Annotated in this window: 37 protein-coding genes (2 of these 37 running past the window's edge); 16 read left to right on the plus strand and 21 right to left on the minus strand. The window is 68.5% G+C overall.

Translation table 11 applies throughout. From position 1 onward, the window contains the following. Positions 1-408: the 5' portion of a MarR family winged helix-turn-helix transcriptional regulator gene (locus tag KCG34_RS05540; protein WP_211939396.1), read on the minus strand. 33 nt of this gene lie to the left of the window's left edge; the window shows 408 of its 441 coding nt (coding positions 1-408); it begins with the start codon at positions 406-408; its stop codon lies off the left edge, out of view. 89 nt (positions 409-497) lie between these two features. Here KCG34_RS05540 and KCG34_RS05545 point away from each other — a divergent pair, with 89 nt between their 5' ends. Further along, complete coding sequence (locus KCG34_RS05545) at positions 498-2276, plus strand: chloride channel protein (protein ID WP_211939397.1); 1779 nt, start codon at positions 498-500, stop codon at positions 2274-2276. Here KCG34_RS05545 and cobA read toward each other — a convergent pair. The 8 genes from cobA to KCG34_RS05585 form a co-directional block, all read right to left on the minus strand. After that, a complete protein-coding gene (gene cobA / locus KCG34_RS05550) occupies positions 2234-3049 on the minus strand; it encodes a uroporphyrinogen-III C-methyltransferase (RefSeq protein WP_249138231.1) in 816 nt (271 codons plus the stop codon). The two genes, KCG34_RS05545 and cobA, sit on opposite strands and share 43 nt — an antisense overlap. After that, complete coding sequence (locus KCG34_RS05555) at positions 3012-5699, minus strand: molybdopterin oxidoreductase family protein (protein WP_211939398.1); 2688 nt, start codon at positions 5697-5699, stop codon at positions 3012-3014. Before KCG34_RS05555 ends, cobA begins: the two co-directional genes overlap by 38 nt. Further along, complete coding sequence (nirD, locus tag KCG34_RS05560; RefSeq protein ID WP_211939399.1) at positions 5699-6043, minus strand: nitrite reductase small subunit NirD; 345 nt, start codon at positions 6041-6043, stop codon at positions 5699-5701. The genes KCG34_RS05555 and nirD overlap by 1 nt, the downstream gene beginning before the upstream one ends. Then, entirely contained in the window at positions 6040-8499 is a 2460-nt protein-coding gene (nirB, locus tag KCG34_RS05565) for a nitrite reductase large subunit NirB (protein ID WP_376788212.1), read from the minus strand. Before nirB ends, nirD begins: the two co-directional genes overlap by 4 nt. A gap of 11 nt (positions 8500-8510) precedes the next feature. Further along, complete coding sequence (locus KCG34_RS05570; RefSeq protein WP_211939401.1) at positions 8511-9734, minus strand: nitrate/nitrite transporter; 1224 nt, start codon at positions 9732-9734, stop codon at positions 8511-8513. A 279-nt stretch (positions 9735-10013) separates the two neighbouring features. Continuing rightward, positions 10014-11078 carry a hypothetical protein gene (locus tag KCG34_RS05575; protein WP_211939402.1) on the minus strand — a complete coding sequence of 355 codons (1065 nt, stop codon included), beginning with the start codon at positions 11076-11078 and terminating at the stop codon, positions 10014-10016. Positions 11079-11349: 271 nt separating this feature from the next. Further along, on the minus strand, positions 11350-12603 hold the full coding sequence (locus KCG34_RS05580; RefSeq protein WP_211939403.1) for a CmpA/NrtA family ABC transporter substrate-binding protein: 1254 nt from the start codon (positions 12601-12603) through the stop codon (positions 11350-11352). Then, complete coding sequence (locus tag KCG34_RS05585) at positions 12600-13184, minus strand: ANTAR domain-containing response regulator (protein WP_211939404.1); 585 nt, start codon at positions 13182-13184, stop codon at positions 12600-12602. The genes KCG34_RS05580 and KCG34_RS05585 overlap by 4 nt, the downstream gene beginning before the upstream one ends. Before the next feature lie 245 nt (positions 13185-13429). Here KCG34_RS05585 and KCG34_RS05590 point away from each other — a divergent pair, with 245 nt between their 5' ends. Continuing rightward, positions 13430-14614: an amidohydrolase family protein gene (locus KCG34_RS05590; RefSeq protein WP_211939405.1), complete on the plus strand. Its 1185-nt coding sequence runs from the start codon at positions 13430-13432 to the stop codon at positions 14612-14614. A gap of 54 nt (positions 14615-14668) precedes the next feature. Here KCG34_RS05590 and katG read toward each other — a convergent pair whose 3' ends face one another. The 10 genes from katG to KCG34_RS05640 form a co-directional block, all read right to left on the minus strand. Then, positions 14669-16858 carry a catalase/peroxidase HPI gene (gene katG / locus KCG34_RS05595; RefSeq protein ID WP_211939406.1) on the minus strand — a complete coding sequence of 730 codons (2190 nt, stop codon included), beginning with the start codon at positions 16856-16858 and terminating at the stop codon, positions 14669-14671. 191 nt (positions 16859-17049) lie between these two features. After that, a complete protein-coding gene (locus KCG34_RS05600) occupies positions 17050-18783 on the minus strand; it encodes an N-acyl-D-amino-acid deacylase family protein (RefSeq protein WP_211939407.1) in 1734 nt (577 codons plus the stop codon). A 179-nt stretch (positions 18784-18962) separates the two neighbouring features. Beyond that, positions 18963-19406, minus strand: coding sequence for a hypothetical protein (locus KCG34_RS05605; protein ID WP_211939408.1), 444 nt, complete (start codon positions 19404-19406; stop codon positions 18963-18965). Between the two features lie 109 nt (positions 19407-19515). Beyond that, positions 19516-20727, minus strand: a complete 1212-nt coding sequence (locus KCG34_RS05610) for an acyl-CoA dehydrogenase family protein (RefSeq protein ID WP_211939409.1) — start codon at positions 20725-20727, stop codon at positions 19516-19518. Positions 20728-20831: 104 nt separating this feature from the next. Further along, a complete protein-coding gene (locus tag KCG34_RS05615) occupies positions 20832-22196 on the minus strand; it encodes an aminotransferase family protein (protein ID WP_211939410.1) in 1365 nt (454 codons plus the stop codon). Between the two features lie 150 nt (positions 22197-22346). Continuing rightward, complete coding sequence (locus KCG34_RS05620) at positions 22347-22958, minus strand: TetR/AcrR family transcriptional regulator (protein ID WP_211939411.1); 612 nt, start codon at positions 22956-22958, stop codon at positions 22347-22349. Beyond that, entirely contained in the window at positions 22958-24538 is a 1581-nt protein-coding gene (locus tag KCG34_RS05625) for a DHA2 family efflux MFS transporter permease subunit (RefSeq protein ID WP_249138392.1), read from the minus strand. Before KCG34_RS05625 ends, KCG34_RS05620 begins: the two co-directional genes overlap by 1 nt. An 81-nt stretch (positions 24539-24619) precedes the next feature. Continuing rightward, positions 24620-25714: an HlyD family secretion protein gene (locus tag KCG34_RS05630; RefSeq protein ID WP_249138232.1), complete on the minus strand. Its 1095-nt coding sequence runs from the start codon at positions 25712-25714 to the stop codon at positions 24620-24622. Between the two features lie 113 nt (positions 25715-25827). After that, positions 25828-26625, minus strand: a complete 798-nt coding sequence (locus KCG34_RS05635; RefSeq protein ID WP_211939413.1) for an SDR family NAD(P)-dependent oxidoreductase — start codon at positions 26623-26625, stop codon at positions 25828-25830. Positions 26626-26684: 59 nt separating this feature from the next. Further along, positions 26685-27458: an SDR family NAD(P)-dependent oxidoreductase gene (locus KCG34_RS05640; RefSeq protein ID WP_211939414.1), complete on the minus strand. Its 774-nt coding sequence runs from the start codon at positions 27456-27458 to the stop codon at positions 26685-26687. Positions 27459-27688: 230 nt separating this feature from the next. Between KCG34_RS05640 and KCG34_RS05645 the strand changes: the two genes are divergently transcribed. The 4 genes from KCG34_RS05645 to KCG34_RS05660 are packed head-to-tail and all read left to right on the plus strand — an operon-like array spanning position 27689 to position 34258. Continuing rightward, complete coding sequence (locus tag KCG34_RS05645; RefSeq protein ID WP_211939415.1) at positions 27689-29191, plus strand: NAD(P)/FAD-dependent oxidoreductase; 1503 nt, start codon at positions 27689-27691, stop codon at positions 29189-29191. Positions 29192-29201: 10 nt separating this feature from the next. Next, complete coding sequence (locus KCG34_RS05650) at positions 29202-31247, plus strand: FAD-dependent oxidoreductase (RefSeq protein WP_211939416.1); 2046 nt, start codon at positions 29202-29204, stop codon at positions 31245-31247. After that, positions 31240-33288, plus strand: coding sequence for an FAD-dependent oxidoreductase (locus KCG34_RS05655; protein WP_211939417.1), 2049 nt, complete (start codon positions 31240-31242; stop codon positions 33286-33288). The genes KCG34_RS05650 and KCG34_RS05655 overlap by 8 nt, the downstream gene beginning before the upstream one ends. 34 nt (positions 33289-33322) lie before the next feature. Next, positions 33323-34258 (plus strand): polyprenyl synthetase family protein, encoded by a 936-nt coding sequence (locus KCG34_RS05660; RefSeq protein ID WP_211939418.1) that lies wholly within the window; start codon positions 33323-33325, stop codon positions 34256-34258. Between the two features lie 6 nt (positions 34259-34264). Here the strand turns inward: KCG34_RS05660 and KCG34_RS05665 are convergent, their stop codons facing one another. After that, entirely contained in the window at positions 34265-37768 is a 3504-nt protein-coding gene (locus tag KCG34_RS05665) for an AAA family ATPase (RefSeq protein ID WP_211939419.1), read from the minus strand. A 224-nt stretch (positions 37769-37992) separates the two neighbouring features. On the opposite strand from KCG34_RS05665, the gene KCG34_RS05670 reads away from it, so the two are divergent. The 10 genes from KCG34_RS05670 to KCG34_RS26050 all read left to right on the plus strand — a co-directional run bounded on the left by KCG34_RS05670 (position 37993) and on the right by KCG34_RS26050 (position 55913). Then, the gene (locus KCG34_RS05670) at positions 37993-39684 is read left to right on the plus strand and encodes a hypothetical protein (protein ID WP_211939420.1); all 1692 of its coding nucleotides are present in this window, start codon (positions 37993-37995) and stop codon (positions 39682-39684) included. Positions 39685-39972: 288 nt separating this feature from the next. After that, positions 39973-40674, plus strand: a complete 702-nt coding sequence (gene ctrA / locus KCG34_RS05675; protein ID WP_211939421.1) for a response regulator transcription factor CtrA — start codon at positions 39973-39975, stop codon at positions 40672-40674. A gap of 197 nt (positions 40675-40871) precedes the next feature. Then, positions 40872-43319, plus strand: a complete 2448-nt coding sequence (locus tag KCG34_RS05680) for a TonB-dependent receptor (RefSeq protein ID WP_211939422.1) — start codon at positions 40872-40874, stop codon at positions 43317-43319. Beyond that, positions 43303-44607, plus strand: coding sequence for an MFS transporter (locus KCG34_RS05685; RefSeq protein ID WP_211939423.1), 1305 nt, complete (start codon positions 43303-43305; stop codon positions 44605-44607). The genes KCG34_RS05680 and KCG34_RS05685 overlap by 17 nt, the downstream gene beginning before the upstream one ends. Beyond that, positions 44607-46736 (plus strand): CocE/NonD family hydrolase, encoded by a 2130-nt coding sequence (locus tag KCG34_RS05690; protein ID WP_211939424.1) that lies wholly within the window; start codon positions 44607-44609, stop codon positions 46734-46736. Before KCG34_RS05685 ends, KCG34_RS05690 begins: the two co-directional genes overlap by 1 nt. Positions 46737-46807: 71 nt before the next feature. Continuing rightward, the gene (locus KCG34_RS05695) at positions 46808-48895 is read left to right on the plus strand and encodes an oxidoreductase (RefSeq protein ID WP_211939425.1); all 2088 of its coding nucleotides are present in this window, start codon (positions 46808-46810) and stop codon (positions 48893-48895) included. Positions 48896-48910: 15 nt separating this feature from the next. Continuing rightward, positions 48911-50053, plus strand: coding sequence for an aromatic ring-hydroxylating oxygenase subunit alpha (locus tag KCG34_RS05700; protein ID WP_211939426.1), 1143 nt, complete (start codon positions 48911-48913; stop codon positions 50051-50053). A 45-nt stretch (positions 50054-50098) separates the two neighbouring features. Next, positions 50099-50734, plus strand: coding sequence for a TetR/AcrR family transcriptional regulator (locus KCG34_RS05705; RefSeq protein WP_211939427.1), 636 nt, complete (start codon positions 50099-50101; stop codon positions 50732-50734). Between the two features lie 16 nt (positions 50735-50750). Further along, positions 50751-52331 carry a tetratricopeptide repeat-containing sulfotransferase family protein gene (locus tag KCG34_RS05710; RefSeq protein ID WP_211939428.1) on the plus strand — a complete coding sequence of 527 codons (1581 nt, stop codon included), beginning with the start codon at positions 50751-50753 and terminating at the stop codon, positions 52329-52331. Positions 52332-52733: 402 nt separating this feature from the next. Then, positions 52734-55913, plus strand: a complete 3180-nt coding sequence (locus KCG34_RS26050) for a beta strand repeat-containing protein (protein ID WP_211939429.1) — start codon at positions 52734-52736, stop codon at positions 55911-55913. Between the two features lie 372 nt (positions 55914-56285). Here KCG34_RS26050 and KCG34_RS05720 read toward each other — a convergent pair whose 3' ends face one another. Further along, on the minus strand, positions 56286-57671 hold the 3' portion of the coding sequence (locus KCG34_RS05720; protein WP_211939430.1) for a GH39 family glycosyl hydrolase. The gene runs 222 nt beyond the window's last position; only the last 1386 of its 1608 coding nucleotides appear in the window; its start codon lies off the right edge, out of view; the stop codon is at positions 56286-56288.

The raw sequence follows: 57671 nt of genomic DNA on the forward strand, positions 1-57671 counted from the left end.
CCGCGCAAGGGCAGGCTCGACGCTCTTCAATTCGTCCAGATGCGCGGCGGTAAGGTCGGCCAGCATGGCTGTCGCGTGCGGGGTCAGGGCGAGTTCGGCGCGGCGCCGGTCACGGGGCGAATGGGTCTTGGTCACCAGGCCCGCCTCGACCATGCGCACGACCAGCTCGGCCGCGGTATGCGGGGCGATCAGAAGCCGTTCGGCCAGAAGGCCCACTGACGGCGGCTCGGCGCCCATGTGGCCGGCTATGGCCAAGAGCGCCTGGTGTTGTTGCGGCGGCAGGCCGGCGCGCGCAGCGGCGGCCTCGCTGAAGGCCAGGAACCGGCGCAGCTGATAGCGGAACTCGGCGATGGCCGCATAGTCACGCCGGGAGAGGCCGGGCCGGCCCTCAGAATCATCCCCGCTCAAGTCATCGCTCCTTTGGACTAGATAATATCGTAATACGATGTATATGCGGCGCCCGCGAGGAGCATTTGATGGCCAGGGATACCGCCGAAATGAATCGATCCGCCCCCCAGCCCAGGATCCTGGCCGACTTCACCGCCGACCGTCGACTCCTGATGCTGACAGCGATGGCGCTGCTGGTCGGGACTGGCGGGGCGTTTGCAGCCATCGTGCTCATCAAGCTGATCGCCCTCGTCACCAACCTCATCTGGTTCGGGCGGGCTGACCTGGTTTCGCGCTCCCTGGCTGGAGCCCACCGCGGGCCGTGGATGGTGGCCGCGCCAGCCCTGGGCGGCCTCGTCATCGGGCTGATGGCGCGGTTCGGCTCGGAAAAGATCCGCGGCCACGGCATCCCCGAGGCGATCGAGGCGATCCTGATCGGCGGCAGCCGCATGTCGCCCAAGGTAGCGGTGCTGAAGCCCATATCCTCGGCCATCTCCATCGGCAGCGGCGGGCCTTTCGGCGCCGAGGGGCCGATCATCATGACCGGCGGCGCGATCGGCTCGCTGTTCGCCCAGTTCTTTCACTTAAGCGCGGCAGAACGGAAGACCCTCCTGGTCGCCGGCGCGGCGGCCGGCATGACCGGCATCTTCGGCACGCCGGTGGCCGCGGTCCTGCTGGCGGTCGAATTGCTGTTGTTCGAATGGCGCCCCAGGAGCTTCATCCCGGTCGCGGCGGCGGCGGTCACGGCGATCTCCTGGCGGCCGATGCTGTTCGGGCCGGCGCCGCTGTTCCCGTTCTCGGGCGACCCACAGCTTCCCTGGTGGGGCCTGATCGCCTGCGCGGGGCTCGGTGTCGCCGCCGGACTGCAGTCGGGCCTGCTGACCAAGCTGCTCTATGGCCTGGAGGACGCCTTCGAGCGCCTGCCGATCCACTGGATGTGGTGGCCGGCCCTCGGCGGAATCGTGGTCGGCCTGGGCGGCCTCGTCGAGCCGCGGGCGCTGGGCGTCGGCTACGACGTGATCGGCGACCTTTTGAACGGCCATTTGCTGGTGCAGGCTGTGGTCGCGATCCTCCTGGTCAAGGCGGTGGTGTGGCTGGTGGCGCTGTCGTCCGGCACCTCCGGCGGGGTGCTGGCGCCGCTGCTGATCCTGGGTGGGGCCATGGGCTGGCTGGTCGGGCTGACCCTGCCGGGATCACCCGGCTTCTGGGCGCTTCTGGGCATGGCGGCGATGATGGGCGGAACCATGCGCTCGCCCCTGATGGGCGCGGCCTTCGCTGTAGAACTGACCGGAGATGTGCGCATGCTGGCTCCGCTCTTGGCGGCGACGGCGGCGGCCTACATGGTCACGGTGCTGCTGCTGAAGCGCTCGATCCTGACCGAGAAGATCGCCCGCCGCGGCCAACATATCACCCGCGAATATGGAATCGACCCCTACGAGTTGACCCGGGTCGCCGAGATGATGATCACCCCGGTCGACGCCCTGGACGCCCACCTGTCGGTGCCTGCAGCCGTGGCGGTGCTGGAGAGCGGTGAGCACCGCGTCTATCCGGTAGTCGATGGCCGGCAGCGGCCCGTGGGCCTGGTCTCGCGCGCCGACGCCCTGCGTTGGAAGGTCGAAGGCGGGCACGAGGGCGAGACCTTGGGCGAACGGGTCTCGGATTCGGGGCTGGCCGTGGTCCATCCCGAGGATGTGGTCGCCCGCGCGGTCGACCTGATGCTGGAGGCCGACCAGGGCCGCATTCCGGTGACCGACGCCAAGACCGGTGAACTGATGGGCCTGCTGACCCGCAAAAACCTTCTCCAGGTCCGCTCGGCGGTGCTGAGGTCCGAGGGCGAACGGCGCGCCTATTTCAGGCCGGGCCGGCGCAGCGCGGGGGGCGAAGCGTAGGACAGAGCCGCCTTCGCCTGAGCGGTCACGGCGCCGATCACAACCACCACGGGCCCACTTGGCCCCATATCCGCCATGGCCGCCCCCAGGGCTTCGAGATCGGCCGCGCGCGCTTGAGCGGCCGGCCGGCCGGCGTCTTCGACGATCAGGCAGGGCGTCGCAGGCGAGCGGCCCTCTGCGATCAGGCGTTCGGCGACCGCGCCGGCGGCGTCGCGGCCCATATAGAGCGCCAGTGTGGTGTCGGCGGAGACGAGACCGTCCCAGCCCTCGGTCTGCAGGGCGCCGTCGGTCAGGCGCGCGGTGGCCAGGACCAGGCGGCGGGATTCGGCGCGATGGGTCAGGGGGAAGGCGAACTGGGCCGCCGCCGCGCTGGCGGCGGTGACGCCGGGAACGATCTCGACCTTGACCCCGTGGGCTTCCAGGAAAGCCCGCTCCTCGCCCGAACGGCCGAACACCGACGGGTCGCCGCCCTTCAGCCGCACCACCTTCAGGCCCCGGCGGGCCAGGCGCAGCATCAGCCGGTTGATGGTTTCCTGCTTCATGCTGGCCTCTCCGGCGCGCTTGCCGGTGCGGATGCGCACGCAGCCGCGGGGCGCCAGGTCGACCACCTCGTCCAGCACCAGGGCGTCGTAGAGCAGGGCCCCGGCGCTCTCGATGGCGCGGGCGGCGCGCAGGGTCAGAAGGTCGGCCGAGCCGGGCCCGGCGCCGACCAGCAGCACCTCGCCCAAGGCAGGATCATGCAGCATCACGGTCATCTCCTGCTGGAACGGCATGCCGGGCGATCAGGCCGGCGACCTGGGTGCGGCACGAGCCGCAGTTGGTCCCGGCGGCGGTGGCGGCGGCCACCGCGTCGACGGTGACGGCGCCGCCGGTCACGGCCTTGACGATCGCGCTTTCGCGCACCTTGAGGCAGGCGCAGACGACCGGGCTGGTGTCCATCGGCGCGCCGATCTTGCGGCCGGCCAAGAGCGACATGCGCTCTTCCTGGCCGAGGCGCTCCAGCTCGAACAGGCTGGCCAGCCAGTCGCGCGGCGGCAGGGCGAGACCGGCCGGGGCGATGAACAGCAGCCGCTCCAGCCGCTCCTTCAGGATCACAGCGCGACGGAAGGCGCCCGTGCCGGGGTCGGTGAAGGTCAGGGTCTCGCCGGCGCTGTCCGGCGCCAGGGCGGCGATCAGCCGGGCGCGCTCGCGATCGTCGCCGCGGCCGGCGATTTCGTAGAGCTGGCAGGCGTCCTGGGGCGTGCGCCGCCAGATCAGGTCCAGCTGGCGCGGCGGCGACTGGATGCGGCGGTCGATGAAGAAGGCGAGCCAGGTCTCGCGATAGGCCGAAACCCTGGCAGGGGTGTGCTTGAACTCCGGCTGGCCCGAGCGCGGGTCGACCGCCTGGCCGATTAGGCCGTTGGAGCGGCCGGACGGCGCGAAGGCGTCGGTCCAGTGCATGGGCATGAAGAGGCCGCCCCGGCGCTGGCGATCGGTCAGCCGGGCCACGGCCACCGCCTCGCCCTGGGCCGTGCGGAGGCGGGTCAGGGCGCCCTCCTCCACCCCGAACGCCACCGCGTCCTCTGGGTGGATCGCGACATAAGGCTCGGGCGCATGGCGGCAGAGGTCGGCGGCAAGGCCCGTGCGGGTCATGGTGTGCCAGTGGTCGCGCACCCGGCCCGTGTTCAGCGAGAAGGGAAAGGCGCCGTCCGCCGCCGACGCCGGCCCCTGTGGATGGACCACATTCAGCTTCGCCTTGCCGTCCAGCGTGGCGAAGCGGCCGTCGGCGAACAGGCGCGGGGTGTCGCCGCCACCCGGCGTTGGCGGCCACTGCACCGGCGCCAGGGCGTCGTACTCGGCCGGGGTCAGGTCGATCAGCGGCCCGAGGTTCAGCGGCCGGCGGGTATTTTCGAACGCGGTCAGACGCGCGTATTCGCGGAACACCGCCGCCGGGTTGCGCCAGCCGAAGGCTTCGCCATGGCCCATGGCCGTCGCAACCTCGGCGATGATCCGCCAATCGGCCCTGGCCTCGCCGGGCGCTGGGAAGGCTGGCCGCTGGCGCGAGATGCGGCGCTCGGAATTGGTCACCGTGCCGTCCTTCTCGCCCCAGGCCAGGGCCGGCAGTTTGACGTGGGCGAACGCCGTGGTGTCGGTCTCGGCCATCACGTCGGAGACCACGACGAAGGGGCAGCGGGCCAGGGCTTCGCGCACCCGGCCGGAATTGGGCATCGACACGGCTGGGTTGGTGGCCATGACCCACAGGGCCTTGATGTGGCCGTCGCGCACCGCCTCGAACATGTCGACGGCCTTGAGGCCCGGCTTGGCCGCGGTGTTCGGCGCGCTCCAGAAGCGGGCGACGCGGTCCACCGCCTCGGCGTCGAAATCCATGTGCGCGGCCAGGGTGTTGGCCAGGCCGCCGGTCTCGCGCCCGCCCATCGCGTTGGGCTGGCCGGTGATCGAGAACGGGCAGGCGCCTGGCTTGCCGATGCGGCCGGTGACCAGGTGGGCGTTGAGGATCGAGAGGCCCTTGGCCACCCCTTGCGCCGATTGGTTGGCGCCCATGGAGAACAGGCTGACCGTGCGCTCCGTGCGCGCGAACAGGTCGTAGAAGCGGATCAGGTCCTTCAGCGCGATCCCGCAGTCCTGCGTCACCGCCGCCGGTCCCTGGTCGTCGGCCTCGAGCGCCTTCTGCAGATCGTCGAAACCACTGACGTGGGCTTCGACGAAGGCCCGATCGACCACGCCACGGCGGATCAGCTCGGCCAGGAGGCCGTTCCACAGTCGCACGTCGCTCTGCGGCGCGATGGCCAGGTGCAGGTCGGCCATGTCGGCGGTGTCGGTGCGACGGGGATCGACCACCACCCACGCCTGACCGCGCGCCCTCGCCTGCTCCATCCGCCGCACCAGCACCGGATGGGTCCAGGCGGCGTTGTGGCCGGAGAAGACGATCAGGTCGGCCAGCTCCAGGTCCTCATAGCAGCCGGGGACTAGGTCGGCGCCGAAAGCCAGCTTGTGCGCCGCCACAGCCGAGGCCATGCAGAGCCTTGAATTGGTGTCGATATTGGCCGAGCCGATAAAGCCCTTCATCAGCTTGTTGGCGGCGTAGTAGTCCTCGGTCAGAAGCTGGCCCGAGACGTAGAAGGCCACCGAATCCGGTCCATGCCGCTCGATGGTTCGGTTGAAGGCCTGGGCGACCCGCCGGATCGCGGCCTCCCACGTCGCCGGCCGGCCGCCGATCTCAGGGCGCAGCAAACGCCCCTCCAGCCCCACCGTGGCCCCGAGCGCCGTCCCCTTGGAACACAGGCGGCCGTAGTTGGCCGGATGCGCCTTGTCTCCCGCCACGGCCAGGGCGCGACCGCTCCCCGGCAGGGCCGAGACCCCGCACCCCACCCCGCAGTAGGGGCAGGTGGTGCGGATGGGGGAAGGGCCGGAGCCGTCGGCCACTACCGCGCGAGCCCCAGGAAGATCCGCCCGCTCCGCACCTCCACCCGCGCCGTGGGGGTGCAGCCCTTGCCGGCGTCGGCGCCGGTGGGATGGCCGGTGGCCAGGTCGATGATCCAGTTGTGCAGCGGGCAGGCCACGGTGCGGCCATGCACGATGCCCTGGCTCAGCGGCCCCTGCTTGTGCGGGCAGCGGTCGTAGAGGGCGTAGACCTCGTTGTCGCCGGTGCGGAACACCGCAAGGTCGCCCTGCGGGCTCGGCACCCGCCGGGCGCCGCGGCGCGGGATGTCGGTGACCGCGCCGATGTCGGTCCAGAGGGTCTCGGGCGCAGGGGCGATTGCGTTCATGCGTCGACGAACTCCAGGCGGCGGCTCAGGGGGTTGAATTCATCGCTGTCGCGGCCGGCGACCCGCTGGGCCCAGGGGTCGATGCGGGCGCTGCGCTGGGCGAAGGCGAAGCGGCGATAGAGGGCGCGGCGCTCTTCCAGATCGTCGGCCACGCGGGCCTTGATCTCATCCAGGCTCACCCGGTTCATCCACTTGTAGATCCGCTCCAGGTACCAGCCCTCCTCGCGATAGAGCTGGATGACGGCGGTGATGGTCTCGATCGCCTCGGCCTCGGTCCTGACCTTGGTCAGGACCTCGGTCCCGCGGATATCGAGACCGGCGGCGCCGCCGATATGGATCTCGTAGCCGCTGTCGACGCAGATCACGCCCACGTCCTTGCAGGTGGCCTCGGCGCAGTTGCGCGGGCAGCCGGAGACGCCAAGCTTGACCTTGGCCGGGGTCCACGAGCCCCACAGGAACTTCTCCAGCCGCACGCCCAGGCCGGTGGAGTCTTGGGTGCCGAAGCGACACCACTGGCTGCCGACACAGGTCTTCACGGTGCGCAGCGCCTTGCCGTAGGCGTGGCCCGAGACCATGCCGGCGGCGTTCAACTTGGCCCAGACCGCGGGCAGATCGTCCTTCTTCACGCCCAGAAGATCGATGCGCTGGCCGCCGGTGACCTTGACCGTCGGAATGGCGAACTCGTCGGCCACATCGGCGATCGCACGCAGCTCGGCCGGGCTGGTCAGCCCGCCCCACATGCGCGGCACCACCGAATAGGTGCCGTCCTTCTGGATGTTGGCGTGGACCCGTTCGTTGACGAAGCGCGACTGCTTGTCGTCGCGGTATTCGCCGGGCCAGGCGCACAAGAGATAGTAGTTCAGCGCCGGGCGGCAGGAGGGGCAGCCGTCGGGGGTCTTCCACTCCAGGGCCTGCATGACCTGGGGGATCGACTTCAGCTCGTCCTCGACGATCCGCCGGCGGACCAGGCCGTGGCCGTGGGTCGTGCATTTGCAGACCGGCTTCGGCCCGGTCTCGGCTTTGAAGCCGTCGCCCAGGGTCAGGGCCAGGACCTGCTCGACCAGCGGGGTGCAGGAACCGCACGAGGCCGAGGCCTTGGTCACCGCCCGCACGCTGTCGAGGTTGGTCAGGCCGTGGGCGGTGATGGCCCCCACGATCTCGCCCTTGCACACGCCGTTGCAGCCGCAGATCTCGGCGGTGTCCGCCATCGCCGCAACGGCCGAGCTAGGGCCCTGGCCCCGAAGGCCCTCCGTGATCGCCTGGCCGAAGATCAGCGTCTCGCGCATCTCGGCTACCGGCTCGCCGGAGCGCATCAGGTCGAAGTACCAATTGCCGTCTGCGGCGTCGCCGAACATGACGGCGCCGGCCAGGCGGCCTTCCTTCAGGACCAGGCGTTTGTAGACCCCGCGGCCGGCGTCGCGAAACACCAGGTCCTCGCAGCCCTCGCCGCCGGCGAACTGGCCGGCGGAAAAGACATCGACGCCCGAGACCTTCAGCCGGGTCGAAAGGGTCGAGCCTTCATAGGCCGCGTCCTTGTCGGTCAGCACATCGGCCAGGGTGCGGCACATGTCCCAAATGGGGGCCACCAGGCCGTAGGCGACGCCCCGGTGCTCGGCGCACTCGCCGACGGCGAACACCGCGGGGTCCGAGGCGCGCATCTGGTCGTCGACCACCACGCCGCGGTTCACGGCCAGGCCCGCGGCCCTGGCCAGGGCGGCGTTGGGGCGGATGCCGACGGCCATCACCAGCAGGTCGCAGGGGAGGACGCGGCCGCCCTTCAGCTTCAGACCGGCAACGCGGCCGCCTTCGCCCAGGATTGCTTCCGACTGGGCGCCCAGCACGGTCTCGACCCCGCGCTCGCGCAGGGCCTCGGTCAAGAGGTAGCCGGCCGCCTCGTCCAACTGCCGCTCCATCAGCACGTCCATCAGGTGGACCACAGTCGCCTTCATGCCGCGGCGGGCCAGGCCATAGGCGGCCTCAAGGCCCAGCAGCCCGCCGCCGATCACCACGGCTTCAGCGCCCGGCTGCTCGGCCGCTGTCAGCATGGCGTCGACATCGTCGATGTCGCGGAAGGTGACCACGCCCTTCAGCTCCGCGCCCGGCAGCGGCAGGCGCACCGGGTCCGAGCCGTTGGCCAGCACCAGGCGGTCGTAGGCGACCACAAGCCCGCCCTCGGCCTCGACCGTGCGGGCCGCCGGATCGATGGCGGTGACCGCCTGGCCGGCGTGCAAGGTGATGGCGTTGTCGCGGTACCAGGCCTCGTCGTTGATGACGATGTCGCCGAAGGTCTTCTCCCCGGCCAGGACCGGGGAGAGCATGATGCGGTTGTAGTTCACCCGAGGCTCGGCCCCGAACACGGTGATCTCGTAGCGGTCCGCATCGCGCTTGAGGACCTCTTCGATCAGCCGGCAACCGGCCATGCCGTTGCCGACCACCACCAGGCGCTGCTTTGTCATGCTCATGTCCCTCAGACCCGAACCGGCACGGCCTGGGCGCCGGAAAGCTGAGGCCAGCGGGCGCGCCAGTGGCTTTTGAGGATCGCCAGGGCGCCGAGGGCCGCCAGGGCCAGGGCGGCGAAGCCCAGGAAGCCGGCCTGATATGTGCCCGTGACCTGCTTCGCGAAGCCGAGGGTGGTGGCGAGGTAGAAGCCCCCCACCCCGCCCATGGCGCCGACGACGCCGGTGATCACCCCGATCTCCCGGGCGAAGCGCTGGGGCGCCAGCTGGAACACCGCGCCGTTGCCGGCGCCCAGGGCGCCCATGGCGAACAGGATCACGGCCAGGGCGGTGAAGGGGGTGGCCAGGTGGAAGCTCGCCACGGCCAGGCCCACCGCGGCCAGGGCGTAGACCGCCATCAGGGTGCGCGCGCCGCCGAAGCGGTCGGCCAGGGCCCCGCCGACGGGGCGCAGCATCGAGCCGGCGAACACGCAGCCGGCGGTGAAGAAGCCGGCGATCACCGGGTCCAGCTTATATTCGCTGTTGAAATAGATGGTCAGGGACGAGGCCAGGCCGGAAAAGCCGCCGAAGGTGACGCTGTAGAGGAACATCAGCCACCAGCAGTCCGGGACTTTCAGCACGCCGAGATATTCGACCAACCGCTTGGGCGCGGGCCGCGCCGGGGCATCCTTGGCCAGGACCAGATAGACCGCCAGGGTCAGGGCCAGCGGAATGGCGGCGAGGCCTATGACGTTGGTCCAGCCATAGGCCTTGGCCAGGCTGGGCGCGAACAGGGCCGCCAGCGCCGTGCCGGAATTGCCGGCCCCGGCGACGCCCAGGGCGAGGCCCTGATGCTCCGGCGGATACCAGCGCGAGGCCAGCGGCAGGGCCACGGCGAAGGACGCGCCCGCCACCCCCAGCACCACCGCCAGCAGCAGCACCTGGTCGTAGCTCTTGATCCCGAGGAACCAGGCCAACCCTAGTCCCGCCAGCACCACCAGCTGGCCGATGATCCCCGCCCGCTTGGGGCCGATATGGTCGACCAGCACCCCGAACACGATGCGCAGGGCGGCGCCGGCCAGAAGCGGCGTCGCCACCATCAGCCCCTTCTGGGCCGGGTCCAGATGCAGGCTCTTGGAGATGGCCACGCCCAGCGGGCCCAAGAGCACCCAGACCATGAAACTCAGGTCGAAATAGAGGAAAGCCGAGAACAGGGTCGGCGGGTGTCCCGCCTTCATGAAGCCGCGCAACGACATCTCGTCTCCAGTGCAGTGGCCAATAAAAAAGCGCCCGGGCGGGGATCTTCCCGCTCGGACGCCATTGTCCCGTCATGCCGCCGGCTGCCTCGCCAGCGTCGGCCTCTCGGCCGTTTGCGAGACGCCGTTGCCCCGCTTCACCCTCAGCCTGCAGCCCTCTTCGCGCCAGCGAAAGCGGGACCGGCCAGGCCGGCCCCACTCTGTACAAACCGCCTATTTCAAAGGCGGCCTCGTCGTGTGCAGTGCAACATGGCGCTCACAAAATGAGCGAAACCGCCATCAGAGCTTGTAGCGAAGGGCGAAATTGAGCTGCCAGTCGCGGGCCAGCTGCGGGCCGTTGAGGTCCTGATAGAGCGGAACTCCGGCCTCGATTCCCAGCTGGACATGAGGCGCGCCGAAGTGGGATCCGGCGACGATGGCGCCCGCGAACAGGCTGAGCTGGCGGCCGCCGTAGAAGGCCGGGTTGGCGCCCTGGGCGTAGCCGGTGATGCCCGGATCATGCCCCTGGATGGCCCCCTGGGTGCTGGCGTTGAGACGCAAGGTAGTCTCCACGCCTGGGACCCAGCTATAGCCGCCCCAGACATTGAACTCGTGCAGGTTCCCGTACCGCCAGCCCCGAGCGTTGGTGTCCAGGGGGATGCGACCGCGATAGCCCGCGCCCCAGGACCAGGCGCCATCCACATTCGAATAGGTCAGGCCCGGCAAGGCGTCGACCGTTCCGGTCCCCGGCTGCATGGCGTAGAAGCCGCGCTTGAACGGCGAGGTCCCGTTGGGCAGCAACAGCGAGATGGTGTCGGTGGTCGAACCCGTCGGCAGGGACAGGCCGAAATTGGCCTTCACCTGCTCGCCCCCTTCGCTGTGCAGCCGGACCACCGCAGCCAGGCTGGTGTCGCCGAGGCCGTTGGTCGAGCCGACCTTGGCGCCCAGGCGGGTTACGCCACTGAGACCCTTGAAGGCGGTCATGTCGACGTCCTTCTCCACCAGGGCGGTCGAGGCGGTCACGGCGAGGTTCGGGGTCAGGCCATAGGCGAGGCTGAAGCTCTGGCTTGTGGTCGTGAGGCTCTCGGGAACCATGCGCAGCAGGTGATTGCCGACCGGGGTGTAGGGCGAAGGTACATGGGTGACGATGTAGGCCGGCTGGACCCAGTCGGTGTCGATCTTGATCCCCTGGACCCGCGTCAGGCTTGGCGCATAGCCCAGGACCAGCTTGCCCTGGGCCGGCATGTCCACGCCGAACACACCGAGCGGCGCAGGCGGCTGGACGGGAGCATCGGCCGCATGGGCGGCTGCCCCGCCGACCGCGAGCGCGGCGGCTATGGTGGTGACGGCGGCTTTATTCGTCATGTCTCGATCCCCTTCGAGATGGCCAAAAAAAAGACGCCCGGCGGAGGCGACCCTCCGCTCGGACGTCATTGTCCAGTGCTGGACCCGGCCACATGGGCCGGGCGGCTCTCTCGAGCCTGAGCGAGACCTCGTCGTCTCGCGCGACACCGATCGGCGGGGACCTCGGTGCGGTCGGCAAGGCGCGGTGACCGGCGCCACCCGCTTCCATGCTGCATCGCACAAAGAACGGGCGGCTACAGCCTGGACTGTACGGGATCTGCCTACAGAGGGATCAGGAGTTTGTCAGGATCCGGCCGATCTCGAAGCCTCGGACGTAGCGTTCCGGTTGGGCGGCGTCGAACAGGCGGCCGTCGAAGAACAGGTCCGGGGCCATGCGGATCGGCGTGGTGGCCTCGTCCAGGCGCCAGGGCTCGGCGTGGGCGCCCTCGACCTTCTCCTCGACCAGAGGCGCAGGCTCGCCGAGCGCGGCGGCGGCGATGCGGAACAGGTCCGGGCGATAGACGGCCTCGGCGACCCGCACCACATCGACCTCGGGACCGATCTGGCCCCAGCGCAGCATCTGGGTCAGGAACCAGACCGCGTGGCTGCGCCAGGGGAAGCTGGCCGCATAGCGATGGTAGATTACGTAGTCCAGCGAGGCCTCGCCCGGTTCGCCCTGGGCATAGGGCGGCGAGCCGACCAGGGACTGGCCGACGATCTCGGGCGAGGCGTTCAGATAGGCCTCCCCGGCCAGGATCGCGCCCAGTTCGGCCCGGTTGGCCGGCTCGTCGCACCAGGCCGAGGCCTTGAGCAGGGCCCGCAACAGGGCCTGCAGGGTCTCGGGATGGCGCTCGGCCCAGTCGGCGGTCAGGCCGAACACCTTGTCCGGCCCGACCCGCCAGATTTCGGCGGCGTAGATCATGATCTCGCCGGTCCCGTCCGCCACCGCCTGGGCGTTCCAGGGAGCGGTGACGCAGAAGCCGTCGATCTCGCCCGAGGCAAGCCGCTCGGCCATGCGCGGCGGCGGGGTGATGACCAGGCGCACGTCCCGGTCGGGGTCGACGCCCGCCTCGGCCAGCCAGTATCGCAGCTCGTAGTTGTGCATCGAGAATGGGAACACCACCGCGAAGGTCAGGAGCGGCAAGCCCGCCGCGCGCCGGGCTTCGATCACCGCCTTCAGCGGCCGGGCCGTGCGTGGGCGGCTGGCCATGCCTTGAGGGTCCGTCTCGCGCATGGCCTCGGCCAGGGCGCGCGAGACCGTGACCGCACTGCCGTTCAGATTGAGCGAGAACGGCGCGATCATCGCGATCGACGGGCCGGACAGGCCCAGGGAACAGGCGATCGGCAGCGGCCCCAGCATATGGGCTCCGTCCAAGAGGCCCACCGCCACCTTGTCGCGGACATTGGCCCAGGAGGCTTCGCGCGATAGCGCCACCTCCAACCCCTCGTCGGCGAAAAAGCCCTTCTCCCGCGCGGCGATCAGGGGCGCGGCGTCGTTCAGGGGGATGAAGCCCAGCCGCACTTCGCGGCGTTCCAGCCTGCTCATGCTGGCCCTCCCTTGAGCACCCCGGCGAAGGCCACGAGGTCAGCGGCAACTGCAGCGATGGGGCGGCCAGTATCCATGGCCAGCTTGCGCAGGATGGCGTAGGCGGCCTCTTCCTCGATTCCGCGCTCCTTCATCAGGAGGCCCTTGGCCTTCTCGATCACCTTGCGCGAAGCGAGGTCCGCCTTGGCCTTCTTCAGGTCCGCCCGCAACTGCTGCATCAGCTGGAAGCGGCTCATGGCCACCTCCAGCACAGAGCGGACCCGGCCGGGCTGCAGCCCATCGACCACATAAGCGGCCACCCCTGCCTCCACCGCCGCCTGGGCCAGGCCGGGCGCCGAGCGGTCGGCGAACATCACCACCGGGCGCGGGTTCTGCTCGGTCGCCTCGCGCAGGCTTTCCAGGGTGTCGCGGTCGGGGCTGTCGCAGGCGATGACGATCACGTCGGGCGCCAGCCGATCGAGATCCTTCTCGACCTCGGCCAGGCTGGCCACGGTGCGGACCTCGAGCGGCTTGAAGTCGCCCAACCCTTCGGCGACCAGGGCCGCTCGGGCGGGATCGGGATCGATGACGAGGACGCGCATGGATGTTCGGACCATCAGACGGCGCCGATGAGGCCGGATTGTATGCCGCCGGCGACCGCCAGTCGAAACACGGCCGACATCCAGGTGAATCTGATCAAGTCTTTGGCGCGAAATGATCAAGGAACAGGCAGTGGCCGTCGCCGACGGTGGCCGTCGATGGCGCTAGGCGCTCGGCCGATCTTGCGAAATAGTGGCCCGGTGATCGGCGATCATCGAGGAAACGAGGACGCCGCAGGAGGAAGCTCATGACCTACGCGCCGACCAGCCGGGACATCTACGACGCCGACAGCCACATCATGGAGCTGCCGGACTTCCTCAAGAAATACGCCGACCCGGCCCTGCGCGATGAGATCCCGGAGGTCAGCTACGCCGCCTCGATCGTCACCGACGAGGAGGTCGCGGTGATCATGGGCCAGGGCGGGCGGCACAGCCCCGAGCACGTCGCCGCCCAGGTGGCGCTGGGCGACCGGCTGATCTCGGCGTCGAAGGAGATTCAGGCCCTGGGCGCCTTCGACCGCGCCGACCGAACGGTCGCCATGGACCTTCTGGGCTTTCGCAAGCAGCTGGTGTTCGCCACCCACAGCGTCGCCATGCCCTTCTCGGCCAGCTCCAAGCTGGAGCACCGCCTGCGCTACGGCGCGGCGCGGGCCCACAACCGCCACATGGCCGACTTCTGCGCCGCCGACCCGCGCCTGATCGGCGTGGCGGTGGTTCCGCTGGACGATCCGGCGCTCGCCATGGCCGAGCTGGACTTCGCTCTGGAGACCGGCCTGGGGGCGGTCTGGGTCCCGCACCGGCCCTGCGGCGACCGCTCGCCCGGCCATGTGGAGCTGGACCCGTTCTGGGCGCGGCTGGCCGAAAGCGGCGTTCCCTTCGTGCTGCACGTCGGCGGCGCGCCGCTGCAGCTGGCCAAGGCCTGGATGAATAACGGCCGGCCACCGACCAAGGACTGGCTGGGCGGCGGCGAGAACCTGCGCACCAAGGACATCGCCCTGCTGCACGAGGGGCCGGAGGCCTTCCTGACCATGCTGGTGCTGGACGGGGTGTTGGAGCGGCATCCGAACCTGCGCGGCGCCAGCGTCGAGCTGGGCGCCGGCTGGGTTCCGGAGCTTCTGCGTCGGCTCGATTGGGTGGTCAAGCACTGGAGCCGCAACGACGCCAATCTGCAGGGGCTGAGCCGCAGGCCGTCGGAGCAGATCACCCAGCAACTCGCCTTCACCCCCTTCGTGTTCGAGGAGATCGGCCTGTTCATCGACCAGTCGAACCCTGACCTCTACCTCTTTTCCAGCGACTATCCGCATATCGAGGGCGGGCGCGATCCCATCGGCCGGTTCGAAGCTTCGCTGGGCGAGCGGAGCAAGGCGGTGCGACGGAAATTCTACACCGACAACTTCCTGCGCATTTTTCCGCAGGCAAAGGTTGGAGGGTAAATCCGGGCTGGAAATGATTTGGGCGCGGCGGGAGCTCCCGCCGCGCCCAGCGCATCAGGCAAGATCGAAGCGGTCTGCGTTCATCACCTTGTTCCAGGCCGCCACGAAGTCCCGCACGAACTTCGGCTGGGCGTCGTCGGTCGCATAGACCTCGGCCAGGGCGCGAAGCTCGGAGTTCGAGCCGAACACCAGGTCGACCCGGGTCCCGGTCCATTTCACCTGGCCGCCGGCCCGATCGCGCCCTTCGAAAACGCCCTTGACCTCCGTCGTCGGCTTCCACTCTACACCCATGTCGAGCAGGTTGACGAAGAAGTCGTTGGTCAGCGCGCCAGGCCGATCGGTGAATACGCCATGCGGCGACTTGCCCGCGTTGGCGCCCAGAACCCGCAGCCCGCCGACCAGCACCGTCATCTCCGGCGCGGTCAGGGTCAGCAGTTGGGCCTTGTCGACCAGAAGCTCCTCGGCCGAGACCGTGTAGTCCGCCTTCAGATAGTTGCGGAAGCCGTCGGCGATCGGCTCCAGCACCGCAAACGACTCCACGTCCGTCTGGTCCTGGGAGGCGTCGGTCCGGCCGGGGGAGAAGGGAACCTCGATGGCATGGCCGGCCTTCTTCGCCGCCTGCTCCACCGCCGCACAGCCGCCCAGCACGATCAGGTCGGCCAGCGAAACCGCTTTGCCGCCGGATTGAGCCGTGTTGAACGCCTCGCGCACGCCATCGAGCACTTTCAACACCTTGTCCAGCTGTTCGGGCTGGTTCACCGCCCAGCTCCTCTGGGGCTCCAGGCGAATACGGGCGCCATTGGCCCCGCCGCGCTTGTCGGAGCCGCGGAAGGTGGATGCCGAGGCCCAGGCGGTCGAGACCAGTTCGGAGATCGACAGGCCTGTGGCCAGGATCTGCGCCTTGAGCACGACGATGTCGGACGTGTCGATCAGCGGGTGATCGACTGCGGGAACGGGGTCCTGCCAGATCAGCTCCTCGGCCGGGACTTCGGGCCCGAGATAGCGGGCGCGCGGGCCCATGTCGCGGTGGGTCAGCTTGAACCAGGCGCGGGCGAAGGCCTCGGCGAACTGGTCCGGGTTCTCGTAGAAGCGCCGCGATATCTTCTCGTAGGCCGGGTCGAACCTCAGGGCTAGGTCTGTGGTCAGCATGGTCGGCGCGCGACGCTTGGCTGCATCGAAGGCGTCCGGAATGCTCGCCGCCGCGCCCTTGGCGACCCATTGATGGGCACCGGCCGGGCTCTTGGTCAGTTCCCATTCGTAGCCGAAGAGGTTCTCGAAGAAGTTGTTGCTCCACTTCGTCGGCGTCGTGGTCCAGGTGACGTCCAGGCCGCTGGTGATGGCGTCTGCGCCCTTGCCGCTCGCGAAACTGCTCTTCCAGCCCAGGCCCTGCGCCTCGATGCCTGCGCCTTCCGGCTCAGGCCCCACCAGCGAGGCGTCGCCTGCGCCGTGGGTCTTGCCGAAGCTGTGCCCGCCGGCGATCAGGGCCACCGTCTCCTCGTCATCCATCGCCATGCGGGCGAAGGTCTCGCGGATGTCACGGGCGGCGGCCAGCGGGTCCGGATTTCCATTCGGCCCCTCGGGATTGACGTAGATCAGGCCCATCTGCACAGCGGCCAGGGGGTTCTCCAGCTGCCGATCGCCGCTGTAGCGCTTGTCGCCCAGCCAGGCGTCCTCGGCGCCCCAATAGATGTCCTCCTCCGGATGCCAGACATCCTCGCGCCCGCCGCCGAAGCCGAAGGTGGCGAAACCCATGGATTCCAGAGCGACATTGCCGGCCAGGATCATCAGGTCGGCCCAGGAGATCTTGTCGCCGTACTTGCGCTTGATCGGCCAGAGCAGCCGGCGCGCCTTGTCCAGATTGGCGTTGTCCGGCCAGCTGTTCAGCGGGGCGAAACGTTGCGTGCCGGAGCCTGCGCCGCCTCGACCGTCGGCGGTGCGGTAGGTGCCGGCGCTATGCCAGGCCATGCGGATGAACAACGGACCGTAGTGGCCGAAATCGGCTGGCCACCAGTCCTGGGAGTCGGTCATCAGGGCATGGAGATCTCGCTTCACCGCGGCGAGATCGAGGGTCTTGAATGCCTCGGCATAACTGAAAGCCCGGTCCATCGGGTTGGACAGGGCGGAATTCTGGCGCAGGACGCCGAGGTTCAACTGGTTGGGCCACCAGTCCCTGTTTGTCCGTCCACCGGAAGGTCCAGCGGGGCGAGCCCCATGCACTACCGGGCACTTGCCAGCTTCGGCCATGTTCGTCTCTCCGCGCGATTGTGGGTCAGGAAGTCGCGAGGGAGACTATTCGCCTGCCGATATAAGGCAAATTTGAAGTTTTGATCTTTTGGATAGGAAATATCTATTCCGCAGCTTCGGGCGGGTGAATCGCCGGCAAGCCGTGTCCGCCCCGGGGATTGCGCCCCGGGGCTGGAAACCTGGCTCGGCCCTTACTCCGCCGCGTGCTGCAGGATGTTGGCTTCGCGGCCGCCACGCACCAGACCGCCCGGCAGGGCGCCGGTGAACTCGCCGTTCTCCAGTGTCACCTGGCCGGACTTGATGGTGCAGCGATAGCCCTCGACCCGCTGGACAAGCCGTCGGCCGCCGGCCGGCAGGTCATAGACCGCCTCCGGCCGGTGCAGGCTCAGCTTGTGGAAGTCGATGACGTTGATGTCGGCCAGGAGGCCCGGCTCCAGCCGCCCGCGATCGTTCAGGCCGTAGGCCCGCGCGGTGTCGCTGGAGAGCTTGCGCACGAGGAACTCGAGCGGGAATTGCTCGCCCTTTTTGCGGTCGCGGGCCCAGTGCATCAGGATGAAGCTCGGCATGCCCGCATCGGCGATGACGCCGCAGTGCGCTCCACCGTCCGACAGGCCGAACAGCACGTTCGGGTGCTCCATGTTGCGGCGGAAGAAGTCGAAGTTGTAGCTGAGGTAGCCGCCGAGCGGCTGGTAGAACAACTCGCGGCCATCATCGCGCAACAGCAGATCGTACATCATCGCCATGGGCGAGACGCCGGCGGCTTCGGCGAGGCCCCGCACGCTCTGTTCGCGATCCGGCTCGTAGTCCGGCTTTTCGCCCAGCGGGAACACCTGCCACAGTAGGTCCTCCAGTTTCACGCCCATCAGGGTCTGCTTGATGTGACTCTGTTCGCCGAGGATCGCTTCGCGGATGTCCGCCCGGGCCATCGCCGCAAGCTTGTCCTCGTGCGACAGGTGGGCGATCTCGGCCTTGTAGGTCGGATGGCCCATGAAGACATGGAAGTTGGACTGCAGGCCGTGCAGCACGCCGGTCGGGCGACCGGCGATCTGGGGCCGGATGTCCATGCCGTGGCGGCGCGCCTCCTCGGCGATGTTGTACATCTTGTCGCCCTGATAGGCGCCGGCCGAGGTGGCCACCAGGGTCACCGGCAGGCGGGTCTCCTGGGCGAAGCCCTTGACCCACATCCATTCGTCGTCGTCGCCCAGATGGTCCGAGACCATTTCGAACACGCCATGGCTCAGCCCCTTCATGGAGAGGCCCAGAGCCAGCATCTCGTCCGAGCCGGCGAAGGTGCCCGGCATATGCACGCCCTTGATGTCCTTGTGCAGCAAGGTGCGCGAGGTGGAAAATCCCAGCGCCCCGGCCTCGACGCCCTCGCGGACCAGTTCGGCCATCTGGGCGATCTCGTCGGCGTTGGGCGCATAGTCGATGTTGCAGCGCTCGCCCAGCACATAGGCGCGCACCGCAGCGTGAGGCACGTGGACGCCGACGTCGAGGGTGCGCGGCATGGCCTCCAGAGCGTCGAGATATTCCGGAAAGTGCTCCCAACGCCAGTCGATGCCTTCGGCCAGGGCGATGCCGGGGATGTCCTCCACCCCTTCCATCAGCTCGATCAGGAAATCATGGCCGCCGGGCCGCACGGGGGCGAAGCCGACGCCGCAATTGCCCATGATGGCGGTGGTGACGCCGTGCCAGGACGAGGGCGCCATCTGCGGGTCCCAGGTCGCCTGGCCGTCATAGTGGGTGTGGATGTCGACCCAGCCGGGGGTGACGATGCAGCCCTGAGCATCGATCTCGCGCTTGGCGGGGCCGGTCACGGTCCCGACCTCGACGATCCGATCGCCCTGAATTGCGATGTCGCCCTTGAACGCCGGCGCCCCGGTCCCGTCGACAATGGAACCGCCCCGAATGATCAGATCGTACACAATCACCTCTCCCGAAATGGTCTTATTCAAAATGATCGGTATGGCCGCCCGATGCCGTGGGCGGGCAGTCGCCTGACCTGCTAGGACGGGCGGTGCGAATGATCATGCATACTTTTGGCGGCGCCCCCAAGCCGCCGACGCAGGGGCAACCTGCAGCTGCTTTCGAGCGGGAACCGCCCTCAGACCAGCAGTAGCAGCGGCGGCAGGACGGCGCCGGCGGCGAGGAGGATCATCGACAGCCTGCGTGTCATCGGCGCGCGGTACGCCATCCAGACGCCCAGCACCGAGTTGGTCACGAGGGCGATCGCCAGACCCAGAACGAAGATCTTCAGCGGCCAGGGGTTCGGGCCGGAGTCGTCATCGTCATCGTGCCCCGCCGGGTGGTGGTCGGCGTCAGGATTCGGGGCCTGCTCATGCTCATGCGCCTCAGGCTTGGGCTTGGGCAGCACCTGGTCCTTGTGCACCGAAGCGATGACCTTGATCCATTGCGGCGGCTGGTAAGGCCCTGGCCCCCGATGCTCGTGCAGCCCCAGGGTCTGCAGCGCCCCGGTGAAGGCGAAGAACAGGATCGCCGGGGCGAAAAACACGCCGGCGAGGTTGTGAATACGTCGGATCAGCAGCACGCAGGGTCCTCGGGAAATCTCAAAGGGACGGCGCCTGCATAGACGCCTTTGCCGCTGACATCACCCTGACCAGGCCATTTTACGGCCGCTCTGTTTCAAAGCCCTGAGCTCACGCCGAATTGGTCGTGTCCGGCAGGCCCAGGATGCGCTTGGAGACGATGTTGTTCTGGATCTCGAAGCTGCCGCCATAGATCGACATGGCCTTGCCCGAGAGCCAGCCGCGCACGGCTTCGATCTCGCCGCCGGTAAAGCCCTCGCCCTCCCAGCCCAGCCCCTGGGCGCCCATGATCTCCAGCGTCAGTTCGGCCCTGGTCTGGGCGATGTCGGTGGCGGCGTTCTTCAGCACCGAAGCGGCGTTGGAGGGGCCGGCGTTGCCCTTCGATTCCGCCGCGACCCGGGCCAGGGTCAGGCGATGGGCCTTGGCGTCCATCAGGTGCCGGGTCATCCGAGTGCGCAGGTCGCCGTCCGGCAGGCGTCCCTCCTCGTCCACGCCGAGATATTTCTTGGCCACATCCTGCAACGGCGTCACCCGGGCCCCGGAGGGCGCGCCGGTCTGGCTGGCGCGCTCGTGCTGCAAGAGGCGCTTGATCACCGTCCAGCCGCCGTTGAGCGGCCCCAGCATGTCCGACTTTTCCGCCACGGCGTCGGTGAAGAAGGTCTCGCAGAACGGCGAGGCGCCGGCAATCAGGGCGATCGGCCGCGCCTCGATTCCCGGCTGCGCCATGGGCAGCAGCACGAAGCTGATGCCTTCATGCTTCTTGGCCTTGGTGTCGGTGCGCACTAGGCAGCCGCACCACTGCGACCACTGGGCGCCCGAGGTCCAGATCTTCTGCCCGTTGATCTTCCAATGATCGCCGGCGTCCTCGCACTTGGTCTGCAGCGAGGCGAGGTCGGAACCGGCATTGGGTTCGGACAGGCCCAGGCACCAGCGGATGTCGCCGCGGGCGATCGGCGGCAGGTGCTTCTGCTTCTGCTCTTCGGTGCCGTAGTCGAGGATGGTCGGGCCGACCATGGTGATGCCCATGCCGGCGTTCAGCGGATTGATAGCGCCGATGGCGGCCATCTCCTGCTGCAGCACGCGGGCCTCCTTTTGCGAGAGACCGCCGCCGCCATACTGCTTGGGCCAGGTTGGAACGCCCCAACCCTTTTCTCCCATGCGCTGCTTCCAGGACAGGAGGTCTCCGTCCAGCTGGCCGCTTTCCATGATCACCATGGCCAGGCCCGGCTGGCCGCGCACGGACTTGGGGCAGTTCTCCTCCAGCCAGGCGCGCGCCTCGGCGCGGAAGGCCTCGAGATCGCTGTCGGCCCCGAAATCGGCCATGGAATCCTCCCTTAAAATCGTCTTCCGGCGAATGGACTCGATTCCGCCGTCCCTGACCTAGGGACAGTCAAGCGAACTCCTCCGCGCGGGCAATTTCAAGACGATCAGTCGCTCGCCGCCAGGACCTCGCCCAGCGCGCCGCCGATCGCCTCGACCACGCGGTCCATGTCGGCGCGGGTGACGATCAGGGGCGGCGAGAGGGCCAGGCTGTCGACCGAGGGCAATGGGCGGACGATCACGCCGCGGCGGCGGGCGGCGCCGGCGACCTTGGCGGCGATCTTGGCCTCGGGCGAGAAGGCTTGGCGACTGGCCTTGTCCTGCACGAGTTGGACTCCGGCCAGCAGCCCGAGGCCTCTGATCTCCGCCACATGCGGATGATCGCCAAGCCGCTCGGCCAGGATGCTGTGCAGATAGGCGCCGACCTCGCGGGCGTTGTCGACCAGGCCCTCGCGCTCGATCAGGTCGAGATTGGCCAGGGCGGTCGCGGCCCCGACCGGATGGCCGCTGTAGGTATAGCCGTGCGCGAAATTGCCCAGGGTCTTGTCGCCTTCGCGCAGCACCTCGAACACCGCGTCGGACAGGAAGGCGGCGGACATGGGGAAATAGCCGCTGGTCAGGCCCTTGGCCGAGGCCATCAGGTCCGGCTGGATGTCGAAATGGTCGCTGGCGAACCAGGCGCCGGTGCGGCCATAACCGGTGACCACCTCATCGGCGATCATCAGGATCCCGTGTCGCCGCAGCACCCGCTGGATCGCCGGGAAATAGCCCTCGGGTGGCGGAATCACCCCGCCGGCGCCCATGATCGGCTCGGCGATGAAGGCGCCGATGCTCTCTGCGCCCTCAGCCTCGATCAGGGCCTCTAGGTCCTGGACCAGGCGCTGGACGAAAGCGGCCTCGCCCTCTCCGGGGCGGCCCTGGCGCCAGTAGTGGGGCGCGGTCGTGTGCAGGAAGCCCGGCAGGGGCAGGTTGAACTGGCGATGGAACGAGGTCAGGCCGGTCAGGCTGGCGGTGGCGACCCCAGTGCCATGATAGGCCTGCTTGCGGGCGATGATCTTGGTCCGCCCCGGCTCGCCGCGCAGGGCGTGGTACTGCCAGACGATCTTGACCAGGGTGTCGTTGGCGTCAGAGCCGCCGGAGCCGAAGAACACCCGGTTTAGCCGCTTGGGCGCCAGGGCCGCCAGCCGTTCGGCCAGCCGCGCCTGCTCCGGGTTCGAGGCGCCGCCGAAGGTATGATAGTAGCCGAGCCGCCGCGCCGAGGCGGCCATGGCGTCAGCCAGTTCAGGGCGGCCATAGCCCACCTGCACGCACCAGAGCCCCCCGACCGCATCGAACAGGCGCCGGCCCTGGCCGTCGATCAGCCAGGCGCCCTCGCCGCTTTCGATGATGTCGGGCCCGTGCTCCTGATGGGCGCCGATCGATGTCGCCGGGTGCAGCACGTGCCGGCGGTCCGCCTCGGCTAGGTGATCCATGCTCCGCATCGCCGCCTCTCCGCTATCCTGTTGCAGCGATTGGCAAACTAGCGAAGCTGGCGGCGCATTTCCGTTCGAAGACGTGGCCGGTTGCGGTCGTTTCTGCTGCCCGGCGCGATCTCGCCGCAGGAAGTTTTGCGGCGCCCGGCCTCAGGCCTTGGGCGCGTAGGCGCGCACGAAGCGATGGGCGATGGCGCGGCTCAGGCGGCGGATGGTGTCCGGATCTTTGGGCGTTTCCAGGCCCAAGAGCGCGCGGACCTGCCGCGAACCGACCATGGCGCTGAACAACTCCGCAGCCAGAGCCGGGTCGTCCACCTCGAGCCGCCCGGCCTCGGATTCGACGCTCAGAAACTCCGCCAGCCGCCGCCGCGAGGTGGCGGGGCCAGCCTCGTAGAAGGTCTGGGCCATGTCGGGCATGTCCAGGGCGCTGTGGATCGCCACCCGCATCACCGAAAGGCTGGTCGGCGACAGCACCGATTCCATCAGCGCCTGGGCGTAGGCGGCCAACGCCCCCTCGGGCCGTTCGAAATGGTCGCTGTCCGACAGGGGGGCGGTCATCTGGTCGACCCGCCGGCGCACCAGAGCGCGGACGAGGCCGTCCTTGCCGCCAAAGTGGTTGTAGAGGGTCTGTTTCGAAACCCCCGCCCGCTTGGCGATCGCTTCCACCGGCGCGCCCAGGCCGCGCTCCGACATCACCGCGCTGGCGGCGTCCAGCATGGCCTCGGACTTGGCGTGATCGATCTGGCCGACGGCGCGCGGCATCAGCGCTCCTCCCGGGGCGGAGGCTGCAATGCGGCGACGGGCGGCGCAGGCTTGGCCAGCAGCGAGATCACTGCGGCGCAGAGGCAGGTCAGGGTCAGGAGTGCGAAGCCGTCGCCGAAGGCCAGGACCTGGGCCTGCTCGCTCAGCATGAAATCGAAGGCCTTGCGCGCCGCGCCGGCCGGATCGGCTACGCCCATGGAGCTCATCCGCTGGGTCAGGCCCGCCATCATCGCCTGGGCGCGCCCGTCCGACATCCCCACCGCCGAGGTCAGATCGGTCATGTGCGAGGCGGTCTGCTGGGTCAGGCTGGTCGAAAGCAGGGCCAGGCCCACCGCCCCGCCGGTATTTCGCGCCAGGTTGAGGATGCCGGAGGCCGATTTCATCAGCTGCGGCGGCAAGGTGCTCATGGCGGTCAGCTGGCCGCCAATCATGGCGATCATGCTGCCGAACGCTCGGACGCCCTGCAGCCAGGCGAAGTTCCAGAAGCCCCAGTTCTTGGTCACCGCATGGCCGGACCAGATCCCGAAGGCGCAGAGGCAGAGGCCGAAGGACATGGAGAGACGCGGGTCGAACTGGCGCACGATCCGCCCCGCCACCGGGGCGATCATGAAGGTGACCACGCCCGAGACCAGCATAGTCACCCCCACCTGGGCCGGGGTCAGTCGCTCGATGCGGCCGAGAAACAGCGGAATCAGGAAGGTGCCGCCGAACAGCACGGCGCCGTTGGCGAAGTTGATCAGTATGCCGACAGAGAAGTTGCGGTCGGCGAAGCACTTCAGCTGCACGATCGGCTGGCGATAGGCGAGCTGGCGCCAGATGAACGCGCCGCCGGCCACAACCGCCAGCACGGTCAGCCACAGGATGCGGTCGTCCGCCATCCAGCTCTTCGAGGCCCCCTCCTCCAGCACGTACTGCATGCTGACCAGGAAGACGGCCATGACGATCAGGCCCGGCCAATCGAAGCCCAGGGCCAGGCTGGGGTCGCCCTTGTCGAAGTCGGCGAAGCGCGCGACCAGGGTCAGGACCAGAATCCCCGGCACGACATTGACGAAGAACAGCCAGCGCCAGCTCAGAAGATCGGTCAGCTGGCCGCCCAGCGTCGGGCCGATCATCGGGGCCAGGGAGATGATCAGACCCATGATCATCCCTGCCGTCGCCCGCCGCTCCATGGGAAACGCCGTAAAGCCGATCGCATAGACGGTGGGGATCATCGCGCCGCCGATGAAGCCCTGCAGAGCCCGGGTGACGATCATCTGGTCGATGTTGGAGGACAGGCCAGTCAGCACGCTCATGATGGTGAAGCCGGCGCACGAAACCATGAACACCTTCTGCGTGCCCCAGAGCCGGGACAGGTATCCGGACAAGGGGATCATCACGACTTCGGGGATCAGATAGGCGGTCTGGATCCAGCTGACCTCGTCGGCGCTGGCGCTGATGCCCGCCTGGATCTGCGGCAGGGATGAGGCGACGATCTGGATGTCCAGCATGGCCATGAACTGGCCGATGGCCATGGCCCCGAAGCCGATGAAGAGATGCACCCAGTCGATCTCGCCATTGGGCTTCAGCGGCGGCGAGGCGATCGATCCAGCCCCAGGCGGGGGCGTTGGCTGGACGGGTTTGGCCTCTTGCGGCGTGGGCGGCGCGACCGGGCGGTTCACGGCCTAACGCTCCGTCCCCTGGCGCGCGACCTGGACCTGAGGCGCGCCGAGGTCGGCGAAGCTGGCGCCTGTGCGGCCGGTGACGTCCACCTTGACCACGACCGAGAGGCCGGGCCGCAGGCCGGACGCCAGGCGCGTGCCCGGCTCGACGGCGATCTTGACCGGCACCCGCTGGGTGATCTTGGTGAAATTGCCGACCGCGTTCTCCACGGGGATCAAGGCGAACTCCTGGCCGGTGGCGGGGGCGAAGCTGTCGATACGCCCCCGGATCGGCTGGTCGAACGCGTCGGCGCGAATCTGCACCGGCTGGCCGACGCGCATGCGCGCGACCTGGGTCTCCTTGAAATTCGCCACCACATAGGTCTTGCCCAGCGGCACCACGGCCAGAAGGGTCACGCCGGGCTGCACGTACTGCCCTGCGCGGACCGAGCGGGCGCCCACCACGCCCTGGATCGGGGCGCGGATCACAGTGCGGTCGAGATCCGTCTCGGCCTGCTGCAGAGCGGCGCGGGCGGCCTGGACCTGGGCCAGGTTCTGGGCCTTGGCCGAGGCCAGCGACTGGGCTGAACGCTGCTCGGCCTCCAGGCTGGCCTTGGCCTGAGCGACGTTGGCCGCGGTCTGCTGCGCCTGGCTGCGGGCTGACTGCAGGCCCTGATCCGAGACGAAGCCCTGCTCGGCCAGCCGGCCATAACGCTTCATGTCGAGATCGGCCGTGCGGGCGCCGGCCTCGGCGCTTGTCACACCCGCCGCCCGCTCGGCGATCATCGAGGTCTCCAGCGCCGCCTTGTCGTCGACGCTCTTCACCGCCGCCTCGGCCGCCGCCAGATTGGCCTTGGCCTGGGCAACCCGGTCCTGGAAGTCGGTGGGGTCGAGCCGCACCAGAACCTGGCCGGGCGTCACCGGCTGGTTATCGGTGACCAGGACCTCGGCCACGTGGTCGGCGATCAGGCTGGAGACCGGGGCCGTATCGGCCTCGACGAAGGCGTTGTCCGTGCTCTCGTATTTCTGCCGATCGGCCCACCAGAGGCCGCCGCCGATCAAAAGCGCCAACGCCACGACGCCGCCCGCGAGCAGCGGGATGAGCCTACTCTTCGGCATAAGCCGAACCCCCATGAACCTTGAAAATCGTCCGGACTGAAATCGCTTTCCGGATTATTTGGACAATATCGTCCAAGTTTCAAGGAAAAAGGGCTCGGCTCATACGGCCTCAGTCAGCGCGGCGGCATCCGGATGGCCCCGTCCAGGCGAACCACCTGGCCGTTGAAGTAGCCGTTGCGCAGCATGGTCAGGGCCAGGTCCGCGAACTCCTCGGGATGGCCCAGGCGGCGCGGAAACGGCACCGAGGCGTTGAGGCTCTGCCAGATCTGCGGCGCCCGCTCGCGCACGGACAGCATCGGCGGGGTGGCCATGATGCCCGGCAGGATGGTGTTGACCCGGATGCCCTCGCTGGACAGGTCGCGGGCGATGGTCAGGGTCATGCCGGCTATGGCCGCCTTGGCCGCAGAATAGGCCACCTGGCCGATCTGGCCATCCTGGGCGGCGACCGAACCGGTGTTGACGATCGCGCCGCGATCACCGTCCTCGCTGAGCGGATCCAGGGTCAGCATGCCCGCCGCCGCCGCGGTGATGCAGCGGAAGGTGCCCACGGTGTTGAGACCGAGCGTCCACTCGAAATCCTCGGTCTTGTGGCGGACGATGGCCCCGGTCTCCTTGTTGCGCGAGACGGTCTTGCCGCCTGGCCGGCCGCCGCCGGCGCAGTTGACCAGCACCCGCTCCTGGCCGTGCGCGGCGCGGGCCTTGGCGAAGCCGGCGTCGACCGAGGCTTCATCCATCACGTCGACCTGGCAGAACAGGGCGCCGATCTCGGCCGCCTTGCGCTCGCCGGTCTCGGGGTTCTTGTCGAAAATGGCGACCTTGACGCCCAAGGCGCGCAAAGCGGTGGCGGTGGCCGCGCCGAGACCTGAGGCGCCGCCGGTGACGACGGCCGAAAGCGAGGAATCGAGGTTCATGCAATCAGTCTCCCTGTGAATTGAGCGATCGGTCTGCGCCGATCTTGCTCAGCCGCCCGTCAGAGCGACTGGCCGTCGTCGATATTGAACAGCGACCCGGTGGTTCCGGACGAGGCGTCCGCGCCGAGGTAGAGCAGGATGGGGTCGAGATCACCTTCGCTCATCAGGCGGCGGCGGGGAAAGGTGGTGATCTGCTTCTGGCCGCCCTCGGAGTGGAACCAGTCGCTATTGAGTTCGGTCTCCAGATACCCAGGGCAGATCACGTTGACGTTGATCCCCTGGTTGGCCCATTCGCGCGCCAGGCTGCGCCCCATCATCGCCACCGCCGCCTTGGAGGTGCAGTAGGCGGTCAGGCCGGGCAGCACCTTGTGCGCCCCCATCGACGCCACCAGGACGATCCGGCCGCGGCGGCTCTGCTTGGAGCCGGCCTTCATCATCCGCCGGGCCCCTTCGCGTGCGGTCAGGAACACGCCGCGCACATTGATCGCCATGATCTGGTCAAACGCTTCCACCGGCAGGTCGACCGCCAGGCCCTCGATGCTCATGCCGGCGTTGGCGTAGACCGTGTCGACCGGGCCGAAGGCGGCTTCCGCCGCATTGTAGCCGGCGCTCACCGAGGCCTCGACCGCCACGTCCATAGCCACAGCAAGAGCATCGCCGCCCGCCGCCTTGATCTCGGCCACCAGGCTCTCCAGCCGATCGGTGCGCCGAGCCGCGACGACGACCTTGGCCCCTGCCCTGGCCAGGTCCAGGGCCAGGCGATGGCCGATGCCGGACGAGGCGCCGGTGACCAGGGCCACGCGGCCGGTCAGGTCGAATGGGGTTGAGGTCATAGGGTCGCTCCAGGGCCGTCGCGGGCGTCTGGCGCAGGGTTAGCAACCCCCAATCTGGCCGCAAAGCCGCCGTCGCAGGGTCAACCGCGATGAATCGAGGACACCTGGGCTGCCGCCACGTTGACGAACCGCAACGTTTGGCGTCCCATAACAACGCTCGGCGATCGGCAGGATCCGGATTTGCTTAAATAAGAGCGCGCTCGAGCAACGACATCCGGGGGGACCGGGGAATGTCAGACATCTATGATGCGATCGTGGTCGGCGGCGGGCCGGCGGGATCGGCGATGGGATGGTCGCTGGCGCGTCACGGCGTCAAGGTCGCGATCCTTGAGCGCGCTGTCTTTCCTCGCGAAAAGGTGTGCGGCGACTTCGTCGAACCGGCGGGGCTGCGCATCCTCAAGGCCATGGGCTGCGAACCTGCGCTGGATGCCCCTGCGCGCCTGCCCATAACCACCAACCGGGTCTATTTCGGCCCCCGCCTCGCCTACCGCGGCGACATTCCCTACTACGAGGGCGGAAACGGCCTGCCGCAGCATGGCTACATCATTCCCCGGCACGAACTCGACACGGTGCTGCTGCAATGCGCTGAGGCGGCCTCGGCGAAAGTCCTGCCGGGCTGCGCGGCCCTGGAGGTCAGCCGGGAGGGCGAGGTGATGTCGGTCGCCGCGCGCGGGCCAGGCGGCGACTTCACCCTGCGCGCGCGGCTGGTGATCGGCGCCGACGGCGTAGAATCGACGGTCGCGCGCTGCGCCGGGCTGCGCCGCGTGGATCGACGCCATATCGGCATCTCTCAGCGCGCCTATGTGGAGGGCGTCGAGGTCGACGGCGGCGAGGCCAGCATCTGGTTCGACGAGGACCAGGTGCCCGGCTACGGCTGGATGTTCCCCATGCCCGGCGGGCGGGCCAATGTCGGCGTCGGCATGCTGAGCGAGAGCTGCCATCGCTACGATCTTTCGGTCCCGCAGGCGTTCGCCGAGAGCATCCAACGGCTGCGCCTGCGCCATCCGGGCTGCGCCAGGGCGCGCCTGGCCAGCCGGCCGATCGGCGGGGTGGTCAAGATGTACGGCGGCATTGACCGCAACCACTTCGACGGCGGCCTGCTGATCGGCGATGCGGGTTCGTTCGTGGACCCGATGACCGGTGAAGGCATCACTCAGGGCATGGAGTCCGCGCTGATCGCCAGCCGCACGGTGATCGACGCGCTCGGGAAGGGCCGGTTCGACGCGGTGACCCTCTCGCGGTTCGAGCAGGACTATCGGGCCTATTTCGACCCGTCGATGCTCTATCTGGGCCTTTGCGCGGTGATGATGCGCAACTGGCATTTCCGCAAATTCTGGTGGCTTTCGACCCTGAAAGGCTTCGAGAAGGCTCAGAACGACCCGGCGTTTGCGGGCGTGGCGGGATCGGCCTTCGGCGGGCTGAACCTTCAGCCCCAGCGCATCGTCGGCCAGATCTGGTCGAGCATCTTCGCCCACATCTTCCAGGGCGGGGCGCGAGCGCTGAACGACCTCATGAGCGGCCGGGGCCTCCGCAGCAGCGGCCTGGCGGGCGATGTCGAAGCCTGGGAACAGGCCTGGAAGGCCTCGCTTGAGGACGACCCCGCCTGGCACTTCTCCTGGCTGGCCGATGTGGCCAGGACATTGGCCAGGGCGCTTCCGTCCCTGACGACCAACACCAGCCCCCGGGTCGCGGGCCTCTTCTTGCCCGACAGCGACCTGGTTTCGCTCGCATAGGAGGCCATCCATGCCAGCCGCCGCTACGAACCTTTCAACCACCCCTCCCGCAGCAAAGCCGCACGTCGCGATCGTCGGGGGCGGGATAGCCGGGCTCACCTGCGCCCTTAGGCTAGTCAGGAGCGGTTGCCGGGTCACGCTCTACGAAGCCACGGACCGCCTGGGCGGCAACATCTCCTCGGCCGGGCGGCCCGGCGGGCCGTATCAGGACGTCTATCCGCACATCTTTCCCGACTGGTACGCCAATTTGTGGGATCTGCTCGAGGTCGAGCTGGGCATGCGCCGCGAGGATCACTTCGCCGCGCGCTGGGGTGTGAAGGTGCTGGACAAGCCCCAGGCGGGACCCTCCGCGACCGAGCCCCCGGCCTTCATGGACATGGTCTACAGGCCGACCCCGGAATCTCTGATCACGACCATGAAGTCCGGCGTCGTCTCGGTGCCGGACATGTTCCTGTTCGCCTTCCTGACGCTCGACCTGGCCTCGCAACCGCCGGACCCGACCGACACGGACATGCTCTGCCAGCTCGACGTCAACGGCTTCTTCTACTCGCGGGGGTATTCGACCGACGCCATAGCTGCGCTGCAGGACTACATCATCTCGGTGATCTGGTCGGCCCCCAGCAACATGACCTCGGCCAAGGTCTACAAGCAGTTCATCAAGCACCAGCTATCCTCGCTGGGGCCCAACGTTCCCTATTCCTGGATGCTGCGCGGCAGCCTGCACGAGAAGATCATCGCGCCCATCGAGCAGAAGCTGCTCGAAAGCGGGGCCTGCGAGATCCGCAAGGGCGTCAAGGTCCGGTCGGTCGAGGTGCAGCCGGACGGAACGCCGAAGATGCTGCTGGAAGAAGCGACCGGCGAAGGCGCATCGCGCGAGCCGGTCCAGGCGCCGCCTGCGGACTATGTGGTGATGGCCGTTCCGGCCATGACCCTTTCCGAGATGGTTATGGCGGGCCAGCAGGGGCAGCGTCTGGTGGACAAGGTCCCGGACCTGGCCCAGCTGCGCCGCGTCTGGGGCGAGGCCATTCCTGTGGTCAATCTCTACTTCAAGCGCAAACTGCCTTTCGTGCCGCAAGAGATCATCGGGCTGCGCGGCTCGGGCTACGATCTGACCGTCCTCGACATCTCCCAGCTCTGGGATCGCAAGCCGAACGAGCCCGATGTGACGGTGCTGGTGCTGGCGGCGTCGAACGCCTACGCCATCCCCTCGCCGCTGGTGCGCCAGCAGGGCTATCTGATGATCAAACGGCTGCGGGATTATCTGTGGTTCAATCTGGGTGAGGCCTGGGGCGCGGACGACGACATCGACTGGGAACGCACCTCGGTCCGCGCCAACGAACGCCACCTCCTCTTCGTCAACGACGTCGGCAGCCGGCTGTGGCGGCCCAAGACCCGCTATGACGCCCTGCCGCGGGTATTCTTCGCCGGCGACGTCTGCCAGACCGACGTCGACATGGCCACGGTCGAGGCCGCTGTGCAGAGCGGCGTGATGGCGGCGGCGGCGATCCAGCAAGCGGACAAGGCGTCGCCGGGCGGCCCGCGAATGGCCGCTGATCCGATCGCCCTCGCGCCGCACAAGGTTCTCTCCGACGCCACCTTCCTGGCCGCCAAGCTCGCCCTGCTGCCGCTGGCCTATGGCGCGTCGGCCTGGTCCGCCTTCAGCGGAGGCCAGGCGGCGCCCCCGTCGGCGGATGGGAGCCCGCCAGCCTATTCGCCGGGGAAACGCGCCCTTCTGCTGCCGTTCGACTACGCGGTGGACTGGTGGCGGACCGTCTATTGGCTCCAGCGGGCGCTCCTGAAGGGCGCCAAGGACGGTTCGGTCGAAGGCGTCGATCCCGCCGACGCCCCTATGGGCCTGGGGGTGGGAGGCCTGTGGGCGACTGGCCGCCAGCCGCTTTCCGCGCCCGCTCCGGCCACCGCCCCACCCGGGCCTTCGCCGTCACCGCGAGCCTCGGTCTCGCGAAGCCTGCTCGCGGCCGCCGCCGTGCTGGCGGGGCAGACCGCCGCCATGCTCGAGCGCGCGGCGGCGGGCCGCAAGGGCGGCGCCGATGCCTGAGGCCGCAGCCGCTCCCTCAGATGCTCCCAGTGTCGCCGTCGTCGGCGCCGGCCTCGCCGGACTGACCGCGGCCCTGAACCTTTCGCGCCGCGGGTTCAACGTAACCGTCTACGAGTCCAAGCCCACAGTCGGCGGCAACCTGTCGTCTCAGACGGTGGATGGCGTGCGCCACGACGTCTATCCGCACATGTTCTGCGACTGGTATTCCAACTTCTGGCGCCTGTTCGAACAGGACCTGGGCCTCTCGCGCGCCGAGCACTTCGACCCCCGTATGGGCGTGCGGTTGCTGGACAAGGACTCCGATCAGCTTCTCGCGCTTGAGAACGCCACGACGCTCGAGGCGGTGGTCAACAACCTCAAGTCCGGCGTGCTGCCGCCGCCCGAGATGTTCCTGCTCGGCTTTTCGATGCTGGACCTGGCCTCGCACGCCTTCCACCGGACAAAAGACGACCAGATCCAGCGGCTGGACGTGAACGGCTTCATCTATTCCCGCGCCTACGCCACCGAGGGCGTCGCGCGGCTGCAGAACTACATGTTGTCCCTTATCTGGTCGGTGCAGAGCGACGAGACGGCCGCCGCCTCCTACCAGGACTTCATCAAGCACACCCTGACCTTCCCCCACCCGACGCCGTTCTGCTGGATGCTGAAAGGCAGCCTGTACGACAAGATCATCCGCCCTCTCGAGAGCCGCCTCGGCTGCGAGATCCGGCGCGGCCAGACCGTACAGATGATCGAACTGGTGGAGGGCAAGCCGCAGCTCACCGTCACCCCTGCCGTCCCCGCGAAGGGCCGGCGCAAACCAACGACCGAACTCGTCCAGCCGGATCATATGGTCCTGGCCGTCCCAGGCCCCGCCCTGGCGGGCCTGGTCATGAACGGCGCGCCGGGGCGGCGGATCGTCGACCAGCTTCCTGGACTCGCCGGGCTGCAACGCTTCCGCAGCGTGGCCATCCCGGTGGTCGACCTCTATTTCAAGCGCAAGCTCGAGGGCGTCCCCAAGGAACAGATCGGCCTGGCCGGATCGGACTACGACCTCAGCGTCCTCGACATCTCGCAGCTATGGACCGGCGATCCCCAGATGGAGGGGCGCACCGCCCTGGTGCTCGCCGCCTCGAACGGCGACGCCCTGCCCTCGCTCGATCCGCAGGAGCGCGGGTTCCTGATGATCAAGCGGCTGCACGACTTCATGCCGCTGTTCGAGCCGGGCGCTCATTGGGGGGATCCGGCCAGCGATATCTGCTGGGAGATGACCCACTACCGCTCGAACGACGAGCACCGGCTGTTCATCAACGACGTCGGCAGCTGGGAATGGCGGCCTCAGGCGGCCTATCCGGGTCAGCTCCCAAACGTCTTCTTCGCCGGCGACTTCTGCCAGACGGACGTGGACATGGCGACCGTCGAAGCGGCGGTGGAGAGCGGGCTTCTGGCGGCGCAGGCGCTCCAGGCCCAGGACGCCGTCGGGCGGCCCGCCCCGCGCGGCGAACCGATCACCCTCGTCGGGCACGAGACCTATGGCGACACCACCTTCCTGGCCGCCAAGCTGGCCCTGCTCCCGTTCGCCTATGCCGCCACCGCCTGGTCGGCGCTCTCGGACAACGGGCGCCACGACTCGGCCATGCTGCCCGCCGACGCCTATTCGCCGTCGACCGCCGTCGCCGCCTTGCCGCTCGCCTTCGCCCTGGACTGGTGGAAGACCGCCTACTGGCTGGGCCGGAAAGTCGTGCGCGACATCGGCAAGCTGGAAGGGGCGGCCATGACCACCGCCGGGGCGCAAGCCGCCAAGCCCGCTTCGTCCGATGCGGCGCTCCAGTTCGGCTCAGCGGCGCTGAACAGGTTGGGCGACGCCCTGCAGGCGCTTTCCGAGCAGCAGCCGACCCGCGGCGAACCCCGAAGCGGATCGCAATTTGCGTCGTCGCTCTCCGGCTTCACGACCCAGCTGCTGAAAACAGCGCGTGCCGCCTATGAGGCGGCGCAAACGGCCGCGCAACAGGGGGCGCCGCCGGACGAGCCGCATCGCCGGCGCTGGCGCGCGAAACCTTAGGCCAGGGCGAATTTCGCCGGAGAAAGGGAGGGGAATGTCAGAGTCGACGACAGCCGACATCATAGCCGAGCTGGGCTTCCAGGCCGAGATCGCGCAGCTCCAGGCGATCATCGACGGGTGGGTCGACAGGGCCAGCCGCGAGGTGCGCTCGGCGCTGGAGTGGCAGTTCCAGGCCCGCTCCAAATACTTTCGGCCGCTGACGGTGTTCAGCTGTCACCGCGCCGTGTGGAACGCACCAATCCCCGAGGCCACCATCCGCTCGGCCGCCGTGCTGGAGATGATGCACAACGTCTCCCTGGTCATCGACGACATCCTTGACGAGTCCGACGAGCGCCGCGGCAAAGCCACGCTGCACAGGAAATTCGGCCTGCTCCCGGCGCTGATGGCGTCGGGCTACATCGTCGCCGAGGGCTTTGCGATGTCCGCGGAAGACCCGCACGACATCCGCCTGTTCGCCGACCTCTTGAAGCGCCTGGGCGTCGCCGAATGCGCCCAGTGGCGCCTGCGCCGCCAGCCGCTGGGGGTGGAGGACTGGCAGGAGATCGCCAGCGAGGACACCGGCTCGATGTTCGAGACCTGCGCCTGTCTCGCCACCCGCGACGACCGGCTGCGCAAGTTCGGCCACCTGTTAGGCGTGCTCTATCACGGCTGCGACGACGTCGGAGACGTCAAGGGCCTGGAGTCCCTGGGCGGCGGTGGCGAGGAGGACCTGCGCGACGGCATCCTGACCCTGCCCGCCTCCCTCGCGATCCGCGACCCCGAGATCTCGGCCCTGTTCTGCAAGCCCCAGCCCTCGGAGGAGGATTTGTCGCGGATATCCCTGGCCATGCAGGCTCAGTTGCCGGCGGCCGAGCAGCACCTGGACCAGATCGCCGCCGAGGCCAAGTGGGAGGCCCACCTCCACGCTCCGGGCGATCCTGGCCTGCTGCTCACGCTCGTCGACCACACCCGCGAGCTGTCGCGGCGATAGATCGTTTCAGCCGGGCAGACCCGCCAGCCAGGCGTCGACGTCACGCACTTCGAGGCTCTCGTCGCCGGGGGCGAACCTTGCGCGTATCGGCGCTACCAGGTCCCGCGCCTCCTGGGCGCGGCCGCTCGCACAAAGCAGTCGGGCAAGGTCGAAAGCCGCCCGCAGCTCGAAGGCATTGAAGCCCATCTCCCGGGCCAGGCCGACCGCCGTCCTCAGGTCCGCCTCGCCAGGCGCCGCATCGCCCATCGCCAGCCGCAGCTGGCCGCGAATCCGGAAACTTTCGGGACGATAAACGCGCTCCTGCGGGTTGGCCTTCAGCGCTTCTCCGATAACCGCCAGCGCATCGGCGAAGGCGCCGTGGAGCTGCAGCGCCTCGGCCAGGCGGTTGAGCGTGCCGCCCAGGCTGACCCGGGCCCCGGAGGTCACCTGATCCGCGAGCGTCTGGCGGATCAGGTCGACACCTTCCCTGGTCGCCCCCTTTTGCGCTCGCGCCCAGCCGAGCGGCATCCGGGCCAGGCTGGCCAAGTAGGCGAAGCCGTTCTGCTGTGCGAGCAACAGGAGCTTCGAGGCGGTCGCCTCGGCCGCATCGGCGTCGCGCTCGCTGATCCGCAGATTGCCGAGAAAATGCAAGGCCATCGCTCGGTCGTAGGCGTTGTCGGCGGCCTCGGCGAAGTCGAGTGCGCGCTGCATTCGCGCATGCGCCTCGGCGGTTCTGCCCTGGGCCCAGGCGGTCAGGCTGGCGATCCCGATGGCCACAACATTGTTGCCGGGCGCCTGGCGCAGGCCGGGCGTGTCGATGAGCGGGCTGAGTTCGGCGAAGCAACGTTCGACACCGTCGAGGTCGCCTGTGTAGAAGCAGGTCTGAAGTTGGGCGTTGTGCACGAACACGAGCCTGCCGGGATTGTCGCCCTCGGCCCGGGCGAGTTCGCGGATGTGGTCGGCCAGGGCCGCCGCCGCCGCATAGTCCCCGGCGGTGATGATCGAGCGCCAGATCCGCGCCTCTTCCCGGATCAGCAGCGACAGGGCGCCGGATTTTTCCGCCAGGGCCCGGGCCCGCGATGCGGCCTCGATCGTCTCAGGCGCAGCGTAGCCACGCGTGAGCTGCAGCACCCGGTTGAGCGCGCTGGTGAGATCCAGCTCCTTCGCATCGCGCTCGGATGACGCGGGACAGCCCCGCAGAAGCTCGAGGCCCTGGCGATAATGCGCTTCGGATTCCTTGAATGCGCGGCGGGCGTAGGCGGCGTCGCCGGCGTCCTTCCAAGCCGCCAGCGCCGGCTGGACTTCGCCTGCCCGCGCCCAGTGCGCGGCCACCAGCTCCGGCTGCGCCGCCGCCAGCTCCGCGAACCGGTCGACGAGGGTCTGCGCCACCCGGGCATGCAGGCCCTGGCGTTTGCGCTTGAGCAGGGTTTCGTAGGCGGCGTCCTGGATCAGCGCGTGCTTGAACTGGTAGTTGGCCCGGGGCGGCACGCCCCGTGCATGGAGCAGTTCGGCCTCGATGAGCCGCGCGAGGCTAGCCCGCAGGTCCGCTTCTGGCAGAGAGGAGACGGCTTGAAGCAGCTCGTAGGTGAACTCGCGCCCGAGCACTGACGCCAGTTGCGCCACCTCTTTGGCCGGACCCAGCCGGTCGAGCCTGGCGGTCAGGGAATCCAGCAGCGTCGCCGGAATGCCCTCCAGCCCGGCGTCGCGCCGGTCCTGAACCAGCCGCGTCAGCGCCTCGACGAACAGGGGAACCCCGTCCGTCCGCTTTATGATCGCCTCCACCATGTCGCCGCCGAGTCCGGCGCCCGAGACGACACCCTCCACCAGGCTGCGGGTTGCGCGGCTGCTCAACCGGTCGAGCGACACCTGCGCATGGTGGCCGCGCGGCCGCCACGGAACCTGGAACTCCGGCCGGGCTGTCAGCAGCATCAGCACCGGCGCCGTCGCCCCCTGCTCCGACAGGGTCTGGAGCAACTCCATGGTCGATGGGTCGACCCATTGCAGATCCTCGACCACCACCACGAAGGGCCGCTCGGCGCTTGCCGAAAACAAGACCCATTCCACCAGCGTCGCGAACAACTGCGCACGCTGCTGATCGGGGGCCAGGTTCAGCGGCGGATATTTTTCCGGCGCGGCCAGGCCGAGTATGCCGGCGAGGACCGGGACGGCCGGGTCCAACTGAAGGCCGGCGCGCTGGAGGGCCGCCTCCAGGCGGGCCAGCCGTTCGGACTCGGCCTCGTCGCCACGGCAGCCCATGGCCTGATGGCAAATCTGCACGACCGCATGAAACGGGGTGTTGGCCGAGAGAGCCTGGCCAGCGCAGACAGCCCAGAGGTGGGTGTCCCCAGTGATGTGGGCGGCGAATTCCTCGATGATGCGGCTCTTGCCGATGCCCGGCTCGCCTGTAACCAGCACCAGCTGGCCCTCGCCTTCTTTCACCCGCTCCCACCGGCCGCAAAGCAGGGCCAGTTCGTCGTCGCGTCCGACGAACGGGCTCGCCTCCCGAGAGGCCGGCCCGCGGCTTCGATCCATGTCCGACCGCGGCCGCAATACGCGGAAGAGCTCCACCGGCGCCGGCACGCCCTGGAGGACCCGTGGCCCAAGGGTCTCCACCGAGAACTGTCCGGAAACGAGGTCGTGCACGGCGTCCGTGACCAGCACGCCGCCCGCATCGGCCTCCGCCTCCACCAGCCCCGTCACAGCCAGAGCGTCGCCGAACAGCTCGACCTCGCCGCCGTCGCCCAGGGCTACGACCACCGTGCCCGCGTGCACGCCGACCCGGACCGCGAGGCTCGCGCTGTCTCCCTCGATCGACCAGCGCTGCTCCGCCACAGCTTCGACGATCGCCAGCCCCGCCCGAACGGCGCGTTCGGCGGCGTCTTCCTGGGCGACCGGATAGCCGAAATAGCCGGCCAGCCCGTCGCCGGCCCGCTTGGCGCGCCCGCCCAGGGCCTCGATCGCCTGGCGGCAGACCTGCTGAAACTGGACCGCGACATCGAGCCAGGATTCGGGATCGAGCCGGGCCGCCAGTCCGGCCGCCCCCACTATATGGCAGGTCAGGAAGGTCAGCCGCCGCCGTTCGCTGGTCGGCCCGGATAAGGGCGCGGGCGCAGGCGCCGGCGGCGGGGTCGGCTCGGCGGCGCCCTTCACCAGGTCGGCGATGCTGGCGACCACCTTGCGCCAGCCGGTCTGCCCGAGATCTCCCTGCCAATCGACAAGGTCCGCACACTGGATCTGGTCGAACGGCATGGGCAGGCGCATCGGATCCAGCATGACCTGGACCAGCTTGCGCTCGGTCCGCGCCCGGTCGGCCTCCGACAGCACCCATTCCGAGCGCGTCGCGTCCTCCGACCACAGCACCAGCGCCGCCTTCGACTGGTCCAGTTCCTCCTCGATGACCCGGGAATAGGCGCGATGAGCGGGAATGTCGGCGTCGAACCAGACGCTGTAGCCGAGCGCTCGCAGCGCCTCGGCGGCCGCTTCGGCCAGCCTCGCCGATCGCCGGGCGTAGGAGATGAAGACATCGGCCATATCGTCAGGGCCCGACGTAAGTTGCCTGGGCATGGTAACGACCGGGACGGTCCCGGGGCAAGGCAAAGGTCGCCTGCTCCCGCAGATCGTCCAAATCTGATCAAAACTTCCCCGGCGCCTGCCGGCCCGGCCGACTTGAGGTGGGCGTCACGAATACAGCCTTGCAGCGATCCACGGTTTCGTCTCATCTCTTCCTCGCGGCTGCGCGGGGGACCGGGCCCATCATGAGTCAAGAGGTTCGCGTCGCGTTCGCCGGCCACAACCGCCCGGAAGACCTCCGCGATCAGACGACCATCGAAGCCGCCCTTCGGCGGACGGTGGACCTGATCTGCGCGGCGGGCGTCGAGCGTGCGGTCCTGACCACAGGCCTTGCCGAGGGCGCCGACAGCCTGGCGGTCAAGGTCTGGTCGGAGCGGGGCTTGGGACCGGTCCACGCGGTACTGCCCTTTCTCACAGAGGAGCCCGGCGCCGAGCAGCCCGATGTCGCCGCCCGTCGGACAGTACTGGACGGCGCGGCGATCGAAGCCAAGGGGCGCAGCCCGCACCTGGTGCAGACGCGCTGGCTGATCGAGGACGCCGACCTTTTGATCGTGGTTTGGAATGGCGAGGTCGCACGGGGCGCCGGCGGCACATCGGATGCGGTTCGCCTCGCCCTGAAGAGCAAGGTTCCGGCCCTGTGGGTCGATCCCGCCAAGCCGGCGATGGTCCGATTGATCGCGCCGGAAGCCGTCGATGAGGATTTCAGCTTTCTCGAAGTGCTCGAACTGCTCCAGCGGGACGAGGCCCCCCTCGTCCGGGAAGCCTCCGTCGAGCGCGTGAAGGCCTATCTGCGTCCCTCGCTGGAGCCGAGCCCATCGACAGTGATCGCGCGGCCGGCGCCGGCGGGTAGGGTCGCGCAAGCTATCGACAGGCTGCTTGAAGCGACGGTCTGGCGCAGTTTCTTTCTCTATCGCCGGGTCATCGGCGGCCGCCCGGAGCCGGCGCCGCCGTCCATGCCCCCTCCACCGAGCCTGGCGGCCCAGGCCGGCTTCCAAATCCTGACCGAAGCCTATGAAGCCGCCGACGAAACCGCGACCCGACTGGCCGCCGTCCACCGTTCCCAGCAGGTATTCCAAGCCAGCGTCATGCTTCTGGCCGCCGCGGTCGGGTCGTCCCCCACGGTCTGGCCCGGCTTCAAGATCTACGCCGTACTGGGCGAACTCGGGCTTGGCCTCGCCGCTTTCGGCGTCTGGTTCAGCGGCGTGAGGTCGGGTCGAAGCCGGCGATGGGGCGAGGCGCGCCATGTCGCCGAACTGCTGCGACTGGAGCGCGCCGCCTGGGCTCTGGGCATCAGCACGCGCAGCGAACAGGGCTTCGATCCCGAAGATCCCGCAATCCGCGTCGCCCGCGCCTGCCGGCGCCAGGCCGGTTCACCGGGCGGGCGCTTCGACGCCAGACGGACCGCCGACTGGGGCGCGTGGGCCATGGACCAGCTTCTGACAAGCCAGATCGCCTATCACGAGATGCATGGGCGTCTGAACGAGCGGCTTTCGCATCGGACCCACGCGTTCGAGGGTACGATCTTCTGGGTATTCATCGCGATCCTGGCCAGCTTCGCCACGAGTTTCGCCCTGGCCCCGCGGCTGGGGCTCGAACTACCGCATTGGGTCGGCGGCGCTGTGATCATGGCCGGCGCCATAACGCCGGCCTTCGGCGCGGCGAGCCTTGCGCTGGAAGCCTCGCTGTCCTTTGCGAGGCTGGCGCGGCACAGCGAGGTGATCACCCTCAAATTGCAGGCGTTGCGGGACCGGCTGCCGGCCGAGCCGACCCTCGAGGAATTCCAGCGCGTCTGCCGCGCCGCCGTGCGCTTCGAGGCGACGCAGGAGCACGAATGGCGCGACGAAACCACCCACCGCCACGTGATCCGCGCGGGGTGAGCCCCCAGCATCAGATCTTTTCTTGGGGAAACGTTCGGAGAGATCTTGAGCTCTACCGACGTCCCTTTTCGCGGGCGGAGCTGGAGGGTTGCTCGGCGCGGAGGGAGGCCAACCGACACCAAGGCGCCCGTTCTTCTCTGCGGCAGAGTGGTCCCGCTAGCGAGCGGACCCAGCCCCATTCATCATTAATCAAGACTGAAGCCGCCCTATGGGTCCGGGCCAGGAAGACGGCCCAGCCAGGCCTGGGGCGGAACGTTCCAGGTCCGCCGGAAGCGCGGAGAACCGACTATGCGTGTGTTGCTGATCGAGGATGACGCGGCGGTTGCGCAGAGCCTCGAACTGATCCTCAAGGCCGAAGGCATCAACACCTCGACCACCGACCTCGGGGAGGAAGGGGTCGATCTCGGCAAGATCTACGACTACGACCTGATCCTGCTCGACCTCAACCTGCCGGACATGAGCGGGCTGGAGGTGCTTCGTGCGCTTCGGGTCGGCAAGATCCAGACGCCGATCATGATTCTGTCGGGATCGGCGGAGATCGAGACCAAGGTGCGCACCTTTTCCGGTGGCGCTGACGACTACCTGACCAAACCCTTCCATCGCGACGAATTGGTGGCGAGAATCCAGGCCGTGGTGCGCCGCTCGAAGGGCCACGCGCAGTCGGTGGTCCGGACCGGCGCCTTCACCGTCAATCTCGACAACAAGATCGTCGAGGCGAACGGCGCCCGCGTTCCCCTGACCGGCAAGGAGTACGAAATGCTCGAACTCCTGACCTTGAGGAAAGGCACGACCCTGACCAAGGAGATGTTCCTCAACCATCTCTATGGCGGCCTCGACGAGCCGGAAATCAAGATCATCGACGTCTTCATCTGCAAGCTGCGCAAGAAACTCGCCGAAGCCGGCGATGGCCAGCACCACATCGAGACCGTGTGGGGCCGCGGTTATGTGCTGCGAGATCCGCACGAGGCGGAGTTCAACACCGCCGCCTGATCCGGGCGCGGCCGGGCGTCGACACAGCAGACCCGACTTGGTCCAAAGGGTGACATCGGCCAATTGTACAATCGTTAAATACATCACTTGACACTCGTTCAGTAGTATCACCTACTGCGAGCGCCTCGCATCGGGCCGTCGCAAACTGCGGCGTCAACCTGTCCAAAAGCGGCAGACCATTGGGGGAGTTCGTCGGGATGAGCCGCTCGTATTTCGCCTTCGGCACAGCGCTCGCCACCCTCGCCGGGCTCTGCCCCGCCCTCGCACTGGGCCAGACCACGGCCACCAAGCCAGCGTCGGAGCAGATCGGCGAGATCGTGGTCACCGCCACCCGGCGGACCGAAAACGTCCTGAAAATTCCCTACAACATCAGCGCCATATCCGGCGCGGCGATCGAGAAGAACGGCATCACCGACCTTGACGGCCTGAGGAATTCGGTGCCGGGCCTGACCGCCGCCGACTACGGCGCGCGCGCCGGCAACATCAACAACAACTTCATCATTCGCGGCGTGAACACCAACGACGTCGGCGTGGGCGAAAGCGAGTTCCCCAACCTGGCCGGCGCCACCGTGTCGAACTATGTCGACGACACCCCCCTGTTCGTGAACCTCAAACTGACCGACATCGAGCGGATCGAGGTCTTGCGCGGCCCACAGGGCACCCTGTTTGGCGCAGACTCGGTGGGCGGGACCATCCGCACCATCCACAACAAGCCCGATCCCTCGCACCTGGACTATTTCATCGACCTGAGCGCCTCCGGCAGCGACCACGCCGACAAACCGAACGACAGCGCCGATGTGATGCTGAACCTGCCCGTCACCGACCGGTTCGCCGTGCGCGTGAATGGCGGCTGGGGCCAGGAAGCGGGGTTCATCAACGCCGACAATGCAGTGGTCTATAATCACAATGGGGCCTTCCTGCCCCTGAACGCCCAGCCCCTGCTGGCCAATCCGGCCGATCCCCTGAACAGCGGTTTCGTCACCACCACCCTGCACGGGATCAACAGCAGCAAGGTCTGGTACGCCCGCGGCGACGCCCTGTGGAAGGCGACCGACTGGTTCACGGCCGAACTGGCCTACCAGCACCAGAACGACCAATCGAACGGGTTCTCGTTCGAGGCGCCAGGCTCGAACTATGTGATCCACCGCCGGATCCCGCTGAACCCGGCCGACACCAACACCGACCTCGGCGCTCTGACCCTGACCGCCGACTTCGGCTTCGGGACCATCACCTCGTCGACCTCGTACTACAATGTCGGCACCGACGACATGTACGACAACAGCGGCCTGGACGTGAAATATCCCTATTATTACGGGGCTTATCCCAGGACCACGACCACCAACTACGACTTCAACCGCGACGCCGCCTTCACCCAGGAGGTGCGGCTAGTCTCGCCCCGCGGCGATCATTTCGACTATGTGGCCGGGGTCTATTACCAGCTGCGCCGGACCCAGGCCTACAGCATCGAGACCGTGCCCGGCTTCGCCGCCTGGGCCAATCTGGACGGCAGCGGCCCGGACGGGGTCGGGACCTGGGCCGACCAGCTGGTCGACTACTACGGCGGCACCCGGCCCGGGACCCTGTCGCCGCCGGACCTGACCTACGACTTCAAGCGCGATGTGCGCTTTTCCGACACGGCGGGCTTCGGCGAGCTGACCTGGCATATCACGCCGGCCTGGCGGATCACCGGCGGCGCGCGAGTGTTCCAGGAGACCTTCGCCCAGACCACGATCCAGCACATCTACGGGGCCGGCACGACCTTCGGCTCGGACAGCCTGGGGACGTCGGAGGGCTCAGGCCGCAAGACCTCGACCAGCGCCATCTTCAAGGCCAACATGTCCTACGACCTGGGGCCGCACACCTTGACCTATTTCACCTTCTCCCAGGGCTTCCGCGCCGGCGGGGCCAACGCCTACCCGATCGGGACCTGCGCTTTCTGCGACAGCGCAGCGCTGCAGACCTTCGGCGACGACCACGCCAACAATTTCGAGCTGGGGATCAAGGGGCTCCTGGGCCGGCTGCGCTATTCGGCGGCGCTCTACGACATCGAATGGAGCAACATCCAGCTCGAGGTTTCGGCCGTCTCGGGCACGCCGGTGATCATCAACGGGGGCACGGCTCGATCCTACGGCGTCGAACTGGAGGGCGACTACAGGGTCTCGCCCGAACTCAGCCTGTCCGGCGGCTATTCCTATACCGACGCAGCCCTGACCCAGAGCTTCTCGGTCGACGGCGGGGCCTATTTCGGGACCAACGGGACGCTGCTGCCGGGCGTCTCGCACCATCAGGTCAATTTCGCCATCGACTGGTCGCCGGAGCTGGTCCCGGGCCATGAGGTCGACTTCCACCTCGACGGCTCGTACCGCTCCTGGTTCGACAACCAGATCGAGACCAGCCTCGACAATTTCCGCAAGATTTCGGGCTATTCCCTGTTCAACGCCTACGTCCAGGCCCAGCTGACGCCCAAGCTTCAGGCGCAGCTGTTCGTGCATAACCTGTTCGACGCCAAGGGGGTTTCCGCCGCCTCGTCCCTGTCCTCCGACGGCGGAGCAGCGGGGACCTATCCGCTCTACCACGCCTTCGAGCCGGCCGAGTTTGTCAGCCGGCCACTGACCGTAGGGCTGCGGCTTGTCCTTCGCCACTAGCGCCGCCTCGGCCGTGCGCCGTCCGGCCAGGGTCCGCTGGCGGATCTTCCTGTTCCTGTTCGCCTTCACCTTCGCCGCCTACGTCCAGCGGACCATGCTGTCGGTGGCGGCCGAACGCATGATGCCGGAGTTGGGCCTGACCCAGGTGCAGATCGGCTGGCTGGAGACGGCCTTTCTCACCACCTACGCCGCCCTGCAATTCCCCGGCGGCGTGCTGGGCCAGGCGGTCGGGGCGCGGATCATGTTCGTGGTCTGCGGCGTCGTCGGCGTGGCCGCCACCCTGGCGACTCCGCTGTTGCCGGCGATCTCCGCAGGCACGGTGCTGTTCGGCGGGTTGGTGGCGGCGCAACTGGTGCTGGGCGCAGTGCAGGCGCCCTTCTTCGGCCTTCTGTCCGGCACGCTCGAACGCTGGTTTCCCTCGCGCCAGTGGGCCCTGACCCAGGGCCTCTCCAGCGGCGGCATCGGCCTCGGCGCAGCGGCGGCGCCGGCGGTGATCGCTTCGCTGATGGTGGTGATCGGCTGGCGCGCGGCCCTGGTCTGGGTGGCCCTGCCGGTGCTGGTCCTCATCGGCCTGTGGTGGCGCGACGGGCGCAACACCCCACACGAGCACCCCGACGTCGGACCGGACGAGCTGCAGGAGCTGGACCTTTCCGCCCGTGAGCCCTCGACGCAGCCCGCCAGCCTGCGGCGGGTGCTGCGCCTCCTGCTGGACCGCGACCTTCTGGGTCTCAGCGTCTCGTACCTTGCGATGAACTTCGTCTTCTACATGATCTCCTTCTGGAGCTTCCTCTACCTGATCCAGGCCCGCCACTTCAGCGAGTTGCAGGGCGGCTTCGGCGCGGCGGCGCCGCCGCTCGCGGGCGCGCTGGGGGCGATGCTGGGCGGGTTCACCGGCAGCGCACTGACGGCGCGGTTCGGGGCCAAGGTCGGCTTGCGCATCACGCCTCTGATCGCCCTGCCGGCGGCCGGACTCTGCCTGCTGCTGGTCGCCCATACCGACCAGGCCATGGTCGCCCTGGCCGGCCTCGCCCTGGCCTTCGGCCTGGTGGAGATGACCGAGGGCAGCTATTGGGCCGCCTCGATGGAGATCGGCCGGGAAGACGCGGTCGCCGCCGGCGGGCTGCTCAACACCGGCGGCAATCTCGGCGGCATCGTCGCCACCCCGCTGGTGGCGGCGCTCTCGGCTCACGGAAACTGGAATGCGCCGTTCCTGGTCGGCGCCGGCTTCGCGCTGGCCGGGGCGCTGATCTGGCTGGTCATCGACCCTGGTAAGCGGCGGACGGCCTGATGCGGCTCGCCCGTCGCCAGCTGTTGCAGCGCGCAATCCTGGCCGGCGGCCTTCTCGCCGCGCCCAGCACATTCGCCGGCGAGCTCCAGCGGCGCGAACACATCTGGTCCGTCGACGCGGCCGATGTAAAGGTCTCGCCCGGGCTCTGGCCGCGATCGGAGGCCATGGTTCCGGGCGTCCATTTCGAGAACCTGCGCCTGCGCATGCCCGACGGCGTGCATCTGAACGCCCTGCTCTACCTGCCGGACAAGGTGCGCTCGGGCGTTCGCGTCGGCGCCCAGATGGCCGCCGATCCCTATCGCAACGAGCCTACCGGCGAGTTGGCCCGCGAGATGGTCGGCCAGGCCCTGGATGGCTTCGCCAGTCTGTATCTCGACGTGCGTGGCTCGGGCGGCTCGGAAGGCGTCCCGACCGACGAATACGCCGTCGACGAATACGATGACCTGGTCCGGGTGGTGGAGTGGATCGCCCGCCAGCCCTGGTCCAACGGCGCCGTCGGCATGTACGGCACCTCCTATTCCGCCTTCAACTCGATCTGGATGGCGGCCCGTTACAAGCCGGAGCCCTTGAAGGCGATCTTCGTCCGCGGCGGCACGGACGACCGCTACACCGACGACATCCATAGTCCGGGCGGCATCCAGATGATGGTCGACGCCTCCTGGGCGCTGGGCATGATCACCGACATCGCCGCCCCCGGAGGCCCCGACTACGACCTGCATTCCAAGGCGGCGATGGACCGCTGGAACACCCCGCCCTGGCTGCAGACCTTCCTGAACAACCAGCTGGACGGGCCGCACTATCGGCGTGGGTCGCTGGCGCCCGACCAGTACGGCCTTTTGACTATCCCGACCTATCTCGCCGGCGGCTACCTGGACATGTACCAGAACTTCGTGCCGCGGATCATGAAGCACGCCCCGGCGCTCACGCATGGCATTCTGGGCCCCTGGAACCACGGCATGACCTGGCCGGGGCCGGTGCTGGACTGGCGGCGGATGCAGTCGCGCTGGTTCGACCATTTCCTTCACGGGCGCGACAACGGCGTGCTGACCGAGCCCAGGGTCGCCTACTACATGCCGACCTGGCGGCGGCAGAGCTTTCGCGACGCCGGCCCGATCCCGGGCGAATGGCGCTTCGCCGACGCCTGGCCTGACAGCGTGTTCGATCCCGGCAAGCGCTTCTATCTGCGGCCCGAGCACGGCCAGGGCGGCGACCTGACCGAGACCACGCCCGAAGCCTCTGAACTCAGGCTCGCCTATCACCCGGCGACCGGCGGCTTCAGCGAGTCGATCGGCCCCAGCACCTACGAAGGCTACTACGGCCTGGACTCGCGCGAGGACGACGCCTGGGGCCTGGTCTTCGACACTCCGCCCTTGCGTCAGCCGCTGGAGATGCTGGGTTTTGTCCGCGCGCGCCTGTTCGCCTCGGCGAGCGCGCCCCAGGCCAACTGGATCGTGCGGGTCAACGACGTCGCGCCGGACGGGACCTCCTACATCGTCTCCTACGGCTTCCTGAACGGGACCCACCGCCACTCGCATGTGAGCCCTGAGCCCCTGCCGCCGGACGAGATGGTGACTCTGGACATCGAGCTGTTCTGCAAGGGCTACCATTTCCCGCCCGGCCACCGCATCCGCGTGGTGGTGACCAACGCCTATTTCCCGGTGGTCTGGCCGTCTCCCTATCCCATGACCACCACCCTGTTTGCCGGCGGGGAACTCGCTTCGTTCATCGCCTTGCCGGTGCTGGAGGAGACGCCGTTCCTGCCCGGCTCGCTGCCGGTTCTGTCCGACCATCGGATCGCCCAGCCTGGCGAAGGCTTCGACGCCATGCGCTCCTACGACGCCCACGTCGACCGGGTCACCGGCCTCACTCGCGCCAGCTTTTTGATGGGTGACGACCGCATCGGCTGCGAGGTCAAGGACAGCGATCCGGCCCATGCCGGCCTGACTATCAGCACGCATGACGACTTCCGTCCCCTGGCCGGCCGACGCCTGGTCCAGGTCAAGACCGACGGCGCCCTGCGCAGCACGGCCGACACCTTCGACATGGACCTGACCTGCGTGCTTCTGGAGAACGGCCGCGAGGTGCGGCGCAGGCGCTGGACGAGCACGTTCAAGCGCCAGTGGGTCTGAGCGGCGTTGCCACGCTCACGAATTAACTGTACATATGTTAAGTAATAGATCGAACGATTGGGAACGCCCCCATGCCCCGCGACCCTCGATGGGACATTCTCTTCGAACCGGTGAAGATCGGGCCGGTCACCGCGCCCAATCGGTTCTACCAAGTCCCCCACGCCAGCGGCATGACCAACGTCCTGCCCCAGGTCCGCGCCGCCTTTCGTGAGGTGAAAGCCGAGGGCGGCTGGGGCGTGGTCTGCACCGGCGCGGTTTCGATCCATCCGAGCTCGGACGATTCCCCTCTGCCCGCCGCGCGCCTGTGGGACGAGCACGACGTCCGCGCCCACGCCCTGATGACCGAGGCGGTGCATCGGCACGGCTCGCTGGCGGGCGTGGAGCTGTGGCACGGCGGCGCGGCGACCATGAACCGGTCGAGCCGCATCCCGCCCCTGTCCCCCTCCGGCGTCGGCTGGATGTCGACCCATGTGGGCTTCATGTCCAACCAGCGCGCCCGCGCCATGAACCAGGACGACATCAAGGCCTTCCTCGGCTGGTATCGCGACGCCGCCATCCGAGCCAAGCGCGCCGGCTTCGACATCGTCTATGTCTATGCCGGCATGGGCTACCTGCTGCACGAGTTCCTGCTGCCGGCCTACAACCGCCGCGAGGACGCCTATGGGGGCAGTGTGAAGAACCGCACCCGCCTGATCCGCGAGGCGCTGGAGACGGTCAAGGAGGCGGTGGGCGACACCTGTGGCGTGGCCCTGCGCATCAGTCTGGACGAGCTGCGCCAGCGGCCGGGGACCGAGCTGGCCACCGAGGCGCACGAGGTGGTGGCCGAGCTGGGCGACCTGCCGGACCTGTGGGACGTCAAGCTGGACTCAAGCCCCACCGACTGCGGCAGCTCGCGCTTCCGGCCGGAGGGCAGCCACGAGCCGGTGATCGATTTCGTCAAAAGCCTGACCAGCCGCCCGGTGGTCGGGGTCGGCCGCTTCACCTCGCCCGACGCCATGGTCTCGCAGATCCGCCGCGGCGTGCTAGACCTGATCGGCGCCGCCCGGCCCTCGATCGCCGACCCGTTCCTGCCGCGCAAGCTGGACGAGGGCCGCGAGGACGAGATTCGCGAGTGCATCGGCTGCAACATCTGCATCTCCAGCTGGCACGACGGGGTGCCGGTCCGCTGCACCCAGAACCCCACCATCGGCGAGGAATGGCGCCGCGGCTGGCATCCCGAGCGCTACGAGAGAGCCGGGTCCGCCGACCGCGTGCTGGTGGTCGGCGCGGGGCCGGCCGGCCTGGACTGCGCCCTGACCCTGGCCCGCCGCGGCTATGAGGTCGCCATAGCCGACAAGGCCCACCGGGCCGGCGGCCGGATCCTGGACGAGGCCGAGCTGCCGGGCCTTAACGCCTGGCGCCGCGTGCTCGACTATCGCCTCGGCGCCCTCGTCAAACTGCCCAACGCCCAGCTCTATCTGGACAGCGAACTCGGCGCCGACGAAGTGCTGGGCTTCGGCGCCGAGCGGGTGGTGATCGCCACCGGCTGCGACTGGGTTCCCGCCGCCTACGACGCACGCATGGAGACCCCGGGCGAACTGTTCCAGGGCCCCGGCGTGTTCACGCCGCAGGACGTTTTCGCCGGCCGGCCGATCCAGGGGCCGGTCGCCGTGTTCGACTACGACAACTACTACATGGGCGGTTGCATCGCCGAGCGGCTGGCGGCCCAGGGCCTGGACGTGACCTATGTGACCCCGGCCGGCTTCGCCTCGGCCTGGACGATCATGAACAACGAGCAGCCCAACGTGCACATGAACCTGGCGCGGCTGGGCGTGGAGCTGATCACCCGGCGCAGCGTGGCCGCCTATATGCCGGGCCTTTTGGTGACCGAGGACATCTTCACCCGCGCCCAGGCCGAGCTGCCTTGCGCTTCGCTGGTGGTGGTGGGCCATCGCCGGCCGCGCAGCGCGCTCTACGACGCCTTGGTCGCCCGTAAGGGAGAATGGGCCGAAGCGGGGGTGCGCAGCGTGGACCGGATCGGCGACGCCGCCGCGCCAGGCGCCCTGGTCCACGCGGTCTATTCGGGCCACCTCTACGCCCGCACCCTCGACGCGCCGGCCGAGGCCCTGCCCTATCGCATCGACAACGGACTGCCGGCGCCCGCCGTGGCGGCCGAATAGCCTGGAGGCTCGAACATGCAGCAAACCCTGCACATTCCTGGGCTAGAGCCGTCCCTGCCCTCCACCGCCTATACCGACCCCGGCCGTTTCGCGCGCGAAAAGGAGGCGATCTTCACCCGCGAATGGATGGCGGTCTGCCGCACCGAGGAAATCCAGGGGCCGGGCGCCTGGCGAGTGGTCGAACTGGCCGGCGAGAGCGTGCTGCTGGTCCGCGGCAAGGATGGCGCCCTGCACGCCCACTACAATGTCTGCCGCCATCGCGGCGCTCGGCTCTGCCCCGCGCCGGGCGAGCAGAAGCCAGGCCGACCCGAGTTGCCCCCAGCGGTCTCCCCCACCGGGCTGATCCGCTGCCCTTACCATGCCTGGACCTACAGCCCCGCGGGCGAGCTGATCGGCGCGCCGTTCCTCAGCGACGACGCCGACTTTCCGCGCGAGCGCCTGTCGCTCTATCCCGTCGGCTGCGCCGAATGGGGCGGCTTCGTCTTCCTGCATCTGACCCCGGCCAAGGCCCAGCCGCTGGAAGGTCAGATCGGCCCGGCGGCGGCGCGGATCGCCAACTATCCGCTCGCGGACCTGCGCATCGGCCATCGCATCGCCTACGAGGTCGAGGCAAACTGGAAGATCCTCTGCGAGAACTACAACGAATGCTACCACTGCGGCCCGGTCCATCCGGAGCTCTGCGCCATCGTCCCAGCCTTTCGCAGCCAGGGCGGCTCGGGCCTGGAATGGGAGCGCGGCATTCCCCATCGCGAAGGCGCCACCACCTTCACCTGGACCGGAACGACCAAGCGCGCGCCCTTCACCGGCCTGAACGAAGACGAAAAGGTCCGCCACAAGGGCGAGCTGATCTATCCCAACCTGTTTCTCAGCCTCGCCGCTGACCACGTGGCGGCCTTCATCCTCTGGCCGCTCGGCCCCTCCCGCACCCGCGTCGAATGCCTGTTCCTGTTCGCGGAGGCCGAGATGGCGCGGGACGACTTCGACCACACCGACGCCTCCAGCTTCTGGGACGTGGTCAACCAGCAGGACTGGGCGATCTGCGAGCGGGTGCAGCAGGGCATGGGCTGCCGCGCCCACCTGCAAGGGTTCTACGCGCCGATGGAGGACGCCAACCTTGATATGCGACGGTACATCGATGAAAGGATGGGCTCGCGGTGAGGCGGCTTCCCGGTTTCGGAAGCGCGGGCGCAGGAACGGCTGGGCGTGGACGGAACACAGGGCGAGACAGGACGGCGCAAGCGGCTCAGCCACGACGAGCGGCGGCTGAAGCTGATCGAGACCACCCTGACCTGCCTGGCGCGGGACGGGGCGGAGGGTACGTCCCTGCGCAGCGTGTGCCGCGAGATGGGCGTCGCCCCCAGCCTGGTGAAGCACTTCTTCGAGGGCTGGCGCGATCTCCTGGTCGCCGCCTACGAGTTGCTGGTCGAACGCTTCATGGCCAGCCTGGAGCCGGTGGTCAACGCCGCCTATCCCAACGCCCGGGCGCGGATGGACGCGGTGATCCACACCTATCTGTCCACCGACTGGGCCGGCGACAGCTCGATCGGCGCCAGCATCGCCTTCTGGCAGCTGTCGCGCAGCCTGCCCGAACTGAAAGCCTCGTTCACCCGCTACCTGAACGGCCGCCGCGCCCTGCTGCAGCAGGCGCTGGAGGACCTCACCGTCGAAGCCGGCGTCGAGGTGGATCTCGAACAACTGACCACGGCCTTCATGCTGATGCTGGACGGCGTCTGGCTGGAGATCTCGGTCAATCCGGGCAACATCGCCGAGAGCGGCGCGCATGCGATGTGCTGGTTCTGGCTCGACGCGGTTCTGGCCGGCCGGCGCAAGGCTGGCTGAGCGGATTGCGCGGCTGATGGGCGCCGCCCCCGCCGTGGACATGGACCGGGCCGCGCGCGCGGCGATGGCCCGGCGCGATGCCGGGGCGGCGCGCCGCGCGGTCGATGCGCTCCTGACCGCCCATCCGGATTTTGCGCCGGGCTGGCTGACCGCCAGCGTGCTGGCCCTGGACCTCGGCCAGCCCGGCCGGGCCCTGGAAGCCGCAGATCGCGGTCTAGCCCTGACGCCGGGCGACCCGACCCTGAGACTGCAGCAGGTGCGATGCCTCGCGACCGCCGCCCGGCTGAACGAGGCCGTCGCCGCGGCCCGGACGCTGGAGGCAGGCATCGGTGCAGATCCTCGGCTGCAACATGAGCTCGGCAACATCTTCTCGCTGCTTGGCGACCACGCCCGGGCGCTCGACTGGCTGCGCAGAGCCCAGGCGGCCCTGCCGGACGATCCGGCGCTCAAGTTCAACCTCGCCACCGTGCTGCGCTTCACCGGCGGCTTCGCCGAGGCCGAGATCCTGCTCGACCAGGTCATCGCCGCCCGCCCAGACGACTGGGAGGCCTGGGGCTTGCGCTCGCAGCTGCGAACCCAGACCCGGGATCGCAACCACGTCGAGCCCCTGAAGACTCGCCTCACCCCGCCGCCGGCCGCCTGGCAAGGCGAGGTCCAACTGCGCTACGCCCTGGCCAAGGAATACGAGGACCTGGGCGAGGATCGGGCCAGTTTCGAACAACTTCGCCTAGGCGCTGGCCTTCGCCGCCGCCGCCTGAGCTACGACGTCGGCGCTGACGTCGAGACGCTCGATCTGATCCGTCGAACCTATGACGCCGCCTGGCTGGCCGGCGCTCCCCAAGGACCGACCTCCGCCGCGCCGATCTTCGTCTTCGGCCTCCCCCGCTCCGGCACCACCCTGGTCGAACGCATCCTGAGCAGCCATCCCGATGTCGCCTCCCTGGGCGAACTCAACGACCTGCCGACCTCGGTCACAACCGTCGGCGCGGCCCTGGCCGGCGGTCGGCCGACGCCCAAGCAGGCGCTGGTTGAGCTCGCGGCCCAGGCGCCAGACCGGATAGGCAGCCTCTACCTGGAGCGGGTCGAACCGCGCGCGACGGACGCGCCGCGCTTCATCGACAAGCTGCCGATGAATGAGCTCTATGCCGGCCTGATCGCCGCCGGCCTGCCGGGCGCCAAGCTGGTTCAGGTGACGCGGCGGCCGATGGCCAGCGGCTACGCCATGTTCAAGACCCTGTTCCGGCAGGGCTATCCGTTCTCCTACGACCTCGACGATCTCGGCCGCTACATCGCCGCCCATCTGCGGCTCGCGGCTCATTGGCGTGACGCCCTGGGGGAGAGAGTGATTACTATAGCCTATGAGGACCTGGTCGCGGACCAGGAGGGGCATACCCGCCGGCTGATCGCCGCGTGCGGTCTGGACTGGAATCCGGCCTGCTTGGCGCCCCAGGCCAATCCCGCCGCCAGCAGCACCCACAGCGCCGTACAGGTGCGCCGGCCTGTATACGCGCACGCTGTCGAGCAGTGGCGACGCCATGCCGAGGAACTGGCGCCTCTCGCGCGGCGCCTGGAGCTAGAAGGGGTGGCGCAGAGCTGAATTCGAACTGCAATGGAAATGGAGCCTTCGAACGTTCCAGGGCCGTGTGATCAATCAGCTATCAGCTCAAATTTCCGCTTCAGCGCCTCCCTTCCGTCGCGGGAGCGTCACTGTGGTAGAGGCCATCGCAAAACGAGCGATGTCGCGCGGGCTGGTTGGCCGGTTGGCTCTCGCATCGCCAATTTGCGATTGGTCGCCATCGCAGGACCTCTCGATTCCACCTCCCGCGAACTGGCAGCATTCATTTCCGCATATTTTGGGCATTCCCCATATGTTGAGCGCAAAAGCCGGCTTGGAAAGCAGCTTTTGCTTCCAGCCACGCTTGGGACAACCAAGAGTGTGTGCTGTATCTATTTGCCAAAATTAGTGGCGCCGGAAACAGGCGGACCAAGGAGGATCGTCGTGTCGGATGTCGTCGTGGTCGGCGCCAATGGGGCGGATGGGGTCAATGGCGATCCGAATCATGTGGACGCTACCCCGGGTCACGCCGCCGTCGCGACCAACACCACCTCGAGCGACTTGACCAACCTCGCCACAGCGACCGGCGGGAACGGCGGCCAGGGCGGCGCCTACGACTATTTCGACGAAAACGGTGAGGAGATCTACGGCAGCGGGATCGGAGGTACAGGCGGCGCGGCGACAGCCAGCGCCCTGACCAGAGCCAGCAACCCGGGCGCGGCCTTGGCCGGCGCCTCGGCCACGGGCGGAACAGGCGGCTACGACGGTCCTCCGGAAGGCCCAACCAGCTACGGCAACCCCGGCGCAGAAAGTGGTGGCAAGGCTACGGCGGTCGCGGGCGCGCTGAATGACGTGGGTACGGCCCATGCCACGGCCACGGCCCTCGGCGGTACAGGCGGCCATTATCCGGGCGCTGCCTCGGCCTCGGCATACGCCAGGGGCGGGGCCGCGGCCACGGCGACAGCCGTGGCGACCGGTGGTGAGGCGCTTGGACAATTCGGCGGGGACTTCAGCGGCCAATCGGCCGGGGGCGGCCTTAGCTGGGCGGGCGCCTTCGCAGCGGCGACCAGCCTTGGCGGAATCGCCACCGCCTCGGCCACCAGCACCGGAGGCTCGGGCGGGGGTGGCTATGGCTACATAATGCCCGGCGGGGGCCGGCGCGCCGAGTTGGTCAACGCAGTAGACGGCCGGACCAATCATGGGACCTTAACCCTCACCCAAACGGCGAACGGGGGCTTAGGCGGCCCCAGCGACGGAAAGGGGGCGTCGGGCGGTCAGGCCGTCTCGCGACTGATCTTCGACGATACCTTGAACGCCACTCAGAGCCAGCAGGTGAATACTGCGGCGGCCGCCAACGGCGGGGCGGGGGCGGCGAGCCCGACGGGAGGGAATGGCGGCGGCGCCGTCGCCAGCAACACCACCACCGGCGCAGGGGCGGTCAATGTCGCCAGCGTTGCGATCGGCGGCGCGGGTGGGGCCGGCTCCTATGATGCTGCGGGCAATGGCGGCCTGGCGAATGCCCAGGCCGCAGGTTTCGGCGACGGGGACGGACCGGTATCGGTTTCGGCCACCCAGACGGGCGGCGCGGGCGGCGATGCGGTCCCCAGCGGCGGCTATCCCTACAACACGACAGCCGGCCCCGGCGGGAACGGAGCCTCGAGCTACATGAAAAACGCCGTCACCGGCTCAAACGGCGGCGGCGCGCTGATTCTGACTCAGACGGCGGTCGGCGGCGCCGGCGGAAGCGCCACGGGCGCCGTCGGCGGTCTGGCCGGGGCCGCCACCTCGACGCTTTCGCGCGACGACAGCGCCGACACCGCAGAGTCAGGATCCGCAACAACGACAGCGGCGGCCGTGGGCGGCGCCGGCGGCGCGGGCCTCTCGGGCTCAAACGGCGGCACGGCCTACGCCACCGACGACATCACCGGCGGCGCGGCCGGCACGGCGGCGCTTGCCACCACAGCCAGTGCGACCGGCGGCGCGGGCGGCGCCGGCGAGGCCGGCGGGACAGGCGGCGGCGGCGGCGGCGCTCACGCCAACGACGACAATACGGGCGCCGGTTCTGCGCCCCTGACCGGCTATGCCGCCGCCGTCGGCGGCGCGGGCGGCTCCGTGGCCAGCAAAGGGAACGGCGGCCTGGGGGGGCGGGCTGCCGCTGTCGCGATCGGCGCCGCGACCAACTCCAGCCAAGTCTACGCCAACGCGAACGCCACGGGCGGCGCCGGCGGCGCGGGCGACGGGACCGGCCACAAGGGCGGCGCGGGCGGCCAGGCTGCGGGCTCCGTCAGCGTGACCGGCGGAGCGAGCGCCGACGGCATTGTCGTACGCACGGGCGGCGATGGCGGCGCCGGCCTAGACGGCGCTGACGGTGGAGTTGGGGCCTATGCCTATCTGCTCAACGCGGCGACCGGCTCGGCGGCGGGCGGCCAGTTGATGCTGGCCCAGAACGCCATCGGCGGCGCAGGCGGTTCCAGCGACGGCGGGGCGGCCGGACGCGGCGGCGAGGCGACCTCTCACCTGACTGACGCTGTCGGTGGGACGGACATGACCAAGCAACTCGCCTTCTATGCGGAAGCAGTAGGCGGCGCGGGCGGTGCGGGCCTGAGCGGCTCAGACGGCGGGGCCGGCGCCCGGGCCAACGCAGTGATCGCCGCCTCCGGCGTGCGGGATGTGGCCGCCACAGCGAACGCGATCGGCGGCGCAGGCGGCGCCGGGACGATCTATGGCGCGGGCGGAAGCGCCGTCGCCTCTGTCACAGCGTCAGCGAGCGACATAGCCAATGTCGCCGCCAATGCAACCGGCGGCGCGGGCTCGACTTCAGGAACGGCGCTCGCAACCGCCACGGACACGGCGGCCACCGGCTCGCTGATCGTCGATGCGGAAACCAGCAGCACGCCCGGCCAGCTCATCCAATCGGTCTATGCCAGCGGCTCCATCACCGTGGCCGGCTCGGACAATGGACGGGCGACCGCCTCGATCGGCGATCCTGCGCCGCTCCTGGCCGGGGGATATGACGCCCAGGCGGTAATCACTGGAGCGCCCACAGCAGGAATCTGGTCGGTGACGTCGGTCAATCCCGACATCCAAGCGGCCTTCGGCGCTAACCCCACCATCTTCGCCATGGGCCAGTTGGGCGGCCGCCACGCCGCTGCCGGAACCGCAGAACAGACCGTCAGCGACGAACTGGACGTCACCGTCGACCTGACCCAGCTCGCGAGCCGGCAGGATCTGGTGCTCGGCCTCTACGGCCTGATCGCCAACCAGACCATCGCCGACCCGGCCCTGAACGTCGAGGTCAATGGCGCCAGCGTCTTCTACAAGCAGAGCGCGACCCTGGCGGACGAGCTCAGCCTGTTCGAGGACGACGCCATCGACCTGGGCTCGCTAGCCAGCAGCGCCGCAGGCGACACCCTGAGGCTGCAGATCACCTTTTCGTTCGAGACCTCCTCGTCGGACCAGGCGATCGATTTCGGCGTCATCATCGGCGACTCTACCGCGAGCGCGGGCGCCCAGCGCTTCGCCCAGGCAGCGTCGAGCTTTGCTTCGGGACGATCAGCCGCGGCGACCGCGCCATTAGTCACCCCCGCCAGCGCCCCACCAGTCGTTGCGCCACCCACCGCATAGATCCGGTAGAGAGTGTGCAAGCCGTCGTTCAGCCTTCGGTCCGCGCGGGTGATAAATTTCGCTCGGCCGCATGGAATGCCGCGCTGGCGGATCACGGCGATCGCACGTCCGGCGATCATCATTGCGCGGCGCCGAAGTTAGCCTGGGTCAAAAGGCCGTCATTGGTGCGGGTCAACCAATCGACCTCGGCGCGGACGGCTCTATGACTGTAATGCAGAAACTAGCGCCGCCGTAGCAGCCCGCCCGGAAGGGCCGCAATTGACGACAATCGCCCTCCGCACCGCGCCCAAAAAGCCCGATTGTTTGAGCCCTGGCGGCCTCGCTCGGACGACGGCTATCGGCGGCCTGCTGCCCCACATGGCCGATGCGAGCTCAACTTGAACCTGCCGCCTGCTCGGCCGTCCGGCGCGGACCTTCCAGCTCGACGAGGACAATGTCATTGGTGCGTACGGGCAGATCAACTGACAGCGTCTCGCCGCGGGCGATCTGGACAATGCGGTCCGTCTCCGGCAGGTCCCGAGTCAGATCCTGCAAAGCCTTGAGTTCCGTAGGTTCAAGCGCCTGTGGAGCCCCCATATCGAGGTAGCGGCTATATGCGTCGTTAGCCCTGTAGCCGGTGCGACGCACCCGTAGCCGATATGCACCTGGCCTTAGGCCAGCCAGACGCAGCCGTGCCGGCGCAGCCGGGGCGGACGGATGAAGCCGGGTGTAGAAGGGCCGGTTGCTGACCTTCTGGTCGGGCTGGGTCCAATCGTAGACCAGCGCCGCCACGCGATCATCGTCCACTGCCGCAAAGACCCGGTCATCCGCACAGGCGATCTCGCGGCCGCGCACGGCATGAAGGTATCTGTAGGCGAAATAGGCGGGTTTACGCACGCCTTCGCGGGTAAGCAAACCGAAGCCACCGTGGAATGGCGTTGGCGGCGGTCCCGGCTCTTCGAAGAGGTCGGTATAGGTCCAGTAGCTCATACCTTGCGCCAGTCCCTGCGACCGTCTCAACTTCTCCAGAATGTACGCGGCGCTGATATAAGAGTCGTGGACCGGGTCGCGCGGCGTGTAGCTGGTGCTCCATTCACTGAAATAGAGCGGCAAGTTCGGGAAGGCCGACGCGCTGATTTGCTCGCGCACGCGTCGAACGTCGCCTACGATCGCGTCCGGCGACGTCGAGAGCTTGGTGTCAGCCTTCCCATTCTCATCGAGGAAACCACCGTCGACTCCGTAGGTGTGAGTGGTGACGAAGTCGACGGCCGAGCCGCTCTGGGCCACGTGATCGAGGAATTCCGGAACCCATGCGGCGCCGGCGGTCGCCGGGCCGCCCACCCGGATCGCCGGATCGATCGCCTTAATGGTCCGTGCTGTAAGATCGTAGAGTTCGAAATAGGCCTTTTGGTCGGCGCCTTCCCAGAATCCGGCGAGATTCGGCTCGTTCCAGACCTCGAAAAACCACTGGCGCACCTCATCAGGGCCGTAGCGCTCCTGCAGATGCCGGACGAAGGCGTCAACCAGATCGCGCCACGCGGAGGGCCGCGGATGCGACGTGTTTCCCTTCCAGTAGAAGATGGACTGCTGGGAGGTCGCCATCGCAGTGGGCGTGAAGCCTAATTCGACGAACGGGCGCACGCCCTTGGCCAGAAGCGCATCATAGAGCTGGTCGATCCCGGTCCAGTCGTAGACGATCCTCCCATTGGCCTCGCGCACTGTTCCGAGCACGTCATGGAAGATGGCGTGAAAGCGGACGTAGCGAAAGCCGAGCTCGTT

Origin of the sequence: Phenylobacterium montanum (genome assembly GCF_018135625.1) — a bacterium.
GTDB lineage: Bacteria > Pseudomonadota > Alphaproteobacteria > Caulobacterales > Caulobacteraceae > Poindextera > Poindextera montana.

Excerpts from the sequence above, each read along its gene's own strand:
- KCG34_RS05545 (WP_211939397.1), top strand. The coding sequence starts at position 498 with ATGAATCGATCCGCCCCCCAGCCCAGGATCCTGGCCGACTTCACCGCC.
- cobA (WP_249138231.1), bottom strand. The coding sequence starts at position 3,049 with ATGCCGTTCCAGCAGGAGATGACCGTGATGCTGCATGATCCTGCCTTG.
- nirD (WP_211939399.1), bottom strand. The coding sequence starts at position 6,043 with ATGAACGCAATCGCCCCTGCGCCCGAGACCCTCTGGACCGACATCGGC.
- nirB (WP_376788212.1), bottom strand. The coding sequence starts at position 8,499 with ATGACAAAGCAGCGCCTGGTGGTGGTCGGCAACGGCATGGCCGGTTGC.
- KCG34_RS05570 (WP_211939401.1), bottom strand. The coding sequence starts at position 9,734 with ATGTCGTTGCGCGGCTTCATGAAGGCGGGACACCCGCCGACCCTGTTC.
- KCG34_RS05575 (WP_211939402.1), bottom strand. The coding sequence starts at position 11,078 with ATGACGAATAAAGCCGCCGTCACCACCATAGCCGCCGCGCTCGCGGTC.
- KCG34_RS05580 (WP_211939403.1), bottom strand. The coding sequence starts at position 12,603 with ATGAGCAGGCTGGAACGCCGCGAAGTGCGGCTGGGCTTCATCCCCCTG.
- KCG34_RS05585 (WP_211939404.1), bottom strand. The coding sequence starts at position 13,184 with ATGCGCGTCCTCGTCATCGATCCCGATCCCGCCCGAGCGGCCCTGGTC.
- KCG34_RS05590 (WP_211939405.1), top strand. The coding sequence starts at position 13,430 with ATGACCTACGCGCCGACCAGCCGGGACATCTACGACGCCGACAGCCAC.
- katG (WP_211939406.1), bottom strand. The coding sequence starts at position 16,858 with ATGGCCGAAGCTGGCAAGTGCCCGGTAGTGCATGGGGCTCGCCCCGCT.
- KCG34_RS05610 (WP_211939409.1), bottom strand. The coding sequence starts at position 20,727 with ATGGCCGATTTCGGGGCCGACAGCGATCTCGAGGCCTTCCGCGCCGAG.
- KCG34_RS05615 (WP_211939410.1), bottom strand. The coding sequence starts at position 22,196 with ATGGATCACCTAGCCGAGGCGGACCGCCGGCACGTGCTGCACCCGGCG.
- KCG34_RS05620 (WP_211939411.1), bottom strand. The coding sequence starts at position 22,958 with ATGCCGCGCGCCGTCGGCCAGATCGATCACGCCAAGTCCGAGGCCATG.
- KCG34_RS05630 (WP_249138232.1), bottom strand. The coding sequence starts at position 25,714 with ATGCCGAAGAGTAGGCTCATCCCGCTGCTCGCGGGCGGCGTCGTGGCG.
- KCG34_RS05635 (WP_211939413.1), bottom strand. The coding sequence starts at position 26,625 with ATGAACCTCGATTCCTCGCTTTCGGCCGTCGTCACCGGCGGCGCCTCA.
- KCG34_RS05640 (WP_211939414.1), bottom strand. The coding sequence starts at position 27,458 with ATGACCTCAACCCCATTCGACCTGACCGGCCGCGTGGCCCTGGTCACC.
- KCG34_RS05645 (WP_211939415.1), top strand. The coding sequence starts at position 27,689 with ATGTCAGACATCTATGATGCGATCGTGGTCGGCGGCGGGCCGGCGGGA.
- KCG34_RS05650 (WP_211939416.1), top strand. The coding sequence starts at position 29,202 with ATGCCAGCCGCCGCTACGAACCTTTCAACCACCCCTCCCGCAGCAAAG.
- KCG34_RS05655 (WP_211939417.1), top strand. The coding sequence starts at position 31,240 with ATGCCTGAGGCCGCAGCCGCTCCCTCAGATGCTCCCAGTGTCGCCGTC.
- KCG34_RS05660 (WP_211939418.1), top strand. The coding sequence starts at position 33,323 with ATGTCAGAGTCGACGACAGCCGACATCATAGCCGAGCTGGGCTTCCAG.
- KCG34_RS05665 (WP_211939419.1), bottom strand. The coding sequence starts at position 37,768 with ATGGCCGATGTCTTCATCTCCTACGCCCGGCGATCGGCGAGGCTGGCC.
- KCG34_RS05670 (WP_211939420.1), top strand. The coding sequence starts at position 37,993 with ATGAGTCAAGAGGTTCGCGTCGCGTTCGCCGGCCACAACCGCCCGGAA.
- ctrA (WP_211939421.1), top strand. The coding sequence starts at position 39,973 with ATGCGTGTGTTGCTGATCGAGGATGACGCGGCGGTTGCGCAGAGCCTC.
- KCG34_RS05680 (WP_211939422.1), top strand. The coding sequence starts at position 40,872 with ATGAGCCGCTCGTATTTCGCCTTCGGCACAGCGCTCGCCACCCTCGCC.
- KCG34_RS05690 (WP_211939424.1), top strand. The coding sequence starts at position 44,607 with ATGCGGCTCGCCCGTCGCCAGCTGTTGCAGCGCGCAATCCTGGCCGGC.
- KCG34_RS05695 (WP_211939425.1), top strand. The coding sequence starts at position 46,808 with ATGCCCCGCGACCCTCGATGGGACATTCTCTTCGAACCGGTGAAGATC.
- KCG34_RS05700 (WP_211939426.1), top strand. The coding sequence starts at position 48,911 with ATGCAGCAAACCCTGCACATTCCTGGGCTAGAGCCGTCCCTGCCCTCC.
- KCG34_RS05710 (WP_211939428.1), top strand. The coding sequence starts at position 50,751 with ATGGGCGCCGCCCCCGCCGTGGACATGGACCGGGCCGCGCGCGCGGCG.